The sequence below is a fragment of the Micromonospora sp. NPDC005686 genome, assembly GCF_042871665.1.
GTDB lineage: Bacteria > Actinomycetota > Actinomycetes > Mycobacteriales > Micromonosporaceae > Micromonospora.
Genome location: NZ_JBIAIY010000002.1, coordinates 169,558 through 227,228 on the forward strand (window position 1 = coordinate 169,558; position 57,671 = coordinate 227,228).

At 72.1% G+C, this 57,671-nt stretch carries 45 protein-coding genes and 1 tRNA gene (2 of these 46 only partly in view); 29 read left to right on the forward strand and 17 right to left on the reverse strand.

The window, feature by feature from the left end:
* The 3 genes from ACFYON_RS04810 to ACFYON_RS04820 all read left to right on the forward strand — a co-directional run.
* Window positions 1–592, forward strand: partial view of a hypothetical protein gene (locus tag ACFYON_RS04810; RefSeq protein WP_354867934.1) — the 3' portion only. The gene continues 17 nt to the left of window position 1, outside the view; only the last 592 of its 609 coding nucleotides appear in the window; the start codon falls outside the window, past its left edge; the stop codon is at window positions 590–592.
* A 267-nt stretch (window positions 593–859) separates the two neighbouring features.
* Window positions 860–3,697, forward strand: a complete 2,838-nt coding sequence (gene topA / locus ACFYON_RS04815; RefSeq protein WP_387188839.1) for a type I DNA topoisomerase — start codon at window positions 860–862, stop codon at window positions 3,695–3,697.
* A gap of 100 nt (window positions 3,698–3,797) precedes the next feature.
* Window positions 3,798–4,751: a DUF559 domain-containing protein gene (locus tag ACFYON_RS04820; protein ID WP_354867939.1), complete on the forward strand. Its 954-nt coding sequence runs from the start codon at window positions 3,798–3,800 to the stop codon at window positions 4,749–4,751.
* A 60-nt stretch (window positions 4,752–4,811) separates the two neighbouring features.
* Here the strand turns inward: ACFYON_RS04820 and ACFYON_RS04825 are convergent, their stop codons facing one another.
* Window positions 4,812–6,128 carry a D-arabinono-1,4-lactone oxidase gene (locus ACFYON_RS04825; RefSeq protein WP_387188838.1) on the reverse strand — a complete coding sequence of 439 codons (1,317 nt, stop codon included), beginning with the start codon at window positions 6,126–6,128 and terminating at the stop codon, window positions 4,812–4,814.
* A 219-nt stretch (window positions 6,129–6,347) separates the two neighbouring features.
* On the opposite strand from ACFYON_RS04825, the gene ACFYON_RS04830 reads away from it, so the two are divergent.
* Window positions 6,348–6,923 carry a TetR family transcriptional regulator gene (locus ACFYON_RS04830; RefSeq protein WP_354868433.1) on the forward strand — a complete coding sequence of 192 codons (576 nt, stop codon included), beginning with the start codon at window positions 6,348–6,350 and terminating at the stop codon, window positions 6,921–6,923.
* Window positions 6,924–7,002: 79 nt separating this feature from the next.
* Here ACFYON_RS04830 and ACFYON_RS04835 read toward each other — a convergent pair whose 3' ends face one another.
* Window positions 7,003–8,211, reverse strand: coding sequence for an amino acid deaminase/aldolase (locus ACFYON_RS04835; RefSeq protein ID WP_354867944.1), 1,209 nt, complete (start codon window positions 8,209–8,211; stop codon window positions 7,003–7,005).
* Window positions 8,212–8,426: 215 nt separating this feature from the next.
* On the opposite strand from ACFYON_RS04835, the gene tmk reads away from it, so the two are divergent.
* The 6 genes from tmk (at window position 8,427) to ACFYON_RS04865 (ending at window position 14,391) form a co-directional block, all read left to right on the forward strand.
* Window positions 8,427–10,583 carry a dTMP kinase gene (gene tmk / locus ACFYON_RS04840; protein ID WP_355014780.1) on the forward strand — a complete coding sequence of 719 codons (2,157 nt, stop codon included), beginning with the start codon at window positions 8,427–8,429 and terminating at the stop codon, window positions 10,581–10,583.
* On the forward strand, window positions 10,580–11,854 hold the full coding sequence (locus tag ACFYON_RS04845) for a DNA polymerase III subunit delta' (RefSeq protein WP_354867949.1): 1,275 nt from the start codon (window positions 10,580–10,582) through the stop codon (window positions 11,852–11,854). Before tmk ends, ACFYON_RS04845 begins: the two co-directional genes overlap by 4 nt.
* Before the next feature lie 131 nt (window positions 11,855–11,985).
* A complete protein-coding gene (locus tag ACFYON_RS04850; protein WP_354867952.1) occupies window positions 11,986–12,315 on the forward strand; it encodes a YbaB/EbfC family nucleoid-associated protein in 330 nt (109 codons plus the stop codon).
* A gap of 1 nt (window position 12,316) precedes the next feature.
* Window positions 12,317–12,622, forward strand: coding sequence for a hypothetical protein (locus tag ACFYON_RS04855; RefSeq protein WP_354867954.1), 306 nt, complete (start codon window positions 12,317–12,319; stop codon window positions 12,620–12,622).
* Window positions 12,622–13,290, forward strand: a complete 669-nt coding sequence (locus tag ACFYON_RS04860; protein ID WP_354867957.1) for a hypothetical protein — start codon at window positions 12,622–12,624, stop codon at window positions 13,288–13,290. The genes ACFYON_RS04855 and ACFYON_RS04860 overlap by 1 nt, the downstream gene beginning before the upstream one ends.
* A 258-nt stretch (window positions 13,291–13,548) precedes the next feature.
* Window positions 13,549–14,391: a regulatory iron-sulfur-containing complex subunit RicT gene (locus ACFYON_RS04865; protein WP_354867960.1), complete on the forward strand. Its 843-nt coding sequence runs from the start codon at window positions 13,549–13,551 to the stop codon at window positions 14,389–14,391.
* Between the two features lie 134 nt (window positions 14,392–14,525).
* On the opposite strand, the gene ACFYON_RS04870 is transcribed toward ACFYON_RS04865, so the two are convergent.
* On the reverse strand, window positions 14,526–16,256 hold the full coding sequence (locus ACFYON_RS04870) for a metallophosphoesterase (RefSeq protein WP_354867962.1): 1,731 nt from the start codon (window positions 16,254–16,256) through the stop codon (window positions 14,526–14,528).
* Window positions 16,257–16,389: 133 nt separating this feature from the next.
* Between ACFYON_RS04870 and ACFYON_RS04875 the strand changes: the two genes are divergently transcribed.
* From ACFYON_RS04875 to ACFYON_RS04890, 4 genes are all read left to right on the forward strand, one after another.
* A tRNA-Thr gene (locus tag ACFYON_RS04875) sits at window positions 16,390–16,463 on the forward strand.
* 286 nt (window positions 16,464–16,749) lie between these two features.
* A complete protein-coding gene (locus ACFYON_RS04880) occupies window positions 16,750–17,010 on the forward strand; it encodes a hypothetical protein (RefSeq protein WP_354867964.1) in 261 nt (86 codons plus the stop codon).
* 217 nt (window positions 17,011–17,227) lie between these two features.
* Window positions 17,228–17,656 (forward strand): NUDIX hydrolase, encoded by a 429-nt coding sequence (locus ACFYON_RS04885; RefSeq protein WP_354868436.1) that lies wholly within the window; start codon window positions 17,228–17,230, stop codon window positions 17,654–17,656.
* Between the two features lie 780 nt (window positions 17,657–18,436).
* Window positions 18,437–20,956 (forward strand): S8 family serine peptidase, encoded by a 2,520-nt coding sequence (locus tag ACFYON_RS04890; RefSeq protein ID WP_354867966.1) that lies wholly within the window; start codon window positions 18,437–18,439, stop codon window positions 20,954–20,956.
* Window positions 20,957–21,325: 369 nt separating this feature from the next.
* On the opposite strand, the gene ACFYON_RS04895 is transcribed toward ACFYON_RS04890, so the two are convergent.
* The gene (locus tag ACFYON_RS04895; RefSeq protein ID WP_354867969.1) at window positions 21,326–21,736 is read right to left on the reverse strand and encodes a squamosa promoter-binding protein 15; all 411 of its coding nucleotides are present in this window, start codon (window positions 21,734–21,736) and stop codon (window positions 21,326–21,328) included.
* 441 nt (window positions 21,737–22,177) lie between these two features.
* Here ACFYON_RS04895 and ACFYON_RS04900 point away from each other — a divergent pair, with 441 nt between their 5' ends.
* Both ACFYON_RS04900 and ACFYON_RS04905 read left to right on the forward strand, forming a co-directional pair.
* Window positions 22,178–22,855, forward strand: coding sequence for a Crp/Fnr family transcriptional regulator (locus ACFYON_RS04900; protein ID WP_354867971.1), 678 nt, complete (start codon window positions 22,178–22,180; stop codon window positions 22,853–22,855).
* Window positions 22,852–25,611: a CHAT domain-containing protein gene (locus ACFYON_RS04905; protein WP_354867974.1), complete on the forward strand. Its 2,760-nt coding sequence runs from the start codon at window positions 22,852–22,854 to the stop codon at window positions 25,609–25,611. Before ACFYON_RS04900 ends, ACFYON_RS04905 begins: the two co-directional genes overlap by 4 nt.
* Window positions 25,612–25,614: 3 nt before the next feature.
* Here the strand turns inward: ACFYON_RS04905 and ACFYON_RS04910 are convergent, their stop codons facing one another.
* From ACFYON_RS04910 to ACFYON_RS04920, 3 genes are read right to left on the reverse strand one after another with little or no spacing between them, the layout of a single operon-like run.
* Window positions 25,615–29,391, reverse strand: coding sequence for a CHAT domain-containing protein (locus tag ACFYON_RS04910; RefSeq protein WP_354867976.1), 3,777 nt, complete (start codon window positions 29,389–29,391; stop codon window positions 25,615–25,617).
* Entirely contained in the window at window positions 29,388–31,298 is a 1,911-nt protein-coding gene (locus ACFYON_RS04915) for a caspase family protein (RefSeq protein WP_354867978.1), read from the reverse strand. Before ACFYON_RS04915 ends, ACFYON_RS04910 begins: the two co-directional genes overlap by 4 nt.
* Entirely contained in the window at window positions 31,295–31,477 is a 183-nt protein-coding gene (locus tag ACFYON_RS04920) for a hypothetical protein (RefSeq protein WP_354867981.1), read from the reverse strand. Before ACFYON_RS04920 ends, ACFYON_RS04915 begins: the two co-directional genes overlap by 4 nt.
* Before the next feature lie 400 nt (window positions 31,478–31,877).
* On the opposite strand from ACFYON_RS04920, the gene ACFYON_RS04925 reads away from it, so the two are divergent.
* The 4 genes from ACFYON_RS04925 (at window position 31,878) to ACFYON_RS04940 (ending at window position 36,439) form a co-directional block, all read left to right on the forward strand.
* On the forward strand, window positions 31,878–32,342 hold the full coding sequence (locus ACFYON_RS04925; RefSeq protein ID WP_354867983.1) for a hypothetical protein: 465 nt from the start codon (window positions 31,878–31,880) through the stop codon (window positions 32,340–32,342).
* Window positions 32,339–34,117, forward strand: a complete 1,779-nt coding sequence (locus tag ACFYON_RS04930) for a hypothetical protein (RefSeq protein WP_354867985.1) — start codon at window positions 32,339–32,341, stop codon at window positions 34,115–34,117. The genes ACFYON_RS04925 and ACFYON_RS04930 overlap by 4 nt, the downstream gene beginning before the upstream one ends.
* 144 nt (window positions 34,118–34,261) lie before the next feature.
* The gene (locus ACFYON_RS04935) at window positions 34,262–34,852 is read left to right on the forward strand and encodes a hypothetical protein (RefSeq protein ID WP_354867987.1); all 591 of its coding nucleotides are present in this window, start codon (window positions 34,262–34,264) and stop codon (window positions 34,850–34,852) included.
* A gap of 15 nt (window positions 34,853–34,867) precedes the next feature.
* Window positions 34,868–36,439 carry an AAA family ATPase gene (locus tag ACFYON_RS04940; RefSeq protein WP_354867990.1) on the forward strand — a complete coding sequence of 524 codons (1,572 nt, stop codon included), beginning with the start codon at window positions 34,868–34,870 and terminating at the stop codon, window positions 36,437–36,439.
* Between the two features lie 30 nt (window positions 36,440–36,469).
* Here the strand turns inward: ACFYON_RS04940 and ACFYON_RS04945 are convergent, their stop codons facing one another.
* The 3 genes from ACFYON_RS04945 to ACFYON_RS04955 all read right to left on the reverse strand — a co-directional run bounded on the left by ACFYON_RS04945 (window position 36,470) and on the right by ACFYON_RS04955 (window position 39,369).
* Window positions 36,470–37,021, reverse strand: coding sequence for a hypothetical protein (locus ACFYON_RS04945; protein WP_354867993.1), 552 nt, complete (start codon window positions 37,019–37,021; stop codon window positions 36,470–36,472).
* Window positions 37,022–37,293: 272 nt separating this feature from the next.
* Window positions 37,294–38,346, reverse strand: a complete 1,053-nt coding sequence (locus ACFYON_RS04950) for a hypothetical protein (protein ID WP_354867995.1) — start codon at window positions 38,344–38,346, stop codon at window positions 37,294–37,296.
* A gap of 195 nt (window positions 38,347–38,541) precedes the next feature.
* A complete protein-coding gene (locus ACFYON_RS04955; protein WP_354867997.1) occupies window positions 38,542–39,369 on the reverse strand; it encodes a TrmH family RNA methyltransferase in 828 nt (275 codons plus the stop codon).
* Window positions 39,370–39,500: 131 nt separating this feature from the next.
* On the opposite strand from ACFYON_RS04955, the gene ACFYON_RS04960 reads away from it, so the two are divergent.
* Window positions 39,501–41,675 carry an acyltransferase family protein gene (locus tag ACFYON_RS04960; RefSeq protein WP_354867999.1) on the forward strand — a complete coding sequence of 725 codons (2,175 nt, stop codon included), beginning with the start codon at window positions 39,501–39,503 and terminating at the stop codon, window positions 41,673–41,675.
* A 1-nt stretch (window position 41,676) separates the two neighbouring features.
* Here ACFYON_RS04960 and ACFYON_RS04965 read toward each other — a convergent pair whose 3' ends face one another.
* The gene (locus ACFYON_RS04965) at window positions 41,677–42,297 is read right to left on the reverse strand and encodes a pyridoxamine 5'-phosphate oxidase family protein (protein WP_354868001.1); all 621 of its coding nucleotides are present in this window, start codon (window positions 42,295–42,297) and stop codon (window positions 41,677–41,679) included.
* A 167-nt stretch (window positions 42,298–42,464) separates the two neighbouring features.
* Here ACFYON_RS04965 and ACFYON_RS04970 point away from each other — a divergent pair, with 167 nt between their 5' ends.
* From ACFYON_RS04970 to ACFYON_RS04980, 3 genes are read left to right on the forward strand one after another with little or no spacing between them, the layout of a single operon-like run.
* Entirely contained in the window at window positions 42,465–42,971 is a 507-nt protein-coding gene (locus ACFYON_RS04970; RefSeq protein WP_387188836.1) for a DUF2231 domain-containing protein, read from the forward strand.
* Window positions 42,968–43,504, forward strand: coding sequence for an Hsp20/alpha crystallin family protein (locus ACFYON_RS04975; RefSeq protein ID WP_354868006.1), 537 nt, complete (start codon window positions 42,968–42,970; stop codon window positions 43,502–43,504). The genes ACFYON_RS04970 and ACFYON_RS04975 overlap by 4 nt, the downstream gene beginning before the upstream one ends.
* A 7-nt stretch (window positions 43,505–43,511) precedes the next feature.
* Window positions 43,512–44,675, forward strand: coding sequence for a glycosyltransferase family 9 protein (locus tag ACFYON_RS04980; protein ID WP_355047150.1), 1,164 nt, complete (start codon window positions 43,512–43,514; stop codon window positions 44,673–44,675).
* Here ACFYON_RS04980 and ACFYON_RS04985 read toward each other — a convergent pair.
* Entirely contained in the window at window positions 44,650–45,522 is an 873-nt protein-coding gene (locus ACFYON_RS04985) for a glycosyltransferase (RefSeq protein WP_354868011.1), read from the reverse strand. The two genes, ACFYON_RS04980 and ACFYON_RS04985, sit on opposite strands and share 26 nt — an antisense overlap.
* Window positions 45,519–47,408 carry a D-glycero-beta-D-manno-heptose 1-phosphate adenylyltransferase gene (rfaE2, locus tag ACFYON_RS04990; protein ID WP_355047151.1) on the reverse strand — a complete coding sequence of 630 codons (1,890 nt, stop codon included), beginning with the start codon at window positions 47,406–47,408 and terminating at the stop codon, window positions 45,519–45,521. The genes ACFYON_RS04985 and rfaE2 overlap by 4 nt, the downstream gene beginning before the upstream one ends.
* Window positions 47,409–47,526: 118 nt before the next feature.
* Between rfaE2 and ACFYON_RS04995 the strand changes: the two genes are divergently transcribed.
* On the forward strand, window positions 47,527–48,084 hold the full coding sequence (locus ACFYON_RS04995; RefSeq protein WP_354868016.1) for a type 1 glutamine amidotransferase domain-containing protein: 558 nt from the start codon (window positions 47,527–47,529) through the stop codon (window positions 48,082–48,084).
* Window positions 48,085–48,138: 54 nt separating this feature from the next.
* Window positions 48,139–49,806, forward strand: coding sequence for an MDR family MFS transporter (locus ACFYON_RS05000; protein WP_387187695.1), 1,668 nt, complete (start codon window positions 48,139–48,141; stop codon window positions 49,804–49,806).
* Between the two features lie 8 nt (window positions 49,807–49,814).
* Here ACFYON_RS05000 and ACFYON_RS05005 read toward each other — a convergent pair whose 3' ends face one another.
* The gene (locus ACFYON_RS05005; protein WP_354868021.1) at window positions 49,815–50,306 is read right to left on the reverse strand and encodes an NUDIX domain-containing protein; all 492 of its coding nucleotides are present in this window, start codon (window positions 50,304–50,306) and stop codon (window positions 49,815–49,817) included.
* Between the two features lie 99 nt (window positions 50,307–50,405).
* Between ACFYON_RS05005 and ACFYON_RS05010 the strand changes: the two genes are divergently transcribed.
* On the forward strand, window positions 50,406–52,040 hold the full coding sequence (locus ACFYON_RS05010; RefSeq protein ID WP_355047156.1) for a fatty acid--CoA ligase: 1,635 nt from the start codon (window positions 50,406–50,408) through the stop codon (window positions 52,038–52,040).
* 180 nt (window positions 52,041–52,220) lie between these two features.
* On the opposite strand, the gene ACFYON_RS05015 is transcribed toward ACFYON_RS05010, so the two are convergent.
* Window positions 52,221–53,234 (reverse strand): NADPH:quinone reductase, encoded by a 1,014-nt coding sequence (locus ACFYON_RS05015; RefSeq protein ID WP_355047154.1) that lies wholly within the window; start codon window positions 53,232–53,234, stop codon window positions 52,221–52,223.
* A 267-nt stretch (window positions 53,235–53,501) separates the two neighbouring features.
* Between ACFYON_RS05015 and ACFYON_RS05020 the strand changes: the two genes are divergently transcribed.
* Window positions 53,502–55,697: a hypothetical protein gene (locus tag ACFYON_RS05020; RefSeq protein ID WP_354868024.1), complete on the forward strand. Its 2,196-nt coding sequence runs from the start codon at window positions 53,502–53,504 to the stop codon at window positions 55,695–55,697.
* A 57-nt stretch (window positions 55,698–55,754) separates the two neighbouring features.
* Window positions 55,755–56,180 carry a hypothetical protein gene (locus ACFYON_RS05025; protein WP_355014783.1) on the forward strand — a complete coding sequence of 142 codons (426 nt, stop codon included), beginning with the start codon at window positions 55,755–55,757 and terminating at the stop codon, window positions 56,178–56,180.
* Between the two features lie 48 nt (window positions 56,181–56,228).
* Here the strand turns inward: ACFYON_RS05025 and ACFYON_RS05030 are convergent, their stop codons facing one another.
* Window positions 56,229–57,077 (reverse strand): hypothetical protein, encoded by an 849-nt coding sequence (locus ACFYON_RS05030; protein WP_354868438.1) that lies wholly within the window; start codon window positions 57,075–57,077, stop codon window positions 56,229–56,231.
* A gap of 139 nt (window positions 57,078–57,216) precedes the next feature.
* Window positions 57,217–57,671 carry the 3' portion of an FKBP-type peptidyl-prolyl cis-trans isomerase gene (locus ACFYON_RS05035; RefSeq protein WP_354868030.1) on the reverse strand. The gene runs 301 nt beyond the window's last position, so 455 of the gene's 756 nt are visible here — the last part of the coding sequence; its start codon lies beyond the right edge, outside the window — the gene reads right to left on this strand; the stop codon is at window positions 57,217–57,219.

Sequence of the window (57,671 nt, forward strand, 5' to 3'; positions counted from 1 at the left end):
CACCCCGAACCCCGCCCGCCAACCCTCGCTGTTCTCCACCGAGGCGGCCGATCCCGCGCTGGCGGATCTCGCCGGCCTGCTCGCCGGGCCGGGTGAGGTGGGGCGGATGGGCGGCACCGCCCGGATCTCGGTGGTGGTGGACGCCGCCTGGCGGGTGCACGTGCTGGTGGCCGAGCTGGGCGCCCGGGGTGTGCCGGCGAGCTGGGAGCCCACCGAGGACGGCCGGCATCGGGTGCGCACCGCGTACACGAGCATGCTGGCGCCGCTCGCGCGGGCCTGGCTGCGCGGCGCGGTGAAGCGGCCACCGGCCCGCTTCCACCTGGACGGGCGGCGGCTGCGGCTCTGGGTGGCCGCCGCCGGCACGGCCGAGCCGGCCGGTTTCCGGCTGCGGCTCGGACCGGCCGACGAGCTGTCCTGGCCGGTGGTCCGCGCCGCGCTGGCGGCGGTGGGACTGCCGGCCGCGTTCGTGGAGCCGGACGAGGGCGGGCCCGCGTTCCGGATCGGCGTGCGGCGGATGTCGCGGCTCGCGGAACTGGTGGGGGAACGGCCGGCGACGGCGCCGGTGGCGGAGTGGCCGGGCGCCCGCGGATGACAGCCGGTGTCCGAATCCTGACACCCGGCTACGGTTCCGCTGGGGTGCGCGATCGTCACAGTGACACGCCTGCCGCCCTACCCACGGTGTACCGTGACGCCGTCCGGCAGGGTACGGCCGGCGGTCGCCGGGAGGGCGGCCCGTCAGCCGCCCACGAAACCCGGAACGCGGACGGCGCGTTACGTTGGACATCCGGACCTCCTGTGGTCCGGGTGGCGCAACACGGCCCGAAGCGGGCATGGCGTAGGAGTGAGGTCGGGGAGAGACGTGCCGAGCAACGCTGGAACCACCCGTCTGGTCATCGTCGAGTCACCGGCGAAGGCCAAGACGATCTCGGGCTACCTCGGCCCGGGGTACGTCGTGGAGGCCAGCTTCGGCCACGTCCGGGACCTGCCTCGCAACGCCGCCGACGTCCCGGCCAAGTACAAGGGTGAGCCGTGGGCGCGGCTCGGCGTCGACGTCGACAACGGCTTCCAGGCGCTCTACGTGGTCTCCGCCGACCGCAAGCAGCAGATCAGCAAGCTGATAAAGCTGGCGAAGGAGGTCGACGAGATCTTCCTGGCGACGGACGAGGACCGCGAGGGCGAGGCGATCGCCTGGCACCTGGTGGAGACGCTCAAGCCCAAGGTGCCGGTCAAGCGGATGGTCTTCCACGAGATCACCAAGCCGGCCATCCAGGCCGCCGTGGCGAACCCCCGGGAGATCGACCGCGACCTGGTCGACGCCCAGGAGGCGCGGCGCATCCTCGACCGCCTCTACGGCTACGAGGTCTCGCCGGTGCTGTGGAAGAAGGTCATGCCGAAGCTGTCGGCGGGCCGGGTGCAGTCCGTGGCGACGCGGATCGTGGTCGAGCGGGAGCGCCAGCGGATGGCGTTCCGCACCGCCGAGTACTGGGACATCCTGGCCACGCTCGCGGTGGCGAAGCCGGGCGAGGGCCCGCGTACGTTCAACGCCACGCTCGTCGCGCTGAACGGCGACCGGATCGCCACCGGTAAGGACTTCGAGCCGACCACCGGCCGGGTGCGGCCCGGCGCGGGCGTGGTGCACCTGGACGAGGGCGGCGCCCGGGGGCTCGCGGCCCGCCTGGCCGACCAGCCGTTCACGGTCACCCGGGTCGAGGAGAAGCCCTACCGCCGCCGTCCGTACGCGCCGTTCATCACCTCCACCCTCCAGCAGGAGGCGGCCCGCAAGATGCGGTTCTCGTCGCAGCAGACGATGCGCACCGCGCAGCGCCTCTACGAGAACGGCTACATCACCTACATGCGTACCGACTCGGTGAACCTGTCCGAGACGGCCATCGCGGCGGCCCGCCGGCAGATCGTCGAGCTGTACGGTGAGCGCAGCGTGCCACCGGAGCCGCGCCGCTACACCGGCAAGGTGAAGAACGCGCAGGAGGCGCACGAGGCGATCCGCCCGGCGGGCGACAACTTCCGCACCCCCGGCGAGGTGGCCAAGGAGCTGTCCGCCGAGGAGTTCAAGCTCTACGAGCTGATCTGGCGGCGCACCATCTCCTCGCAGATGACCGATGCGGTCGGCTCCAGCGTGTCGGTGCGCATCCGCGCCGTCTCCTCCGCCAAGGAGGAGGCCGACTTCGGCGCGACCGGCAAGACCATCACCGACCCGGGCTTCCTGCGCGCGTACGTCGAGTCCAGCGACGACGAGAACGCCGAGGCGGAGGACGCCGAGCGGCGGCTGCCCACGCTGGTCAAGGACCAGCCGCTCACCGCCGACGAGTTGGCCGCCCAGGGCCACCACACCCAGCCGCCCGCCCGTTACACCGAGGCGTCGCTGGTCAAGGCGCTTGAGGAGCTGGGCATCGGCCGGCCCTCCACGTACGCGTCGATCATGCAGACGATCCAGGACCGCGGGTACGTGGTGAAGCGCGGCCAGGCCATGATCCCGTCGTTCCTGGCGTTCGCGGTGATCGGGCTGATGGAGCGGCACTACCCGCGCCTGATCGACTACGACTTCACGGCCAGCATGGAGAACGAGCTGGACGAGATCGCCGGTGGCGACCACGCCGCCGTCGACTTCCTCACCTCCTTCTACTTCGGCAGCACGAACGGTGCCGGCGACCAGGCCATCGCGCACGCCGGCGGCCTGAAGAAGCTGGTCACCGAGAACCTCAGCGAGATCGACGCGCGCAGCGTCAACTCCATCCCGCTGTTCACCGACGACGAGGGCCGCGAGGTGGTCGTCCGGGTCGGCCGGTACGGGCCGTACCTGCAGCGGGCGCTGCCCGACGAGCAGCAGGCGCAGGCGCAGGCGGCCTCGGGTGAGGGCGAGGAGGGCGGCTCGCAGGGCGACCGGGCGCCGATCCCGGAGGGCCTGGCACCGGACGAGCTGACCCCGGAGAAGGTGCACGAGCTGTTCCTCGGCGGCGGGGGCGAGCGCAAGCTCGGCGACGACCCGTCGACCGGCGAGCCGATCCTGCTCAAGTCCGGCCGGTACGGCCCGTACGTGGCAAGCGGCGAGCGCAAGTCCTCGCTGCTGCGCTCGCAGTCGCCGGACAGCCTGACCCTGGACCAGGCGCTGCAGTTGCTGCGCCTGCCCCGGCTGGTCGGCGTGGCCCCGGACGGCGCCGAGGTCGTCGCCAACAACGGCCGCTACGGCCCGTACGTCAAGCGCGGTGACGAGTTCCGTTCGCTGGACTCGGAAGACAAGATGTTCACCGTCACGCTGGACGAGGCGCTGGCGTTGCTGGCCGCCCCGAAGACGCGCCAGCGCCGTGCCGCCGCGCCGCCGCTGCGGGAGATGGGCAACGACCCGCTCACCGAGAAGCCTCTGGTGATCAAGGACGGGCGCTTCGGGCCGTACGTGACCGACGGCGAGTTCAACGCGTCGCTTCGGCGCGGGCAGACGCCGGAGGAGCTGACGCTGGAGCAGGCGTCGGAGATGCTGGCCGAGAAGCGCGCGAAGGGCCCGGCCCCGAAGAAGAAGGCCGCTCCGGCAAAGAAGACGGCCGCGAAGAAGACCACTACCGCCGCGAAGAAGACCACTACCGCGGCGAAGAAGACAACGGCCGCCAAGAAGACGACGGCGGCGAAGAAGGCCCCAGCGAAGAAGGCCGCCCCCAGAAAGGCGACCTCAACCCCGAAGGAGTGATCTTGGAAGGAAAGGGCCCCCATGAGGGCCGTTTCCTTCCAAGATCTTGTGGTTGTCCACAGGGGCGGCAAGGAACCGCGTCGGGGGTCACCGTGGAGCGGTGGGGAACTCCTGGGCGGGGATGCGGCGGGCGCTGCCGTCGGATGACGCGGACGAGTTGACCTGGCTGCTCTTCCGGCAGGACGACGTGCTCAGCCTTCAGCAGGCACGGGCACACCTCACCCGTAAGGCGATCCGTCACCGGGTGACGACCGGCCGGTGGCGGCAGGCGCACCGCGCGGTTCTCGTCGCGCACAACGGCCCGGTCGGCCCCGCTCAACTCCGGTGGATCGCGGTGCTGGCGGCCGGGCCCACCGCGCTTCTGGGCGGCTTGACGGCGACCCAGGCGGGCGGGCTGCGCGGGTTCCCGGACCGGGTGATCCACCTGCTCCTGCCCGCCGCGACCCGTCGATGCCCACTGCCGGCCGGTGTGCTGGCGCACCGGACGATCCATCTGCCCGACCTCGACGTGATGCCGGTCGCGGCGCCGCCCCGGACGGCGACGGCTCGGTCGATAGTGGACGCCGCGCAGTGGGCACCGACCGACACGCAGGCCCGCGCGATCATCGCGGCCGCCTTTCAGCAGCGGCTGGTGGGTGGTGACGACCTGCACGAGGTGGTGGAGCGGATGCCCCGGGTTCCTCGGCGCCGCCTGATCCTGTCCACCGCCACCGATGCGGCAGGCGGTGCCCATTCCCTGGGCGAACTGGACCTGCTCGATCTCGTACGCGGCGCTGGGCTGCCCGAGCCGACCCGACAGGTGGTCCGCCGGGACTCCGCCGGCCGGCGACGTTACCTCGACGCGTACTTCGAGCAGTGGCGCGTGCACGTGGAGGTGGACGGCGGGCAGCATCTGGATCCGGCGCACGCCTGGGCGGACATGCGGCGGCAGAACGCCCTGTGGGTCGAGGGCGACCGCGTTCTCCGGTTCCCCGCCTGGGCCCTGCGCGCACATCCCGAAGACGTGATCGCCCAGCTTCGCGCCGCCCTGCGGGCCGCCGGTTGGCGGGGGTGACGGCCAGCCGAGATCTTGGAAGAAAACGGCCCCCATGAGGGCCCTTTCCTTCCAAGATCTTCAGGAGCCCAGCACCTGACTCAAGTACGGGTTCTGGAAGATGTGGGTCGGGTCCAGGCGGGCGCGGACGGACTGGAAAGCGGCGAACTTCGGGTAGGCGGTGGCCAGGGACTCCGCGTCGCGCCAGTGCAGCTTGCCCCAGTGCGGGCGGCCGCCCAGCTCGGTCGCGACCTGCTCGAAAGCCCGGAAGTACGGCTCGTACGGCATGCCCACGTACTGGTGCACGGCGATGTAGGCCGAGTCCCGCCCGTACGAGTGGGACAACCAGATGTCGTCGGCGGCGGTGAACCGCACCTCGACCGGGAACAGGACCTTGAACGGCAGCCGGTCCACGATCCGGCGCAGTTCGGTCAGCGCGGTGGGCAACGCCTCGCGCGGCAGGCCGTACTCCATCTCCACGAAGCGGACCCGGCGCGGGGTGCAGAACACCCGGTCGGAGCGGCCGGTGTAGGTGCGTTCGGTGAGCGCGCGGGCGGAGACGGCGCTGATCGTGGGTGCGACGGCGGGTACGGCCCGGCCGAGGCGGCAGGCGCCGGCGAAGACGGTGTTGGAGAGGAACTCGTCGTCCAGCCAGCCCCGCCAGCGGGGCAGCGGCCGGTCGTCGGCGGGTACCCGGTCGTTGGTCTTGACCTGCACCCGGTCGGTGTACGGGAACCAGTAGAACTCGGCGTGGTCGTGCGCCTCGTACAGGCCGGGGAGGTCGTCGAGCACCTCGGCGAGCAGGGCCGGGCGTTCATGCGCGCGCAGCACGAACGCGTCCACGCAGCGCAGCGTGACCTCGACCAGCACGCCCACCGCGCCGAGCCCGACCCGGGCGGCGTCGAACACGTCGCGGTTCTCCTCGGCCGAGCAGCGCAGCACCTCGCCGGTGCCGGTGACCAGCGTCAGCCCGGCCACGAATGTGGACAGGCAGCCCAGCTTCGCGCCGGTGCCGTGGGTGCCGGTGGAGAGCGCGCCGGCGATGGTCTGGGCGTCGATGTCGCCGAGGTTCGGCATCGCCAGCCCGTGCCCGGCGAGCAGATCGTTGAGCGTGTGCAACGTCATCCCGGCCGGTACGGTGACGAGACGGCGCGTCACATCGACTGTGACGTCCGTCTCCAGCTCGGCGAGGTCGATCCGGTGCCCGTCGGTGACGGCGGTGGCGGTGAACGAGTGGCCGCTGCCGCTGGCGCGGATGGTCCGGCCCGTCGCGGCGGCCTGGCGGACCGCCTCGACGACGTCGGAGACGCTACGCGGACGCACGGTGAGGAGCGCGGTGCTGTGCTGGTTGCCGGCCCAGTTGGACCAGGTGGTGGTGGTACCGGTCATGACGGCCACTCCTCGACATGAATATGAAGTGAATTCATATCAGGAACGTTGTGCCTGGTAAATACCGCAATCGAGCCCGGCTCGTTGTACCGGTAGTCACAGACTCGTGACGTGCAGATATGTTCATCCGTCGAAGGGGGGTGGCGCCGAGTGTCCACACCAGCCGCCACGACCGGGCCGCTGCGTCGAGTGCCGGTGCAGGGTCGAAGTGTCGCGCGGGTCCAGCGGATGCTGGACGCCTGCGCCGAGCTCGTCGACGAGGTGGGGTACGAAGGGCTGACCACGACCCTGCTCGCCGAGCGCGCCGAGGTGGCGATCGGGTCGGTGTACCAGTTCTTCCCGGACAAGCGGGCGATAGTGCAGGCGCTGACGCTGCGCACCATGGAGTCCTACCTCCAGCGGCTCGACGAGCGGTTCGCCTCGGACGACCTGACCTACTGGTGGGACGGGGTCGACGCGGCGATCGACGAGTACATCTCGATGCACCGCACCGTCCCCGGCTTCCGTACCCTGCACTTCGGCGACGTGGTCGACCTGCACCTGCTGGACGACCAGCGGGACAACAACGGGGTCATCGCGGAGCAGCTCGCCCGCGTGCTCACCGAGCGTTTCGGCCTGGCCGGGGTGCCCGACCTGCGGTTCCATCTGGAGGTCGCGGTGGAGGCCGCGGACGCCCTGATCAAGCTGGCCTTCCGCCGCCGCACCGACGGCGACGAGCGGGTGCTGGCCGAGGCCAAGGCGCTCATCCGGGAGTACCTGCACCGGCAGGTGAACGCCCTCACGGAGGCCGTTCGCCAGGGCTGAGCGGAACGTTGAACGGCGGGTTCTGAGAGTGCGTCGGGGCCCGCCGTCGTCACGCCGTCGGACAGAGCCGCGGGGCGCGTCAGAGGAAGGCGTGCCCCTCGCCCCGGTAGGTCGGCACCGTGGCGACCACCGCGTCCCCCTCGACCAGATGTACCTCGTTGACGTGCTCGCACAGCTCGCCCGCCTTGGCGTGGCGGAACCACACCCGGTCGCCCACGCGCAGGTCGTCGGCGGCCTTCCCGGCCAGCGGGGTCTGCACCTCACCGGCACCCTCCGCGCCGAGCAGCTTCAGCCCGGCCGGCAGCCAGGGCCGCGGCAGCCGGCTGTCCGCCGCCGGGCCGGAGGCGATCCAGCCGCCGCCGAGCACCGTGGCCAGCCCGGGCGCCGGGCGGCGGACCACCGCGCAGGCGAAGAACGCCGCCGGGGCCGGCTGCCAGGCACGGTACGCGTCGAACAGCGTCGGCCCGTACAGGCCGGAACCCGCGGTGACCTCGGTGACCGCGGGGTCGGCGCTGGTCGCGGCCACGCTGCCGGTGCCGCCGCCGTTGACGAACTCCAGGTCGGCGTGCTCGCGTACCGCGCTGACCGCGGCCGAGCGGCGGGCCAGCAGTTCCCGGTACGACCCGCGCTGCGCGACCCGGATCGCCGAGCCGAGCACCGCCTGTCCGGGCGGCGCGTCGCCCAGGCCGGCGATCTGTGCCTCGTACGACATCAGGCCGACCAGCCGGAAGCCGGGCCGGCCGGCGACGGCGGCGGCGAGCGCGCCGGCCGCCGTGGCGCTGTGCACCGGGGAGCGCCGCACGCCCACGTGCACCCGGCCCCCCAGCGGGCGCCAGGAGGCGTCCAGATCGAGGCAGATCCGCAGCGCGGGCCGGCGCGCGGGCGGGCACACCCGGTCGATCAGGTCGAGCTGCCCGGTGTCGTCGACCATCAACGTCACGGCGTCGGCGAGCGCCGGGTCGGCGGCCAGTTCGGCGAGGCCACCCCGGTGGGCTGTCGGGTACGCCACCAGCACGTCGTCGCTGACCCCGGAGCGGACCAGCCACACCGCCTCGGGCAGCGTGAAGGCCATCACACCGTGCCAGCCCGGACGCTTGAGCGCCCGGGTCAGCAGCTCGCGGACCCGTACCGACTTGCTCGCCACGCGCAGCGGCTTGCCGCCCGAACGGCCGGCGAGCGCCTCGGCGTTGGCGTCGAACGAGGTGAGGTCGACCACCGCGTACGGCGGGTCGAGATGAGCGGTCGCCCGGTCGAGACGATCGCGAGTTTTGTCACGGTCGATGGCCACGTCTGCACGCTAACTGTCTGGACGGCAATGCGAAATACCCTCGCGTCTGCCCGGGCTGCGGGTGGTGGTCCCGGCGGCCTAGGCTCGGCGAGCAGGTGAATGTCGCGGGGGCGACCCTCCTGCGCGACTAGAGTGTTCCACCGGGGATGCCCAGCTCTGGGCCGGCACGTGGAGGTACGGCCATCGAAAGCCAGAACAACGGCGAGTCGCCCGGCGTGTCGTCGCCCGGGACAGCCGCCGACCGCTCCGGTCTCGCCGCCATCCGCTCGGTGCTGCGCATCCGGCCGTTCCGCAGGCTCTGGATCGTGCTCAGCGCCGCCTCCTTCGGCGACTGGCTGGGCCTGCTCGCCACCGCGCTGTTCGCCGCCTCCCAGGTCTCCGGCAGCACCGCCCAGGGCGCCGCGTTCGGCGGTGTGACGGCGATCCGGCTGCTCCCGGCGCTGGTGCTCGGCCCGGTCGCGGGCGTGTTCGCCGACCGGTTCGACCGCCGGTGGACGATGGTCATCTGCGACCTGCTGCGTTTCGTGCTGTTCGCCTCGATCCCGCTGTACGCGCTCACCGGCGCCGCGGGCGGGCTGGTGGTCGGCTGGGCGCTGATCGCCACGTTCCTGATCGAGTCGATCACCCTGCTGTGGATCCCGGCCAAGGAGGCGGCGGTCCCCAACCTCATCCCGCGCACCCGGCTGGAGGCGGCGAACCAGCTCACGCTGATCACCACGTACGGCCTCACGCCGGTGGCCGCGGCCGTCGCGCTGGCCGTGCTGACCCGCGGCCTGCCCAGCGCGGTCGGCGGCACCCTGCCGAACTGGGCCGAGCCGGCTCAGCTCGCGCTCTGGTTCAACGCCTTCTCCCGGCTGGCCACCGCGCTCGTGGTGGCGTTCGGGATCAAGGAGATCAGCCACGCCCAGCGCGCCGAGGCGGAGCGCACCGAGCAGAGCATGTTCCGGCAGTTCTCCGAGGGCTGGAAATACATCGGCCAGACCCCGCTCGTCCGCGGCCTGGTGCTGGGCATCTTCGGCGCGTTCGCCGGCGGCGGCATCGTGGTCGGCACGGGCAAGTTCTTCGCCAACTCGCTCGGCGCCGGTGACGCCGCGTTCTCGCTGCTCTTCGGCGCGATCTTCGTCGGCTTGGCGCTCGGCATCGGGCTCGGGCCGATGATCGTGCGGGACATGTCCCGCCGCCGCTGGTTCGGCATGAGCATCGTGCTCGCCAGCGCCTCCGTGCTGGTGCTCGCCTTCGCCATCCACCTGTCCATGGCCATCCTCGGCGCGATCCTGGTCGGCGCCGGCGCCGGCATGGCGTTCCTGGCCGGCACCACGCTGCTCGGCGGCGAGGTCGCCGACGAGGTACGCGGCCGGGTCTTCGCCGTGGTGCAGATCGGCACCCGGCTGGTGCTGATCCTGGCCATCGCGCTCAGCAGCCTGCTGGTCGGCGTCGGTGGCTCCCGCGAGTTCGCCATCGCCGACCTGGGCATCTCCGTCTCCTCCACCCGCCTGCTGCTGCTCGCCGCGGGCGCGGCCGGCATCTTCGCCGGCATCAGCGCGTTCGGCCAGATGGACGACAAGAAGGGCGTACCGGTCCTTGCCGACCTCTGGGGCTCGATCCGCGGCCGCCCGCTGATGCCGGCCGAGCCGTTCGTCTCCAGCGGCCTGTTCGTGGTCTTCGAGGGCGGCGAGGGCGCGGGCAAGTCCACCCAGCTCGCCGTGCTCGCCGAGCGCCTGCGCGAGCAGGGCCGCGACGTGGTGGTCACCCGGGAGCCGGGCGCCACGCCGGTCGGCGAGCGGATCCGCTCCCTGGTGCTCGGCACCGCGCCCGACGAGGCGCCGTCGCCGCGCGCCGAGGCGCTGCTCTACGCCGCCGACCGGGCGCACCACGTGGCCACTGTCGTCCGCCCGGCGCTGGTGCGCGGCGCGGTGGTGATCAGCGACCGGTACGTCGATTCGTCGCTCGCCTATCAGGGCGCCGGCCGGACGCTTCCGGTGGACGAGGTCTCCTGGCTCTCCTCCTGGGCCACCGGCGGCCTCAAGCCCGACCTGGTGGTGCTGCTCGACGTCGAGCCGCGTACCGGCCTGAGCCGGGTCGAGGGCCGCAACGAGGGCGCCGACCGGCTGGAGGCCGAGTCGCTGACGTTCCACGAGCGGGTCCGGTACGCCTTCCTCGACCTGGCCGCCGGTGACCCGAAGCGTTACCTGGTGCTCGACGCGTCCCGTCCGGTCAACGAGATCGCCGAGGCGGTGGCTGGCCGGGTCGGTGAGTTCCTCGCCGATCCCGGCGGGATCGTGCACCCCCGTCCGGCGCAGGGCCCGGACACCTCGGTCCAGCCCGAGTTATCCGACGCGGAGCTGGTGACGATGGAGCAACCCCGAAGATGACCGACGTCTTCGGCGATCTGGTCGGGCAGGACGAGGCGGTGGCCACGCTGCGGCGGGCCGCCGCCTCGGCCGCCGCGCTGCTGTGCGCCGCCGCGTCGGTGACGGCCCCCGCCGGCGGGCACGACGACCTCGGCGCGCTCGCCGAGGAGTACGACGGCGATCCGGCTCCGGCGCCCGCCGAACCCGGCGCCGGGATGACGCACGCCTGGATCTTCACCGGCCCGCCCGGATCGGGCCGCTCGGTGGCCGCCCGCGCGTTCGCCGCCGCTCTGGAGTGCGTGCACGGCACCGGGTGCGGTAGCTGCCCCGGCTGCCACACCACGCTCGCCGGCACCCATGCCGACGTGCGGGTCGTGGTGCCCGAGGGCCTGTCCATCGGCGTCAACGAGATGCGCGCGCTGGTGCTCCGCGCGGCCAGTACGCCCTCCGGCGGCCGGTGGCAGGTCGTGATCATCGAGGACGCCGACCGGCTCACCGAGGCCGCCGGCAACGCGCTGCTCAAGGCGATCGAGGAGCCGCCACCGCGTACCGTCTTCCTGCTCTGCACCCCGTCCACCCACCCGGACGACATCTCCGTGACCATCCGGTCGCGGTGCCGGGTCGTACCGCTGCGGCAGCCGCCGCCGGCCGCGGTGGCCGAGGTGCTGGTGCGCCGCGACGGGATCGCGCCGGACGTGGCCGAGTGGGCCGCCGCGGCGGCGCAGGGGCACGTGGGCCGGGCCCGGCGGCTGGCCCGCGACCCGGAGGCCCGGCAGCGGCGTGACGCGGTGCTCGCCGTACCGCGCCGGCTGACCGGGGTGGGCGCGGCGTTCGACGCGGCCGCGGCGCTGATCGAGGCCGCCGAGGCGGAGGCCGCCGCCTCCGTCGCGGAGATCGACGAGGCGGAGCGTACGGCGTTGCAGACCGCGCTCGGCGCGGGCGGCACCGGCCGGGGCGCGGCCGGCGCCATGCGCGGCGCGGCCGGTCAGCTCAAGGACCTGGAGAGGCGGCAGAAGTCCCGGGCCACCCGTGCCCAGCGGGACGCGCTCGACCGCGCCCTGGTCGACCTGGCCGGGTTCTACCGGGACGCGCTCGTCATGGCGCTGCGGGCGCCGGTCGCCCCGGTGCACACCGACACCGCGGCGCTCGCCGGCGCGGGCGCGCAGAAATGGGACGCCGAGGGCTCGCTGCGCCGCCTGGAGGCGGTCCTGGAGTGCCGCGCGGCGATCGAGGCGAACGTCAAGCCGCGGATCGCCGTGGAGGCGATGATGCTGGCCCTCTGGCGCGGCTGAGCGGGCCCTTCCGCGCTGTCCACAGGGCATCGACACGCGCGATTGAGGTGCGGTACGGTCCGGTGATGCCGCGGTGATCGTGGCGGCACGCTCAGTGAGGGGTTGGCCGACCGGCCGGGAGGAGTCCGCCGATGCCGCGGGGCGAAATCGACGAGGCCTGGATCGAGGAGGCGGTGCGGCGCTACCGCCGGATCGAGAACCTGCAGGCCGAGTTCGACCAGGCGGTCGCGACGGTCGAGGTCACCGTCCGCTCGCCCGACGGGCTCGTCGAGGTGGTGGTGACCGCTGGCGGGCGGATCACCGATGTGCGTTTCCTCGGCCCGCTGCACCACCGCAGCCCGCGCGACGTGGCCGGTTCAGTGCAGGCCGCGGTCACGGCCGCCGCCGGCGCGGCCCAGTGGGCGCGCGAGAAGCTGCACAACGAGACGTTCGCGGCCTACCGGCCGCTGGCGGGAGCCTGACATGGAGACGCTGCGTGCCCTGGCCGCCCGTCTCGACGAGGCCGGCGCGACCCTCGCCACGCTGGCCCGCACGGTGACCGCCACCGACCCGCCGCACCCCGCGTTCGGCGCGGACGCCGCCGGCCGCCCCGGCGAGGTCGGCCGCGCGCTGCACCGCCAGTGGACGCTCGCCACCGCCGACCGGGCGCGCGAGGCGCAGGCCGCCGCCGTCCGGCTGGCCGCCGCCGCGGCGGCGCTGCGCAGCGCCGCCGACCGCTACGCCGCCGCCGACGACGCGGTCGCCCGGCGGCTGGCCCGGGAGGCCTGATGGACGCCCTCGACCGCCTCGCCGAGCCGGGCCTCGACCTCCTCGCCCGCGTGGACACGCTGCTGGCCGCCGGTGCGCCCGAGGGGCACCGGCTCTGGCCGCTGCTGCGCCGGATGCAGGTCCTTCCCGGCGTCGCCGTGCGCGAGTTCCTCGACCTGCATCCCGCGCCGCTGACCGGCGCCGGGCACGCCGTGCGCCGGCTCGTCCGGGGATACGACGACACCTGCGCCCTGCTGGCCGACCAGGTCGCCTGGTCCGGTGCCGCCGCCTCGGCCTACGACGAGGCGCGTTCCGCGCTGTTGCGACACCTGGACGAGGGGCCGGAGAGCCTGGTCGGGCGGCTGGAGTCGACGGCGGGCTACGCCGACGCGCTGGCCGGCTGGGTGGAGGGCAGCCGGGCCGCGCTGGCCCGCGCGCTGGCCGAGGTGCTGGGTTCGGCGGAGGCGGTCGCGGTGCACGCGGCGACCCGGCCCGGCGTCGAGCCCGGACGGTTCGGGGCGTCGGCCGCGGCCGAGATCGCCACGAGGATCCTGGGCGTGCTCGGGGTGGCCTACGACGGCGCCGAGACGCTGCTGCGCCAGTGGGGGCCGAGCCTGGCCGAGACGCCCTGGCGGGACCGCGCCACCACCGCCCCGCGTTACGGCGGCACCACCCGGATCGGCTACTGACGGGCCACGGCGCCGCGCGCCGGACCGGCCGTGGCCGGTGACGGCGGCGACGCCGTGGCCTTCCCCTGCACCCCCCGCAGGTATGTCTTCACTCAACGCGCTCGCGCGGTGTTTGTCAGGGGGCCGGCGCAGATTCAGCCGTCCGGGCGAGGCGAAGGGGCCGGTTCGGCCGGGTGGACGACGATGATCGCTGCGGCGGGTGACCGGGCGGCGACAGGTGTGCCGTGCGGCGGGCATCGATCCGCGTAGGGTGGGCGCATGGGCATGCTCTGCGCGGTCAGCTTCAACCGGTACGGGCGCCTCTACTACCTCGATCCGGGCGAGTTGCGTCCGCAGGTGGGCGACCGGGTGCTGGTGCCCACCGACGACGGGCCCGAGGTGGCCGAGTGCGTGTGGGCGGCGCAGTGGGTCAGTGAGGACACCGACGGCTTCCCGAAACTGGCCGGGATCGCCGGTGACGACGACCTGCACCGCGACGAGATGCTGCGCCGGCGCAAGGCCGAGGCGAAGGTGGCCGCCAAGCGGCTGATCCGCGAACACGGCCTGCCGATGAAGGTGGTCGCCGTCGATCACGTCCTGGCCACACCGGAGAACGGCAGTGACCGCACCACCATCTACTTCACCGCGCCGCACCGGGTCGACTTCCGCTCGCTGGTCCGCGACCTGGGCGCCACGCTGCACTGCCGGGTCGAGCTGCGGCAGCTCTCCGCCCGCGACTCCGCCCGCGTGCAGGGCGGCATCGGCTCCTGCGGGCGTGACCTGTGCTGTGCCACGTTCCTCAACGACTTCGAGCCGGTGACCATCCGGATGGCGAAGGACCAGGATCTGCCGCTCAACCCGCTGCGCATCTCCGGGGCGTGCGGGCGGCTGATGTGCTGCCTGAAGTACGAGCACCCGCTGTACCAGAAGTTCCAGGAGTCGGCCCCCGCGGTCGGCAGCCGGGTGTCCACGCCGCAGGGCGAGGGCAAGGTGGTCGGCCACAGCGTCCCGCGCGACGCGGTCACCGTCCGCCTGGACGCCGACGGCTCCCGCTCGATGTGCTCCCGTGCGTCGGTCTGCGGCCCCAGACAGGCCCACGACCAGCACCACCCCCAGCCCTGACCCGCTGCCCTCCCGCCCTCCCTCTCCCGCCCACTCCCGCCTCGTTGATCATGAAGTTAGCGGTCGAAATGGTGATCGATTTCGCCGCCAACCTCATGATCGATGGAACGAGGTCCGGGTGTGCCGGGCCGGGGTCAGCGGATGACGATGGGGGGTTCGGCCAGGCGGGGGGCCAGCGGAGTATTCGGGGTCAGCCAGGAGGCGGTGGGGGACTGGTCGGGGTTGAGCCGCCAGTCGTGGGACACCCTGTCGACCGCGATCGGGTAGATCGTCAGCGTGCCGTCCGGGTCGATCCGGAACCGCAGGAACGCCTTCGAGTCCTCGATGCCCTGCGCCGCGAACAGCTCGTTCAGGTTCACCCCGAACGCGCCCGCCACCAGCAGGTAGAGCGCCACGAGCTGGCTGGCGACCAGACCGATCACCGGGCCGTAGAGCACCAGCGCGGCGACCGCCGGCAACGGCCACGGCCAGTCGTAGAACGGCAGGTGCAACCACACCCACGTGCCCCCGGCGGCGAGCGCCACCTGGGCCAGCCCGTGCGCCACCCCGAGGATCCAGTGCCGGGCGTGCCGTTTCCCGCCCGCCGTGGGCGGCTTGGCGAAGAACACCGCGCCCATCATCGCCACCACCAGCATGATCGCCAGCGGCACGCTGAACAGCCGCTGTTCCGTGGTGCCCACCCGCTGGGCCGCCACCCCGGCCATGGCCAGCATCAGCAGCGTGTGCAGGGTGCCGAGCAGCGTCGCGAAGCCCGGATTGCGGAACGGCAGACGGGCGAAGATCCCCCAGCCGTACCGGCGGGACCGGGCCTTGTCCGGATAGCGCGCGGCCAGGTCGTACTCCCGGGTGTTGCTGGCCCGCCGGGTCAGCGTGTCGCGCGGCGGCACCTCCAGCGTCTCCGGCAGCCGGTGCGTGGGGTAGAGGTAGGCGCCGCCGCCACCGCAGGTGATGAGCTGCCGGTCCGGCCCGGCGTAGCGGGCGTAGTGGTGCAGGTCGCCGGAGACCAGCACCCGCACCTGCGCCCCGGTCGGCGCGACGAGGGTACGGATGAAGTAGTCGATCGAGTCGTACGCGTTGGGGTGGTCGACGGCCTTGACCCACGTCGGCGCCGGCACCGCCAGGATCACCTTCGATTCCGGGGTGAGCTTGCGCGCCACCTCGTCGAAGTAGGTGAGCTGCGGATCGTCCAGGTACGACCCGGACTGGTCGTCGAGGCCGAGCAGCCACCACTCGGCCGGCAACTCGACGGCGAAGTACGAGCGGGCCTGGCCGGTGCCCCAGCCGCCGAAGTGCCGGTCCCGGGTACGCACGAACAGGCGCAGGAACGCTGTCAGCCCGTCGTACCAGTCGTGGTTGCCCGGCACCGCGAACAGCGTCGGCTGCTCCGGCGGGGCGACCGGCAGCGCCGCCTGGTACGGGCCCTTGCACCGGTCCTCGTACGCCTCGTAGCCCGCCGCCGGATAGACCTGGTCGCCGCCCATCACCAGCGTCTGCGCGCGGGGGAGCCGATGCCCGTCCACGGTCAGCTCCGGCTGGGCGAGCAGGTACGCCACCGAGTACGTCGCGTCGAAGCCGTCACCCAGGTCGGCCACGTAGTCGAGCCAGAGCCCGCCGTCCGGCCCGACCTGCCGGAACGTGCCGTCGCCGAACGCGTTCTGCAACTCGCGCTTGTCCAGGTACGCCCCAAACAGCATGGCCAGCAACGTACGCAGGCCGGTGCTGATCAGCAGCAGCGGCGCGAGCCAGGGCACCGGCCGGCGAGGAGTGAAACCCAGCTCCCGGGGGTCGATACGGCGGGGTCGACGGGTGGCGCGCTCGCCGGGATGCGCCTCGGGAGCCGGTGGTCGCGGCGGTTCGTCGGTCACCCGCCGCAGGGTAGTCCGGACGCGGCGCGAAGTCTCTCCCGTAGCGGGGTGGATGTGCTCCGCAGTCCGGTTTCCGGGGTGGGGGGATCCAGTTCGGCTTCCGGCGGAGCGTGCCGTACACTTGACGATCGTTGCCGCCTTAGCTCAGTCGGCTAGAGCGACGCACTCGTAATGCGTAGGTCGACGGTTCGATTCCGTCAGGCGGCTCGGTACAGAAGCCCAGGTCAGAGACCTGGGCTTCGCCGTTTCCCAAGGTCGACACCTCGCCGCCGACGGTGCTGGTCCGCAAATAGTCCGCATCCCGCGCCGCGACCGCCTCATCCAGCCGGTTGGCGACCGCGTCCAGGTCGCAGCGGCACGGCGGCTGGCTACTCTTGGCTGTTGCCGGATCGACAAGGGCCTGTCCGACGCAGAGTTCGACCGTATCGAGCGCGAATACGGGTTCGAGTTCCTTCCCGCAGGACGCGGAACCTTCGCTCATCCGGTCCTGTCGATGCGCGGGTGGGACATCATCTACTACGGCACCGATCTGCTCGACTACATCGACCAGGAGTTCAAGAAACCACGACCCGAGCGGCCCGACGACTGGAACCCGCAAAGCGGGACGAGCCTCGGCGGTGGCGTGGTCATCGGCATTCGCCTGCGCATCCTTGCCACGTCTCTCGATGAGGCGAGGTCTCGCGTTATCGGGCAGTACGGAGAAGGGCACGTCATTTCCATCTGGAACGAGGAAGATGCATCGTGCGCGCGGTAGTACGGCAACAACTGGCCGACGGCCTCGGCCATGGGTCGGCGAAAGCCACGTCTGGGAGCCGGCGGGACGAAGGGAGCCGGGCGCACGAGCGGGCAGCAGCCGTGGCCCACTCCCCTTCCGCCAGCAGGGGTTTAGGGCATCTCGGGGCCGTGATCTTCTCCTTCCAAACTGACGGTGCCCTTCGAGCGTCTGGGATTGTTACGGTCTGCCGGTGCCGATGAATGTTCGCGTCATCGGGATCGTGATCGAGGAAGACGAGATTCTGCTGCTGGACCAGGACACCGAAGGTGACCGGTCCTGGTCGCTGCCCGGCGGCAAGGTGGAGCCCGGGGAGACGGTCGAGGAGGCTCTGGAGCGCGAAGTGCGGGAGGAGACCGGTCTGGAGATCCGGGTCGGGGACCTGCTGTACGTGTGCGATGTCGTGAAGGCGCAGGTCGTTCACCTCACCTTCCGGTGCCGCCGGGTGGGCGGCAAGCTGGGGGCGGTTAAGGCCGGGGCAGACACCCGGCCGATCCGTGCGGTCGAGTTCGTCAAGCTGACGGACCTGCCGTCGCTGGGGTTCGGCGAGCGGTTCGTAAAGTTGGCCCGGGCCGGGTGGCCAAACGCCGGGTCATACATGGGCCCGAAGAGCAACATCGGGCTATAGCGCCCGCACGGCCCCCATATCCAGGTCGGCCAGCGTGCGACTGCGCAGGGCCCGATCTGTCATGCGAGCGGTCCGCAACCAGTCCGCAAGAGGCCGTCTGAGGACGGGGCAGCGGTGCGAGATGTCGAGAGGCCGTCAGGTGGCTCCATGGAAAGGTCCAGGTCACCGGCTTGATCGCCGATCATGACCGAGGATCTCCATGACCACGCGGTGCGCGGCGGCTGCCTCCCATCTGCGCAAAAACATCATCACGGACAAGTCGCACACCACCTCGATGGACCCGGCCCATGGCCCGATGCACGACAGTTGGACAGATCGATATAGACGGAAGCGCAAACTGTCCTCAATGGATAAATGTCGCCCCTTGACGAGGGGCTTCTCTCGCAGTCTAATCTGGTGATCAATTAGGGGAGGCCCACTTGGGGGAGAGTTCCAGTTCGCTGTTCCGACGTGGCAGGGGTTCCTCCTGATAGCGGCTGCCGACTCAAGGGCGCGCGCACCGCGTCGCTATGGCCGTTTCTGATTATGGGCTTGCGCCGTCTCCCGACGTCGAAGTCGTCCTCGGCGCTGGCCTCGTCAGCGGTCGGCACCCGAGGTTCACGCGTCGGCTCGCGCCGCAGTCGGGATTCCGAACAAAGCCATCGGCATTTGCCGCCCGGTAAAGGCGGCAGGCCGGCACATCGATTTTGCCTCGGCCAGCGTGTGCAGGCCGTGCAGGACCCTGGGCGCAACCGGCCGCCCCGGTCCGTTGGAGATATCGACTCCCGGAAGGAATCGTAGATGAGCATGAGGTTCGTGAGTCGGCGGCAGTTCCTGCGCCGCCTGGGAGGCGCCTTTGCTGCCGGAGCCGGCATCGCGTTGTTTCCGGCCGGCTTTGCCTCGGCGTCGCCCAATGGCAATCCAGCGTCGGCCCCTGGACAAACGGGCGGCGGACCGGCGTATCCGGGAGACCCCGGTTTTGTCGCCAGGACGCCAGGGGAATTGGATGCCGCTAGAGCCAGTTGGGAAACGCCGGAGTATGGCTACTACACCGGTCACAATCCTTCCAATCCTGGCACAGCGATCGATTCCCCATGGCAGCTCGTCGCGGTGAACGCGTCCACCGCCTACGCCCTTGGCTACCGCGGGCAGGGCGTCGCGCTGGGCATGATGGATTCGGGCTACCGGCCCACCCACGAAGGATTTCAGACCGGGTTGATCGTTCCGGTGAGGGCGGAGGGTTTCTACGGGACGTCCGGCTTCGGGTACCGGAACTCAGCAACCCCGGCGAACCCGTTCACTGCGGGCCAGAGGTTCACCGTGGCCGGTGACCAGGCGAGAACAAGTGACTACAGCCACGGGACCGGCATGCTTGGCGTCACCTCCGGCGTTCGCGACGGCAAAGAGCAGCACGGCATCGCCTTCGGCTCGACGATGTACGTCGCCATGACCGGCGGTTCCGATACCCAGTCCCACGGCCCTTTCCACGATTACGTGTACTGGCATACGGCCAACAAGGCCCTGGTCGACGCGGGCGCCCGGGTCATCAACAGCAGTTGGGGCTCTTATGTCCAGACTCTTGACAGAAGCCGCTTCGACGGCCTAGGAAACGACCTCGGGATCGGTGGCAACCTCGCCAACGCCTACCAACTGCGCGGCAAAGACAGTGCCAGCGCCACGGCGATGGCGACCATCGTCCCCAGCGAGTACCTCAAGGATCTGGAGTACCAGTTCTTCCTCTTCAAGAAGAGCTATTCACAAGACGGCATCCAGTACAACCCGGACTACCCCGGACGCTCCTTCATGGATGCCATCTGGGACGCTATCAGGGATAGCGGCGCCGTCAACGTGAGGTCGGCCGGCAACAACGACTGGAGCAACCCGTACTTCCGCCCGGCGTACCCCCTCTTCAACCCCTCGGCGGAAAAGCAGTGGGTATGCGTCGGCGGGGTGCAGCCTCCCACTGCTGCCAACCCCGAATACACGAAGCAGTTCGGGTACAACGAGGCGGGGCTCGCAAAATGGTGGACCGTGTCCACCCCGTCGAACAGTGTGCGGACCACGAACAGCGGTGGCGACACCAACTATTCGAACTCGAGCGGAACGTCTCCGGCGACGCCCGTTGCGACAGCGGTGATGGGGGTTCTGCTCTCTCGCTATCCGAACATGGACGCCAAGCAGGTCCGTGAGTTGATGTTCACCACGGCGAACAACAAGATGTCCGACGGTGTGAGATTCCTCGGCACCGGGCAGACCTCCCCCACCGGGGCATCCATCGCCTGGACCGCTGCCGACGGGGTTCCGGACGAGCGCTGGGGTTGGGGTATCCCCGACCTGGCCAAGGGCATGTATGGCCCCGGCCAGTTCCTGAGCCCCATGATCTACAAAATGGACAAGGTGCCCTTGGACGTCTGGTCGAACGACATCAGCCAGATCGCGATCAAGGAAAGGGAGAGGGAGGATCGGGAGTGGCTGGCGGCCTACAAGAAGCAGGGCATTGCCTTCGCCGGTGAATTCAGCCCCAACGTACTGAGCCCGGACGGTAGGCTCAGCGAAAACGCCTTCCTGCTTCAGGGTATTTTGGCCGATCCTCACGTCCAAGCCATCACCAACGGCCACCCGGAACTGTACGACAAGATCAGCTACGAGGATGCCGCCCAGTGGCGCAAGGAATGGATGGACGCGCGCGCGGCCTACATTCAGAACAATATCGACAACAACCTCTACACTGCGTCTCTGACCAAGCAGGGCTCCGGAACGCTGATCATGTCGGGCCACGCCACCTACGACGGCGGCACGACGGTTGAAGGCGGCAAGCTTTCGATCGCCGGATCGCACGCGAGCTCGATCGCCGTCAAGGGCGGCACGCTCGGCGGCAGCGGTGTCGTGGGAGGCAGCATCCAGGTCGACAGCGGTGTGTTGCAGCCCGGCCTCTCGGCCGCGGAAGTGGCGTCCGCAGTGTCCATCACTCTCACCGAGGTCGCGCAGGGCAACGTCCTGAAGGTCGGCGGCGATGTGACCATCAGCCGAGCGGGTCGCCTCGCCATCACCATTTCCGGCGACCACGACTACACGAGCGTGCGGGCGGCGGGTGCCCTGGTGCTGGACGGCGAACTCACCCTGGACATTCGCGCGCCCATCACTCCGGGCACGGTACTGACGATCATGAGTGGAGCCTCGATCAAGGGCCACTTCCATTCCATGCCGGAACGGCGTGTCCTGAACGTGGGCCACCACATGTTCCGGGTGTCCTACCGGGACGCCGAGATGACGCTGACCGCCCTGCGGACGCTGCCCGGGGCACGGTCCGGCAACGCCTAGCAATAAGTGGCCCGGTCAGCCAGGCTCAGGTTCGCCTGAGCCTGGCTGACCAGGCCCTTGCCCGACCTGGCGCGTTGACGAAGCTGCCACCACTGCGCAAGCACAGAGGCACCTCGTGGACGAGGGGTGCAGCCAACCGAGTAGCCAAACCACCGGCCGTCAGCGGACGATGACGACCGGGACGCCAGGTTGGTCAGCTGTGGCAGACGACTCGCAATGCGTAGGTCGACGGTTCGATTCCATCAGGCGGCTCGGTGCAGAAGCCCAGGTCATCGGCCTGGGCTTCGCCGTTCCAAGGTTGATCACGCCGCCGTCCGTTGGTGCCGGGCCGCGTCCCGCCCGAAGACCCGGAAACGATGCCTCCGGCGGCTACGCCCCGACGGGAGGCCAGAACTCGTCGTCCTCCTCGTCCGGCGACGAAGGGGCGTACTGGCGTAGAGCGCCGTTGCGAATCATCCAGACGCGGAAGAAGAACTCCTCCTGGTCCATCACGAAGAGCTGCGCGGCGTTGGGATTGTGCCAGGCCACGGACCCGAAACGCGCCACGACAGCAGTGAGGTCGGCGTGGTTGAGCGCACCGGCGAACACCTGACATTCGGGGTTCTTGTGCCCGCCCCACTGGTTGTCCACACCGGTGATGAGGCGCAGGCTACCGCAACCGCCCGAACTCGCGCCCGGTTCACGACAGCGGCACTGGGTGTCGAGCCAGCCGATGAACGCCTGCGCGTTCGGGCGGTCCGTCGGGCCCACCGACAGCATCACGTTGGCGACCCAGCTCATGAACCGGCATCCCAACAGGCCGGCGAGTGGCCACGTCGATCCGGTCCCGACCGGTGGTCTTGTTGCGCTTCTGAACCCGCCGTGGCGGCCGTCAGTGGGGTGCTCCACGACAGTCCGATGAGGAGGCCGATCCGTCTCCTGTTTCGAGATGCCACGGCGGAGAATGTACGCCAGGGATCGGCACCGGTTGTTCGGCGCTCGGCGAGGGGGGATCGGGGTCGACATGCGCTGGCTGCTTTCGGGCCGGCAGGTCGGCACGGCGACGGATCGACGAGCCGCGCTGACCGAGTCGGCGTGCCGCCGAATCGGCCGTCCGGTGCGCCGCACCTGCGACTGAGGCACCGGTGGATGTCGTTCGGTCGGCCGTTCAGCCCACAGCCCTCTTGTTTCCGGCCCTACCGTGCCATTGCGCCGTAGTGATGGACCGGTTCGAATGTCTGCATGTCTTCGTGGGCGCCCGGCTCCTTTCTGGATCGGCTCGAGCCGGAGGTGCAGGGGAAACTGCTGGCCCTCGGCATCACGCGCGTCATCTCACCGGGCCGGCGGATCTTCATCGAGGGCGGACGGGACACCCACGTCGAGATCATCCAGCAGGGTGTCGCCAAGGTGACCATGTCGGTCGGGGGCACCGAGCAGCTGTTGGCCGTACGCCTCCCGGGTGACCTCGTGGGCGAGTTCGCCGCGCTCACCGATGGCCAGCGAATCGCGACCGTCACCGCCTGCGGGGAGGTCCGGGCCACTGTCATCCAGCAGGCTGCCTTCCGTGCGTTTCTGAGTCGGCATCTCGAGGTGGCGAACGAGGTGACCGCCACCGTCGGACGGCGCCTGCACTGGGCCAACCTGCGTCGCGCCGACTTCAGTGCGTTTCCGGTGCCGGTCCGGCTCGCCCGGGTGCTGCTGGAGCTGGTCGAGGTGATCGGCGAGCCGGATGACGGCGGGTTGCGCATCGCTGTCGAACTGACACACGCCGAACTCGCGACGCTCGTCGGCGCCGTCGACGACACCGTGCAGCGGACGCTGCGCGGGATGCGCGACGACGGCGTCATCCGGACCGGCTACCGCCGGATCACCGTCACCGACCCCGATCGGCTCCGCCGACGTGCCGAGGAGGCCCTGTGACCTCTACCTTGAGCGTCCGGTGGCACGATCCGGTCGCTGCGGTCGCGCATCTGCGGGCCGCCGCACCGGAGGACGTGACAGCCGCGCTGGAGACGCTGTCCCGGGCGGAGCCTCCGCTGGACCGCGCCGAACTGCTGGCCCGCGCGTACGCACGGCTGCGTCGCTACGAGGTGGACGGCGATCCGGAGACGCTGGTCCGCGCCCAAGCCGACTTCGCCGCCGCCGCGTTCACCGGCCCGGAGCGTGCCGTGGTCGGTCAGGCCCTGGTCCTGTGTGCCTTGCATGCCGCCATGCGGGGTCAGGAGTTCCGGGCCGCCCGCGAACACGCCACGATCGACTCGATCGGGCTGGAGGAGACGGCTGCGGCTCTGCTGCACGGCCTGGTCGACACCGGCGCCGTGCTGACTGACGACGCCGACTTCGACGCGGACGACGCGTTCGACCGGGCCGACGAGTTGGTGGCCCGTACCGCCGGGGGCCCGTTCGCGTCGGCCGCCGTGGCGCTGCGGATGGCCCTGCTGGTCAAGCGCGGGCAGGATCGGAGTTTCTACGACGACGTCCGGCAGGTCCGCACGCGGGTGCAGGCAATGCTCGACGCCGGGGTGACAGGTGAACAACGGCAGTTCGCCGAGATCATGCAGGAGGCTGCCGAGATTCTCGCGTCCACTCAGCGCGGCGAGACCGGGGAGGCGTTCGACTCGCTGCAGCGACTGATCGACCTGGTGGACCGGCTACCGCCGGACGCACCCAGCACCCTGGCGCTGCGTCGGTACCTCAACGCGGGTGCGATGGTCATGGAGGCGCCCGGCGGACACACGCCCGGTGTCGAGCCGGCGCAGCGCCACGCCGTGGACGAGCCCGGCCTGTCGGCCGGCGAGCGGGCGTTCCGCCTCTTCGTGTCCGGCACCGGCATCTGCCGCAAGGCAGTCGACCGGCGCGACGCCGACCAGTTGGCCCGCGGTGTGGCTCAGCTGCGCCGGGCCTCCGACATCGCGCCCGCCGACTACCCGCACCGACCGATGATCGACGCCACGCTGGGCCGGTTCCTCTGCGCGCGTTACGAGCTCGGCGCCGGCCGGGAGATGCTGGACGAGGCACTGCGCCGGCTCACGACGGCCCGCCGGGCGGCCGGCGACGTGGCGCACCCGATGTGGGCGTTCGCCGAGATGGCCTCGGCGCACGCGTACCGGCTGGCCGGCCGCCGCGCCGAGGGCCGGGAGACCGGGAAACGCGCGCTGCGCGGCCACGCCTGGAGCGTGCTCCTGCAGGCCGGTACCGCCGACGCCACAGCCGCCGCCCGGCATGCGGTGGACGACGCGACCGAGGTCGCCCGCTGGTGCCTCGCCGACGGCGACGCCGGCGGCGCGGTGGCCGCGCTCGACGCCGGGCGCTGCCTGATGCTGTACGCCGCGACGGTCACCACGGGGATCCCCGCCCGGCTGCACGCGCTGGGCCACGACGAGCTGGCCCGCCGCTGGCAGACCGGCAGTGCCGACCCCGACGTACGGCGTGACGTGCTGGCCGTGCTCACCGGTGCGCACCTCGGCGACGTGCCGGTGCCGGACGTGCTGGACCCGCCGTCGCTCGACCAGATCCGGACGGCGCTGCGGGCGATGCGCCACGACGCGCTCGTCTACCTGGTGCCCGGGCGCCTCGGGGTGCCCGGTGCGGCGGTGATCCTGCCGAACGGCAGCGAGCCGTTCGCGCTGTCCCTGCCGTCCCTGGTGGAGTCCGACGACGACCCGGTGCAGCGATACAGCCGCCTGCTGGCGGCCCGCGACGCGGGCGAGGTGGGCGGCGAGGACACCGGCGACGAGACCGCCGATCCGGTCACCAGGTGGCGGGACGCCCTGGACCGGCTGGCGGGGTGGGCGTGGCGCGTGGCGATCGGCCCGCTGCTCGCGGAGACCGGGCGTTGGGGCCTGTCCCGGGCGCCGCGGCTGCTGCTCGTACCGATGGGCCGGCTCGCCGCCGTGCCCTGGCACGCCGCGCGCGACCACGACGGCTGGTACGCGGTGCAGCAGGCCGAGTTCTCCTACGCGCCCTCGGCGCGGCTGCTCTGCGAGAACGCCGACCGGCCGCCGATCCCGCAGGACGGAAGTGGACTGGTGGTCGGGGATCCCACCCACGACCTGCCGGATGCCCGGACCGAGGCGCTCGCCGTGCGGGCTGCGTTCTACCCGGACGCCGAGCTGCTCGTCGACGACGCGGGCAGCTCCGGGGCCTCGCCGACGGCCACCCCCGAGGCGGTGCTCGCCTGGCTGCGCCGCGCCGGCCAGGCACGGCCGATGCTGCATCTGGCCTGCCACGGCGCGGTGGGACAGGGCATCGACGGGTCGTACCTGCTGCTGGCCGGCGGGGCCCGGCTCACCGCGGGGGACCTCCTGGAAGGCCGCAAGGACGGGGCGATCGGTGTGGTGGCGCTCGCCGCCTGCACGACAAGCGTCCCCAGCGGGACGTTCGACGAGGCGTTCAGCCTGTCCACGGCCTTCCTGGCGGCCGGCGCGCGTACCGTCTTCGGGTCGCTGTGGCCGGTGCCGAGCGACGCCACCTCGCTGCTGATGTTCATGGCACACCACTACCTGCGGGCGGAGGGTCGCCGGCCGGCGGACGCGCTGAACCGGGCTCAGCGGTGGATGGCCGACAGAGAGCGCACGGTTCCGGCGGGCATGCCGGCGGTGCTGGCACGCCGGGTGGCCGACCTCGACGGTGACGACCTGTCGACCTGGGCGGGATTCCTGCACCTGGGCTGGTGACGCTCACCGTCCCGAGTGGGTGAAGGCGGCCCAGGACTCCGGCCTCGCCACGGAGCCGCCGGTGGCCTGCCGGCTCAGGTCCGCCGGCATGCCCGAGGGCGCCCGGCGATCTGGGTCGAGCATCCACCGCTGAGCCTGGTGCAACGCGTCGACCGGGTCGCAGCCCTCGGCGTTGAGGAAGTGGTGGACCATGAACATCAGCAGCGAGGTCTCGGCGTCCGGCACCGCCCACAGCGACCCGAAGACGGTACGCGCGCCGGCCGCCAGGAAGGCCGTGGACAGGCTGAACGCCTCGTCGTGCTGGGTGCGCGTGACGCCGGTGGTGCAGGCGGCCAGGAACACCCGCTCGATCGACAGCTCGGCGACGCGGGACTCGTCGAGCAGCCGGCGGGCCGGCAGGACGCCACCGGCCAGCACCAGATGCCCGTCCGCGGGCCGCTGCGGATCCACCCGGCCGTGGCAGGCGAGATGCAGCAGCGACGGGCCGGGCGCGGCCGACGACACCCAGGAGAGCACCCGGGCCGGTGTGGCGGTGCCCTCGGGGTCACCGGGGACGTCGCCGCCGAGGTGGGTGCCGTCCGGGTAGAAGGCAGCGTGGACGGCTCGTGCCTCGGCGGCGGCGAAGCCGAGTTCGCCTGTCGGGTCGCCGACGACCAGCGCGGAGCGTACCGGCCGGATGGGGAAGTGGGCGCTGGTGCAGAACATGCGGGCCGAGACCGCGTACGAGACGACCAGGTCCTCGATCGCGTAGCGCCGGGCGGCCCCGTCGCTGCGGTAGGCGGCGTGCCAGGGAACGGTGGCCAGCAGGCCGAGCGGAATCAGGACGAGGCGTGCCGGTCGGTCCCCGCTGCGCCACCGTTCCGCGTGGGCGACCAGCCGGTCCATCGCCGACGACCAGGCCCAGGCGCAGATCTCGTCGATCGACGCCGTTTCCGCCTGCGGCTCGGCCGGCTGGGCGTCGCGGAACCGGCCGGTGTGCCATCCGAAGCCGGCGGCCGCGTCGAGCCGCAGGTCGGGCAGGGCGAGGACGTCGACATCGCCGTCGCGGGGTACGAGCACCGCCGCACCCGAGGCGTCCGGCGTGGTCGGCACCAGGTAGACGAGTGCGTCGGCCCCGACCGCGGCCAGGGCCGCCCGGATCTCGGCGGGCCGGGCCGGGTGGAGGATCCCGCTCCGGTCCTCGTCGAGGAGTGTCCTGAGTGCCTGCGCCCGCAGGTCGTCCGGCACCTCGACGAGCGAGGGGACGGCGCTCAACGGCGTACCGGTGAGCCGGTCGTGTCCGTAGCCGGCCGAACGCTGCCACCGCACGGCCAGATCCTCGCGGCCGGCGGCGGCGAGCTGGTCGGCGACGAGCCGTGACGACATGGCGGCATGCAGGACCAGCCCTCGGCCGGCGTCCAGGGCGGCGATCAGGTCGTCGTCGGCGGTGTCCTGACGGCACCAGGTCGCGACGGTGACCGCGTGACCCGCGGCGTCGCGGGCGGCCGTGAAGGCGTCGTCGGTTCCGGACTGCACGAGCACCTGCCCCAGGTCGCCACGGAGGGCGCTCAGGCCGGCTTCGCGGGAGTCGGCGTGGCGGGGGCCGCCGGGCAGGTTCGCGGTCCGCAGCGCGGCGGCGTAAGTCATCAGGGTGTCCGACCAGAGGCGGTCGTCCGGGCCGCCGAGCAGGTCGACCGCCCGGGCCAGATGCCGCACGCCGCGCTCGGCCGCGGCAGTGTCGCCCGCGTCGAGGCCGGCGACACCGAGCTCGGCGCGACCGGCGAACACCGCCGCTCCCAGTTGACCGATGTGCTCCGGTGGGAGTAGCTCGATCAGCTTCCCGAGCTGGTCGGCGGCCGTGCGCAGGGCGGCTACGTCGCGTCGGGTGAGAGCCGACACGACGGCCGGCAGGAGCCGCAGCATCTGAGCCGACCGTCTCCAGGTGTCCCCGTCCGCGACGGTCTCGATCGGCTCGATCGGCTCACCGTTCGCCGCCGCGAACGTGCCGGCCAGGGCCTCGGCCACAGGCATCGCCTGCCGGGCCCAGTAGGGGAGTTCCGGATCCCGCAGCAGGGCGCGGAACTCCGCGGCGTCCGCCGCCATCTCCTCCGGGTCCCGGCCCGGGGCGCCCAGCTCCAGCAACCGGGCGAGGAGGACGGATTCCGGGTCCGGTTCACCGGCGGGCGTCCGGTGGGACCGGACCTGCTCCCCGGCCGTCCGCAGCGCACGCAGGTCACCGGAACGGGTGAACACGCCGTTCAGCATCAGGTGAAGCATCCCCAGCGCCCGGGACCGGATCTCGGGGTCTGCGTCCGGGCGCGCGAGGCTCCGGGCGGCCTGGAACCCCTCCCCGTTCTCGTCCCACCGGCCCGAATGCTGGGCTTCCCGTGCGTAGGACAGGATGCTCCGGCCGAGGTTGCGCAGGTCCACCAGCTCGGGCGACAGGCCGTCTGTTCCCTCGGTGGCGTCCAGGAGGGCGACGACCCGGTCGAGGGGCAGCGCGCCGGGGTTCCAGGCGCAGATGTGAATCTCGGCGAGGGCCAGGCCGATGGCGAACGCGGCACGCGGGTGCGGCCGGGCCTGCCGGTCGACGATCGGCCATGCCTGCCGGGCCGCCTCCACCTCACGGCATGCCCGCGAACCGCTTGCCGGCGCCCGGCCCGGTTCGCGGCGCCACTCGTCGGCCAGTTGACCGTCGCTGATGACCAGCCGCAACGTGTGGGTCTGCGCCAGCACGTCCGGGGCCGCCGGTCCGGCCGCCAGAACCCGGTCGATGCAGGAACTGGCCCTTTCCAGGTCGGACGACGCCTGGCTGATCTGCCAGCGGGCGAAGAGGACACCGGCCAGTTCCTGTCCCCACTGGCCCGGGGCCAGCTCGTCGGCCTCCTCGAGCAGTCGTACCGCCGCGTCCGCGTCCGCCGCGGAGCCGTCTCGGACGGCGCGTAGGCGCAGCAACTCGGCACAGACCGCGCGGGTCGCCGCCGCCAACTCGGCCGGCTGATCGTCGGGGGCACGGCGCAGACACGCGATCGCCTCGTCGAGATCGGCCGCGTCGTCGCGGGCCTCCCACCGGTGCCGGTAGGCCTCCGCCAGATCGACCAGCAGGTCGTAGTCCGCCGGGAGGAGGTCCGCCGCGCGGCGGCCCTCGGCAATCGGCCGGTCCAGGATCGCCGGGTCGCCCTCCAGCAGGAACTGCTCGGTGCCGGCGCAGCAGAACATCCACGCGGCCAGCGGGTAACCCGGTGTCTCAGGTGTGGCGTCGGGCAGCGCGGCAGCGAGCATCGAGTTGCCCAGGCACAACTGGTCCGTGTCGCCGAGTTGCTCCGCCAGGAGCAGGTGGAGCATGCCCGAGTGGAGCGTGACGAAGGCGGCCGAATCCGTGCCGGCCACGTCCGGGAGCAGCTCGTCGACCGCCTCGGCGGCGTGGCTGAACTCCGTCGGGCCGCTGTCCGGGCGCAGACGGCAGCGGTCCCAGTGGGCCTGGGCGAGATGCGCGGCGACCAACGCGCGTTCCGGGCTGCCCGGCGCGGTCTCCGCCCGCAGCGGCTCCCACACCGCGAGGGCCTGCTCGCTGTCGGCGGCGTCGTCGGTCAGCAGGCTGCGCCTGCCGTACGCCAGCCCGAGCTCGAATCTCCACTCGTCGGTGTCCGGGTCGTCCGGATGGTCTGCCAGCAGGCGGGTGAGCAGGTCGATGACGGCTGTCAGGTCGGCCGGGTCTTCGGTGCCCTCGGCCCGTTCGAACGCCTCGGTGAGCCAGGCGATCTGATTGTCGATCGAGGGCTCGGGCAAGTCGGCGGTCACGGCCGGCCCTCCGGAACGACGGTCCGGATCGGAACCGTGACGGTGGCCCAGTCGTACACGTCGTCGGCGGCAACCGCGCTCGCGTCGCGGTGCACCGCAGCCCGCCCCAGCCGGTCGAGCACGCCGCGAAGCCCGATCGCGTCGCGCCGCGCCGAGAGCCCCGGATCACCGAGCCGCGGCAGCTCGAACGGACGGGAGCTGAAGTGCTCCTCGGCGACGAACAGCTTCAACCAGTCCCGCACTTCCCGGCCCGGCGCCGGGGTCATGTCCGGCGGGAGACCCACCTGGACCGGGCGGCCCTCCAGCGCCGCCGCCGCACGGCCGTGCTCGACGCGTCCACCGGGGAAGAGACCCGCCCACACCCGATAGCGGTCGGTGAGGTCCAGCAGGACGAAGTGCAGCGGACGGTCGGCGTGGTTGTGCAGCCGGATGAAGACCGTGGGCGGGGTCCAGCCGTGACCCGACCAGCGGTAGTTCAGCCGTACCGATCCGTCCGGGCCGGGCCGGATCGGCCTGCGGTCCAGTGGCGCCCGGCGCTCGCCCGGCCACGCCTCCACGATCTCCACCCGCACCCGGGACGCAAGCGCGGAGAGCGGGTTGTCGAGTGCCTTGACCTGCCGCCAGCGGGCGATGTGTTCCAGGGTCTCGACGACGCGGCCGAGGGCGGCCGGGCCGCCGGCGATCTCCGGCGCGACAGGTGTGGTGTCCGTGCCGAGGATCCGGATCCGGCCGTCGGGCTCGGCCCGTACCCGGAGCTCGGGCACCTCGGCGACGGCCAGCCGTACGTGTGGGGACGGTCCCATCGCCTCGGTCAACGCGCGGACCACCGGCTCGGCGCCGTCGACCGCGACGGTGGTGGCCGGCAAGGGCATGCTCGCCAGCACCACCGGGTACTGCTTCTCCTCGTCGGGTTCCCAGCCGGCCGGCTCGACCAGGCTGCGCTCGGTGCGTACCGAGACGACCCGGGCCTCCCGGCGTACCGGCTCGCCCGCGACGGCGACACGCACCCCGTCGCCGGTGCCGGGGGGCAGGCCGTGACAGGTGCCGGCGTCGATCTCCCAGGCGCCGCGCAGGTGGCGCATCACCACGCCGGCGCCGCCCGCGGCGAGGGGACCCCCCAGGAACGGCCGGTCGCCGGGCCCGGGAACCTGTGGAAAGAGCTCCGGGACCTGGCGCGGGACCACGTCCTCGACCAGACAACGGGCCCGGGTCAGCAGGTCCCGGCTGGTGGCGTGCAGTCCGAGCCGCGCCAGGGCGCGCAGCAGCGCCCAGGTGAAGACACCGTGGGTGAGGCCGTCCAGCGGAAACTCCTGGGCGAGCTCGAACGAGCGGCAGGCGGCCAGGGCGACGTACTCCGCGTCGGCCGCGAGCGGCGCGGCAGCCACCAGGGCCGCCATGTCGGGTACGTCGTGGCGGGCGGGAACGTACCGGGCGCGGGCCTCCTGCTCCGGTACCTCGTTGCGGGCCGCGCCGCCGGCGTAGCAGCAGTCGAGCACCGCCACCGTGTGCGCGCCCCTGGCCGCCACCTCGCCGAGCAGCACGGCGAGTTCCTTGTCGTACAGGTCGGGTACGCCGTGCTCCCGGCTGTCCGCGCAGATCAGGGTCTGCACCATGCCGGTCGGTTCGAGGTACCACAGGCCGGGTGGGGCGGGTGCCTGTGAACCGTGCCCGGCGAACCAGAAGAGCGCTGTGTCGCCCGGCCCGGCGAGGCCGAGGTGCGTCCGGATGCCGTCGATGACCGTCGCCCGGGTGGCGTCGCCGTCGAGCAGCGTGCGAACCACCGGCGGTGTGTCCTTGAGCTGGGCTGTCAGCAGGTCCTGGGCGGCCGTCACATCGGCCCGGCAGCCCCGGAGCGGACTGACCGCCCGGTAGGCGTCCACGCCCACCATCAGCGCGTACACGGTCATCGTGCCGCCCACCACCGGCCGCGCCCGCGGAGGTCGCTGCCCGGCAGGTTCTGTCCGGCATCCGACTCGGCCACCTCACAGGCGTTCGGCGCCGCCGCCGAGACGAGCGGGAATGCGATGAACGATTCGTCGGCAGGCGACGGCGCGCCCGGATGCCTTTGTGTGCCGGTGATGGTCACGGGCCACTCCAGGTCAGGGGTGAAATGGCGCGCGGAACCGCGCCGGAATGGGATCGGGGAATCGGTGAGGCGGCGCAAGTCTGCCACGCCTGGGAAATGCCGACAAGGATCCGGTGGCCGCCCTCCGGTCGGGCGGGGGCGTCCATCATCGACCGTGGTCGTAGGTGGATCCCGGATTAATCCGGGATCCACCAGCAGGGACGTGGCAGGTTCGACGTGGGGTCGAGAACCGGTAGTCCTGTCAATCGGACCGGTCGTCCGGACGTCCCCACCGATCATGCGAGGGCGGTCCATTCATCTGGATCAGCGAAGGTGGCGCGATGGACCTTGCGATCCGTATCGATACGACGAAGTCTGGCGTACACGTTCCGCATTGGAAGAATCCGAGGTCCCAGGAATAATGGAATCCGCACACCGGCGACGCGTCGAGGCGCCGTTGAACGCGAAACTCGACGTCACCGGACTCGGTCGTCAACAACAGGCCACCAGCCGTGACAGGCGCAGGCGGCGGCATGCCGGCCTCTTCGAAGCGGTCCGGCGCCTCGACGGTCACCTCGACGCCGGCGCGCGGGCCGAACTGGCCAAGTGGGTGCGTGACGAGTACGAGCGCGAGTTCGGCGACGTGCCGCTCGGCTTCGTCGCCACCTGCTACCTGGGCCCGCCGTACGTCGACCACCGGCTGGACCTGTTCCATTCCATCGTCGAGCACTACGCCCCGGGCGACGTGATGCCGGAGCCGTTCGCACAGGCGCGGATGCTCGCCCGGACCGGCGCGTACGCGTACATCGAGGTCTACGCCAGCGGCACCCTGCATCCCGTACTGCCCGACGGCTCCGTCGTCGGCGGATCGGAAGGACGATCGTGAGCACGAACGACCTGGGCCTGTCCCGCCAGTTGAACCGCCTCGAGAACCTGACGGTGCAACTCAACACCCGCATCGACCTGGTCAGCGGCCAGGTGGCCAGCGTGGGGCAGCGCGCCGACGAGACACACAACGAGCTGGCCCGGCTCATCGCGGACTTCCAGCGGTTCGTCCTGGAGGCGCGGAAGGCCGACAACCTCCAGAACGCGCTGACCAACAAGGGCACCATCGAGAGCCGGCTCGAATATCAGTTCGGCCACCACAAGGTGGTCCGCCGCTCGGCGGTCGGTGTGCTCCAGGGCTTCGACGTCGGCCTGCTCTCCGAGGAGACCGTGCGCTCGGTCAGCGAGCAGCTCATGATCCAGAATCCGCGGTACTGGCTGGCCCCGGTCCTGGTCGCGATGGGCGCGTGGGCCGGTGACGAGCCGGATCTGTGCGACCGGGCGATCCAGGAGGCGTTCCGGCGCTCGCCCGGGCGCACCTCGCTGTTCATGGCGCTCGTCCTGCGTCGGCAGGGCCGACGGGAGAGTTCGGTGCGCTGGCTGCGCCAGTACCTCGCCGCGCAGGATCCGACCAGGCTGGGCCGGCACTTCGCGGTGGTGCTGGAGTGCGTCGCGCAGGGTGCGTTCGGCCCGGCCGGCCTTGCGATGGTGCAGGAGCGGCTGGAGGCCTGGCAGGCGCAGCTTCTCGACGACGAGGCGATGCGGCGGGCCCAGGTGGACCGGTGGCGTGCCGAGGTCGAGCGGCACGTGGCCGCACCCACGCCGGAGCGGTTCCCCCGCCTCGCCGCGCTCTCGCCGCAGTTCCCGGCGATGGCCGAGGCGCTGGCCCGGGCCGGCGCGCACCAGAACCTGATCACGAAGTACTCGGCGCTCGCGGCCGAGGAGCCCGTGGTGGCCGGTCAGCTGGAGGACGCCGTCGACGACATCCTCGACCAACTGGTGAACGAGTACGACGACGAGGAACTGCCGCTGCGCCGGGACTACGCGCTGAACGAGGCGATCATCCGGCACCAGGGTGACCTGGCCGCCGCGCATCAGGACGTGCCGGCCGACCTCGCCGCGCTGGAGAGCACGCTGGACTACCTGACCATCCAGTCCGAGTCGGCGCTCAACCCGGCCGGCATCGGCGTCTCCCGATCGACGCAGCGGATGGCGGTGGCGTTCTGCCACGACTGGTTCGCCACGGCGCACGCCGAGTTCAGCATGAGCTACCGGCAGGGCCTGCCGACCAACGTCGAGGCGGTCTTCCAGAGCACCCACAACCCAGGCGCACGCGCCTTCCAGCTGCCCCGCTGGGTCGGCTCGTTCACCCGGCCGCTCGCCGAGCTGGAGCAGTCGCTCGCCCAACACTGGGACCGCACCTCCCAGCCGTACCTGGCCAGTCTCGGGTTCGACTGGATGAAGCAGTCGATCATTCCCGGGATCGTCAGCGCCGCCGCGCTCGTCGTGTTCACGCTCTGTCTGCAAACCGTCGGCATCCTGCTCGGTCTGGCCGTCGCGGTGGCCTGGTTCCTGGTGCTCTACGTGCGATCGCAGACGGCCGCGACCCGGCAGCAGGAGGCGGCCCGGTTCATCGCCAAGGCCAAGCACGACTCGATCCTGCAACTGCGTGCCGCGAGCGCGGAGGTGATCGACTGGTCCACCGCGTTCCGTACTGCCGACAGCAGGGAGCCGGCGGTACGCGCGCTCATCGAGGACCTGTCCCGGTCGGGCGCCGCCGCGTCCCCCTTCGAACGCCGGGTAGCCGGCGAAGCCGACACCACCGGAGGAGTCTGAGGTGACCGGAAAGCCCGAACCGACCGCATCGGCAGTACCGGGGCAGCGCACTGGTGACGCCACGGTGCCGTGGGCGCGCCAGTCCGCGCCGCAGCAGCCTCGCTCCACCAGCCGGGTTCGCCGGGTGGTCACGAGCCTGCCGTCGTGGGATCCCCTGCCGCCCGGCGAGATCCTGGTCCAGCGCTCACGGCGGAGCTGATCGTGTACGCCACCGGCGGCCACTACGCCGCGTGGGCCGCCTTCCTGGAGAACTGGGCCGCCGGCGCCACCCCGGATCCGGCGGCCCTGCCCGCGATCGCCGACGACGATCTGCACGGCGACAACTGGGAACGGTTCGTCCTCCGGCTCACCGACGCCCTCTCGCAGCGCCTCCAAGCGGGTGCCGACCTGCTGTCGCGGGAGCTGAGCGGGGCCCGGGACGAGTTCTCCGCGGCCCGTGCCATGCACGACGCGCGGGCCCGGCTGGCGCCGATCCGGGCGGTCGCCGGACACCCCGGACTCCCCGGCGAGCTGCGCCAGCGGCTCGTCGACGTGATCGAGGCCCAGGTGCGGTCCCTGCAGACGTCGCTCGAAGACCAGATCGTGCGGCTGGAACGCACCGGCACGCCGCGGTCCGCCGTCGAGGCCCGGCTGCGCACCGTACGCGAGAACGCCCTCACCACCACACCGGCCGCCCTCGGGGGTGGCTGGGACATCGCCCCCACGCACCGGCCGGCGCGCCGGGTGATCATTTGACGAAGCCGAGGCATCGTGTCGAACTACGCCGAATCCCTGCATGACCTGGACAGCTACATCGCCGCCCGGGTGCCGATCATCGGGGTGCGCACCATCGAACAGACCCGCGCACTGCGCCTGGTCCGGCAGATGGCGACCAACCCGAAACGGTCCGCGCTCCCGTTCTGGATCTACACCCGTGCCACCGGGGTACGCGACCTGCGGCACAACACTCCCGCCCTGGAGGACCGGTCACTGACCGGCGCGCTCGAGTTCGCCGCGCAGCAGTTCACCAGCCGGGCTCAGGCCACCGTGATCTTCGTCGACCCGGAGGACCTCAGCGGCGACAACTCGGTGACCCGGCACGTCGCCGAGCTCGCCCGGCTCGCCGACGCCAACTCCGGCAGCCTTGTCGTCATCTCGGACACCCCGATGTGGAGCGGGCTGAGCCGGCTCGGCATGTCCGTCACGCTGGACCTGCCCGACGCCGACGAGATGTACGAGGTGATCGTCGAGTTCCTGCGGGACCACCACGGGATCGTGCCGATCGCGTGGACCGAGCAGGACGCCCGCCGCGCGGCCGAGTTCCTGGTCGGGGTGCCGGAGGGCACTGCGATCAACGTGATGGCCACGCTGGTGACCCGCGGCAGCGTCGAGACCGCCGACGTCGAGCACCTCGCCGAGTTCAAGGACAAGCACTTCGGGTCGTTGGCCGGCCTGGAACGGGTACGCCTCAGGGAAGCCGACCGCCAGGTCGGCGGGCTCACCAGCCTGCGGGAATGGCTACGCCGCAAGCACAAGCTGATGGTCGCCGACCTGCGCGGCAGCGAGTTGCGCCCGCCGCGCGGCGTACTGCTGGTCGGCGTCCCCGGCTGCGGCAAGTCGCTGTCGGCCAAGGCGATCGCCGGCGAGTGGCGCCTGCCGCTGTACCGGCTGGACTTCGCCGCGATCCTCGGCCAGTACGTCGGCCAGTCCGAGGGCCGGTTGCGGGAGGCGCTGGAGACGGCCGACCGGGTCGCGCCCTGCGTGCTCTGGATCGACGAGATCGAGAAGGGCCTCGCCGGTCAGAACGACAGCACCGGTGTGGGCCGCCGGCTGGTCGGCCAGTTCCTGTTCTGGCTCCAGGAGTCGGCGCACCGCGTGTTCGTGGTCGCCACCTCGAACGACGTCCGCTCGCTGCCACCGGAACTGTTGCGTAAGGGACGGTTCGACGAGCTGTTCTTCGTCGACCTGCCGGAAGACCAGGACCGTCGCGAGATCATCGCCTTGTACTACCGGCGTTACGTCGGGCAGGAGCCGCAACCGGAACTGCTCGACAAGCTGGTCGGCATGTCCGACGGGTTCGCCGGCAGCGACATCGAGTCGGCCCTGCACGAGGTGGGCGCCGAGGTCATGCTCAACGGTGGGGCGGCCGCCCTGCGCAGCGAATTCGTCATCGACACGTTCGCCAACACGTTCCCGCTCAGCCGTACCAACCCGGAACAGATCGAGGAGATCCGTGGCTGGGGCCGGGAACGGGCGGTGCCGGCGGGCCGGATGCCCGGCGCCGCCGCGGGCCCGTCCGGCGGCCCGGCGCAGGGCCGGCGGGTGGTGGTGTTCGGCGACTGAGCGCGGGCCCGGTGCGGCGGGCGCCTGGACTCATGCCAGCAGACCGGCCGCCAGCACGAGGGCGCCGCCGCCGGCCAGCGCCGCGACGACCAGGCAGAGGCGATCGATCCACGCCCGCACGAGATACGCGCTGCCGGGCCGGCCCCGGACGTGCCGGATCACCGGGCCCTCCAGCGTGGCGAGGACGTCGAGTTCGCGTACCACTGCCACGTCCGCCCGCCGGCGCCGCCGGGCTCGGACGATGTCACCGGCGTGCAGGGCCTCGTCGGGCACGCCGCCTTCGAGCGCGTACCAATGGGTTCCGCCGTCGGGAACCCGGATCCGGAACCGGCGGACCGTGACGTCGCCGTCCTGCCGGCCGCGCGCGTACCGGCGGCTGAGCCGTGCCGCGACCTGGCCGGCGGCGGCCAGCGCGAGCGGCACGAGCAGCCCGGCGGCGGCGACGCCGCCGTCCAGGGTGCCCAGGGCGGCACGCACCGCAGTCAGCACGATGGTCGGTACGGCGGCGCAGGAGAGCACGATGGCGCCGCGGAACCGGCGGGTCTCGACGTCCGGCTGGATCGGCCCCAGCAGGACTCCCACGAGCGGACCCGCCGGTGTGGTGGGCGTCGGTGGTTGCGGTGCGGCCACTGGTGGTGCGCTGGTGGAAGGGCGCTCACCGCTCGGCGGGCCGGCTCCGGCCGGGCCGGGTGGCCGCCTGCTGGAGCCGGCTCGATCGGATGGTGGCGGTCCCGTGTGCGCCGGGTCCGCGTCGCCGGCCGGTCCGACGACACGCCGCCTGCTCGTCGGTGGCGGCGGGGATGACGGCTTCGTGCCCGTACGCCTCCGAGCGCGCGCCCACGGCGGAACGTCGCTCACGGGTGCGCCTCGAGCTTCCGCACCGCGCACTGGTTGGTCAACCGTTCCCCGGTCAGGTCGGGAAACCGTTTCGCGCACCAGCGCTGGACCGACTCCCGGGTGGGGAAGTCACCGAGCGCGAACGTGACCCACAGGGGCTTGCCCTGGTAGAGCTGCCGCTTTCCGAAGTCGGTGCTGAGGACGAGCACCACGCTCGTGCCCCGGCTCGGGGCGGACCGCAGCGCCAGGTGCTCGGCCAGGATGTCGGCCGCGGTGAAGGTGTGCGAACCGGCGGCGGTGGTCTGAAGCGGATCCACGATGCCCACACTCTTCGACGCGAGCTGTGCGGCGAACCGGCCGTCGAACACCATCGCGAGGGCGTCCTGCCGGCGTAGCTGCTCCAGTTGCTCCAGCGCTTCGTCCTCCGGACCGGTCGCCGGGTCGGTCGAGGGCTCCGGGTCCGGCTCGGTAGGCGTGGACTCGGGCAAGGGCGTGTCGCCGGTGGTGGTCGCGGCCGGAAACTCGGTGAACCCGGCGTCGGGCGGCAACGGTGCCGCGGCCGGAGGCTGCGTCCGTCGATCGTCCTGGTTCGCCATCGTCACGGCGGTGATCCCGCCGACCGCCGCCAGGAGCACAGCGGCGACGGCGCCGCCGACCAGCACCACACGCCGGTTCGGGACCGCCGGATACACCGGCTGGTCCGGCTGGTCGACGAACCGGCTCGGCTGGGCGCCCGGTGCGGGCGTCGCCGCGGCATCCCGGATCCACGCCGGAGTGCCTTCGGCGTCCGCCGGCGCCGTCGGCGTGCCGGGTTCCGCGGGCGTGAGAGGTTCCGCGGGCGTGAGAGGCTCAGCGGGCGTGAGAAATTCGGCGGGCGTGACGAATTCGGCGGGCGCGAGTGCTTCAGTGATCTCGGCGGCCGGAGTGTCGACGGCCTGATCGGCGCCGGAAGGTGCGGTCGGCCGGGGCGGCGGCTCGGCTGCCGGGGGATCCGCCGAGGAAGCCGGCTGCGTGGACAGCAGCGAGGACAGGTCCCACGCTCCCGCGGCGGCCGGTTCGTGATCGGTCATGGCACCCCTTGCCGGATCGCCGAGTCGTCATCTGGCCGTCTCCGAAGCTAGTTGCACGCAGCGTCGCCGACATCCACCAAGCCGGTGACCATTCACCGATCAGTGTTGATGTCGACGGGACGGTCGGCACCGACAGTCGCCTGGACGGTCGGCGCACATGCCGACCCATGTCGGAATCGGCGCGCTCCGGCTGGGCTACCGCTGCTCGGCGCGCTGCCGGGCCGCCTCGTACAGCGCCACCGTTCCGGCCGCCGCCGCGTTCAGCGAACTCGCCGCCCCCACGATGGGGATGCGCACCATCCGGTCACTGGCCTCCTGCCAGCCCTTGCTCAGCCCGTGCGTCTCGTTGCCGACCAGCAGGAGAGTGGGGCCGGTCAGGTCGTGTTCGGCGACGTCCACGTCCCCGTGCTCGTCCGTACCGATGACCTGGACCTGCGGGAGCCCGTCCGCGCGAACCGCGGCGACCCAGTCCAGAACCTCTCGATGGCTGGCGACGCGCACCACGGGTACGGCGAACAGCGACCCGGTGCTGGCCCGGACCGCCTTCGGGTCGTACGGGTCGGCGGCGTGGCCGGTGATGATCACACCGGAGGCGCCGAAGGCGTCGGCGGAGCGGATCAGCGTGCCGATGTTGCCCGGGGTCTTGGGGCGGTCGAAGACCACCACGAGCATTGCCGGCCCGGCCGGGATGCGGGCCAGGTCGTCAGCGGGTTGCGCCACGACGGCCAGCAGCTCGGGTGACTCCTCCTCCTTGCCGCTCAGTTCCCGCATCAGCTCCGGCGCGAGCGCGACCCGCCTGGCGCCGGCGCCGTCGAGCAGGTCGCGGCACCAGCGGGACAGGGGCTGCCGGTCCGGGTAGAGGAGGGCGCGGATCTCCCAGCCCTGCTCCAGGGCCACGGTGATCGGGCGTACCCCCTGGACCAGGAACTCCCCGGAGCGCTGCCGCTTGGTGCGGTTGGTCAGCAGCGCCTGCCACTGCTGGAAGCTCGCGTTCCGGGTGGTGATCGTCAGGGTCTTCGCCACGTCGCCGATTCAACCCCATCGGAGGCCCGGGCCACCCGCCGGATGCGTTCGAGGCGGAGCGGCGTGATTGTCCCCCGCCTGACGAGCCGTTATCGTTCCCTGGCCCCAGCCCGCAGAGTTTGAGGATCGCGATGACTTCCCCGCCGCTGACGAAGGTTGCCGATCGGGAAGGTTCACCCGCCGAAGGGCCGGCTGGTACGGGGACCGGGCGCGAGCCGGGCCGGGAGGCGACGCCGAGCCGGTTCCGGGCCGACGTCGCCGGGCTGAGAGCCGTCGCCGTGGGGCTGGTGCTGCTCTACCACGCCGGGCTGCCGTTCATCCCCGGTGGCTTCGTCGGCGTCGACGTCTTCTTCGTGATCTCCGGCTTCCTCATCACCGGGCAGCTCATCTCCGAGATCGAGCGCAGCGGTCGGGTCTCGCTCACCGGCTTCTACGCGCGCCGGGCCAAGCGGATCCTGCCCGCCGCCACAGTGGTGCTGGCGGCCACGGCCGTCGCGGTCCGGCTGTTCGTACCCCGGGGTGAGTGGCAGGTCATCGGCGGTGACATCGCCGCCGCGGCGACCTACGTCGTGAACTGGCGGTTCGCCGACCGCGCGGTCGACTACCTGGCCGAGGACGTCGCGCCGTCGCCGGTGCAGCACTTCTGGTCGCTCGCCGTGGAGGAGCAGTTCTACCTGCTCTGGCCGCTGCTGATCGTGCTGGCCCTCCTCGCCGCGCGCAAGCTCCGGCGGGCGAACGTACGGCCGGTCCTGTGGGTCGGTCTCGCGGTGCTCGCGGTGCCGTCGTTCGTCTGGTCGATCGTCGAGACGGCGAACTCGCCGGAGCGGGCGTTCTTCGTCTCCACCACGCGGCTGTGGGAACTCGCGGTCGGCGCGGCGGTCGCGCTGCTGGCGGTCCGCGCCACGCGGATGCCCCGGTCGGTGGCGGTCGTCCTCGGGTGGCTCGGCCTCGCCGCGATCGTGGCGGCGGCGCTGCTGGTCAGCGGCAAGACCGCGTGGCCGGGGTACGCGGCGGCGCTGCCCACGCTGGGCGCGGCGGCGGTGATCGCGGCCGGTGCCGCAGCCGGCGCCCGGGGGCCGGTGATGGTGCTCGGTCTGCGTCCGTTCCAGTGGATCGGTGACCTGTCCTACTCGCTGTACCTGTGGCACTGGCCGATGCTCGTGGTGGCCACCGCGCACTTCGGCGATCTGTCGGTGACCGAGGGCCTGGCGGTGGCGCTCGCCTCGGTGATCCCGGCCTGGCTCACGTTCCGGCTGGTGGAGAACCCGCTGCGGTACTCGCGGAAGATCTCCACGTCGCCGCGTCTGGCGTTGAGCCTGGGCGGCAACTTCACGCTCGCCGGCATCTGCGCCGGCCTGGTCCTGGTGCTGATGGGCGCGTGGGCCGCCGCCGCGACCACCACCAAGAGCCGGTACGCCCCGGGCGCCGCGCTGCTGTCCACAGCGCCCGGCACCGCGCCGATCGGTCCGGTCCCGGAGCGGTTCGACGCGATCACCCCGGATCCGCTGCAGATCCGGCAGGGCTTCATGGACGTGCCCGACACCAACCGGGACAAGTGCTTCCAGCAGGTCGAGGGCGCCGAGGTGCTGTCCTGCACGTACGGCGACCCGAACGGGGCCACCACCGTCGCGCTGGTGGGCGACTCGAAGATGGACCAGTGGCTGCCGGCGTTCCAGGTACTCGCCGCGCAGAACGGCTGGAAGCTGCGGATCATGGCGAAGGCGGGCTGCGCCTTCACCAGCGCCCAGGTGCTCAAGGGCGACGGGTCCGGCAAGCCCTACACCGACTGCATCGAGTGGAACCGTGCGCTGCTGGACCGCCTGGTGCAGGAGCGCCCCGACTTCGTGGTCACCTCGCAGTCGGCGTCGACGGCCCTCGACAGCGGGGGCAAGCGCGCCACCGTCGCCGCGATGGTGTCCGGCGTACGGGCCTCGTGGAAGAAGCTCGACTCGGTCGGCACCAAGGTCGTCGTCCTGGCCAACAACCCGCACCCGGGCGCGGCGGTGGCCTGCGCCGACAAGAACCGCAAGCGCCTGTCCGCGTGCGCGTTCGACAGGGAGCGCCACGACCAGGACCCGGGCTACCGGATGCAGCGGCAGGCGGTCGCGGGCGCGCCGAAGGTCAAGATGATCGATCTGTTCGACGCCGTCTGCCCGACCGACAGGTGTCCCGTGGTGTTCGGCAACGTGCTCATCTACCGGGGCGGCTCGCACATCGGCGCGGCGTACGTGAAGACCACCGCGCCGCACCTCGCCCGTGCCCTGTCCGACGCCGGCGTGCCGGCGCGCTTCACCCCGGAGAAGTGACTCAGACGTACAGCTTCCGGGCGTAGTCCGGGCCGTAGTGGCGTTCCAGGTCGGCCAGGCTCTCCGCCGGAGCCTCCACCTCCTTGACCAGCCGGGGCCGGGTCGGCAGCACGTCCGGCTGCCACGTCTCCGGCTTCCACAGCTCGGAGCGCAGGAACGCCTTCGCGCAGTGGTAGAAGATCTGCTCGATCGCGACCTCGACGGCGAGCACCGGCCGGTGGCCCTTGACCTCCATGTCGGCGAACCACGGCGCGTCGGAGATCAGCCGGGCCCGGCCGTTGATCCGCAGCGTGTCGGTGCGGCCGGGGATCAGGAAGATCAGCCCGACGTGCGGGTTGGCCAGGATGTTGCGGTAGCCGTCGGCCCGCCGGTTGCCGGGCCGCTCCGGAATCGCGATCGTGCTGTCGTCGAGCACCAGCGCGAAGCCGGGCGGGTCACCCTTGGGGGAGACGTCGCAGGCGCCGTCCGCGCCGGCGGTGGCGAGCAGGCAGAACGGCGAGGCGGCCAGCCACTCCCGGTCGCGTTCGTGCAGCGTACGGCGTTCCTTGGCGAGCGCCCGCGCGGTCGGCGTGCCCAGCAGGTCACGCAGTTCCGCCTCGTTGCTGATCTCCCGGATCGTCACGTCTTCCTCCCCCGTCCGTTGAGCACCACGGCGGTTCTGCCCCGCGACGGGCCGCGATCCGCCATGGTCAGCCTAGGTGAGCGCGTCGACCGCCGGGTTTGCCCCCGGGGTCGACGGGTAGGGACCGGTTCGCAGCGTGCGTCTGGACGCGATGGATGGAGGCCGAGATGGAGAGCCGACTCAAGGTGCTCGGCCATCCCGTGCATCCGATGCTCGTGATGTTCCCGGTGGCGCTCTTCGTGACCGCGGTGATCTTCGACGTGGTGGACACCGTGGGCGGGCCCGGGTTCCTGGCCGAGGTCGCGTACTGGAACATCACCGTCGGTCTGATCGGTGGCCTGCTGGCCGCGGCGGCCGGGGCGTTCGACCTGCTCGCCCTGCCGGCGGGCACCCGCGCCAAGCGGGTCGGGCTCACCCACGCCGCCGCCAACGTGGCGGTCATCCTGCTGTTCGCCGCGGTCTGGGTGGTCCGGCTCAACGCCGACTCGCGGGCGGCCGGCGGCGCGCTGATCGCCATCGAGGTGGTCGCCCTGGCGATCCTCGGGGTCAGCGCGTGGCTCGGCGGCGAACTGGTGGACCGGCTCGGTGTGGGCGTCGACCCGGAGCACGATCTCAACGCGCCCAGCTCGCTGCGATCCCCCTCGGCGACACAGCGGATCGGAGACGCGCGATGACGGAACAAAGCGGCGGACGGGGCTGGCGTGGCCGCCAGCAGGGCTGGGATCCGATGGGTGAACTCCAGTCACTGCGCTCGGAGCTGAGCCGGCTGGTCGGCGGACGGTCCGGCGGCCAGGACGTGGACCTGGCCGAGACGGCCGACGGCTGGGAGGTGGTCGTCCGGCTGCCCGGTGTCGCGCCGGAGGAGGTCGCCGTCGAGCTGGACGACCGGGAGCTGTGCGTCCGCGCCCGGTCGGAGGCCGAGGTGAACGCCGACCACGGCATCCCGGGCGGGTTCACCACGCGGGGCTTCGAGTATCGCGTGGACCTGCCGTCCCGCGTGGACCCGGACCGGATCGACGCGGTGATGGACCACGGCCTGCTCCGGGTGCACCTGCCCCGGGCGGCCCGGCCCGCGCCGCGCACCATCACCGTCGGCCGCACCGGCCCGGGACCGGGTGCCGACCGTACGCGGATGCCCGCCGACCCGGCCGCGGACCGGGAGCTGCACCACCCGGACACCGCGCTCGACGAGATCGACAGACCGTAGGAGCCGCGTGACCAGCCCGTCCGACGGCTCCGGCTCGCCGCGCCGCGACCGGGAGCCGTCGTCGGTGCTCGGCCCGGTCGGCGAGCGCGTCCCCGACGTCGAGCGGATCGCCGTGCTGCGCGCCAACGCGCTCGGTGACTTCATCTTCGTGCTGCCGGCGCTGGACGCGCTGCGGTCGGCGTACCCGACGGCGGAGATCGTGCTGCTCGGCGCGCCGTGGCACGCGGCGCTCTGGCGCGACCGGCCCGGCCCGGTGGACCGGGTGCTGGTGGTGCCGGCGGCGCCCGGCATCCGCGACCCGGGGCCCGGCGAGTCGCCGGGTGACGTGCCGGCGTTCCAGGCCGCCGCCCGCGCCGAGCGGTTCGACCTGGCGTTGCAGGTGCACGGCGGCGGCGGCAACTCGAACCCGTTCGTGGCCCGGCTCGGCGCCCGGGTCACCGCCGGCCTGCGGGCCGAGGGGGCGCCGCCGCTGGACCGGTGGCTGCGCTACGTCTACTACCAGCACGAGGTGATCCGCTACCTGGAGGTGGCCGCGCTGGTCGGTGCGCCCGCCACCACCGTCACCCCGGCGCTCGCGGTCACCGCCGCCGACCGGGCGGAGGCCGCCGCCGTGCTCGGCGAACCCACCCGGCCCCGGGTGGCGCTGCACCCGGGCGCCACCGACACGCGACGCCGCTGGCCGCCGGAACGCTTCGCCGAGGTCGCCCGCGAGCTGACCGCAGACGGGTACGAGGTGCTTGTCACCGGCACCCCCGCAGAGCAGGAGACGGTCGACGCGGTGGCGGCGGCGGCCGGGGTGCCGGTTCGTCCCCAGGTCGGCACGCTCAGCCTGGGCGCGCTGGCCGCCGCCTACGCGGACTGCGCGCTCGTGGTCTCCAACGACACCGGCCCGCTGCACCTTGCCGCCGCGGTGGGTGCGCCGACGGTGGGCGTCTTCTGGGTCGGCAACCTGATCAACGGGGCGTCGCCGCTGCGCGGGCGGCACCGCCCGATCGCCGCCTGGACCACCCACTGCCCGGTCTGCGGCGTGGACTGCACGCCCGGGATCTACCCGCACCGGCCGGGCGACGGCGAGTGCCCGCACCGGGTGTCGTTCGTGGCCGACGTGCCAGTCGCCGAGGTGGTCGAGGCGGCCCGGGAGCTGCTCACACCTCCGCGGGCGACTCGCTGAGCACGACCTCCCACGCCTCCACGTCACGTTCGGTGACTGTGGTCGGCGACTCCAGGTGGTAGGCCCCGCTGGGCAGGACACCGGCGCCGCCGTGGCGCTCCAGCACGGCGAGCTGCGCGGCGACGTCCTCACCCTGGTGCCGCTCGGGCAGCCGCTCCCAGAAGTCGAAGCCGCCGGAGTCGACGAGCTTGGCCCGGTCGTAGAGCACGCACCCGCCGATCCAGGACACCTTGTACGCCCGCCACTCGCCCGCCGCCAGGTGCAGCTTCTCGGTGACGTGCAGCAGGTTCGCCGCCGGGTGGATGGACGCCCGGTGCCACTCCGGCGTGCCGGGCTGGATGCGTTCCGGCACCGGCGGCCCGGTCCACTCCTCGTAGTGCTGGTGCGTCTCCGGGCGGACGTCGTCGGCGTAGGAGAGCCCGTGCACCGCGTTGCCGACGAAACCGCAGCCCAACTCGTCGAGCGCGGTGACCAGCCGGGACAGCGTCCCCGGCTCCAGCCACACGTCGTCGTCGAGGCAGAGCACCGCGTCGGCCGCCGACTGGGCCAGCAGGTACGACCGGTGCTCGGCAAGGCCGCGCCGGGGGAGCCGCCGGGTCAGCAGCACCGGGTGTCCTCGATGACGCAACGCCCGGACCATCGTGGCGGCGGCCGGGTGCGCGTACGCGGGCTCGCCGTCGGACTGGTCGCTGACCACCACCCCGAACCCGGGTAGACCCTCCTGGGCGGCCAGCCCGGACAGCGTGACCGCCAGCTCGGCGGGCCGGTTGCGGGTGGGGATCAGCACGTCGAGGCGCCGGTGCTGCCGGAACCGTGCGGGCGTGCCCGGGTCGAGCGGACGGGTCACGCCGGCCTGCCCTCGCCCACGGCGGGGCTGTGCTGCTGGTCGGGCATGGCCGCACGGCCCTCGCTCCGCTCGGTGCGTTCGCTCATGCTGTGCGACTGGGCGCGGATCCGGTCGATGATCGCCGAGGTGGAGCGGTCGGGCACGTACCCGAGCGTGCGCACCTGCCCGCCCAGCCGCCGTACCAGCGGCGCCTCCGGCACCATCTCCGGCGGGTAGTCGCCGCCCTTGACGTAGACGTCGGGCCGGACCGCCTCGATCAGCCGGGCCGGGGAGTCCTCCTCGAAGACCACCACGTGGTCGACGCAGGCCAGCGCCGCCAGCAGGGCGGTCCGGTCCTCGACCGGGTTCACCGGCCGGTCCGGGCCCTTGAGCCGCCGTACGCTGCCGTCCGAGTTGACCGCCACGATCAGCAGGTCGCCGAGCGCGCGGGCCTGCGTCAGGTAGCGGACGTGCCCGGGATGCAGCACGTCGAAGCAGCCGTTCGTGAACACCACCGACCGCCCGGCCTGCCGGTGTTCGTCCACCAGCGCGTCCAGCTCGTCGGCGCCGACCAGGGCCGGGTGGCCGCCCTCGTCCACGCCGGTGCCGAGCGCGGCCAGCAGGTCCTGCCGCCGGCACACGCAGGTGCCGGTGTCGGCCACCGTGACGGTGGCGGCGAGCTGGGCGAGCTGGGCGGCGGTGGGCAGGCCCGCGTCGGCGGCGAGTGCCAGCGTCATGGCCGCCAGGTAGGCGTCCCCGGCGCCCACCGCGTGGCTGGCCGGTACGGGGGTGCTGTGGCTGCGCCGGGGCTCGCCCTCGGCGCCGCCGACCACCGCGCCCTCGGTGTCCAGGGTCACCGCCACCACGTCGGCGCCGGTGTGCGCGCGCAGTTCGGGCAGGCGGGACTCGGCCAGCACCGCCCGGTCCACGCCGGCGCCGGCCGCCGCGCTCACCGTCACGCCCGTGCCGGTGACGCTCAGCCCGTCCCCGGTCAGAGCCACCCGCTCCTCGCCGGGGACCGGCTCACCGGTCGGGCCGGCGGGCGCCTCCGCGGCGGGCGTGCCCGAGGCCGGGTGCGGGCCACCCGGGGCAGGGTCGCCGGACCCACCGGGCGCGGCGCCCACCATCAGCTCGGACGGGCCGTCGGTCTCCGCCGGGTGGTCCAGGTGCAGGTCACTTCCAGGGGGTACGGCGTCCCGCTCGGCGTGCGCGAAACCGGCGGCGGCACGGGCCAGCAGCCGGGTCGCCTCGGCGAAGCTCGGCGTCACCACTGTCGGGTTCAGCCCGCGCCAGTCGGCCAGGTCGTGCGCGTCGAGCGCCACGGTGCCGTACCGGTCGCGGTTGGCGACCAGCCAGGCGCGTATCGCCGAGGGCAGCGCGCCCAGGCCGTAGTCGCAGACCACGAGCGTGACCGGCTGCCCGGCGGCGACCGCGCGTAGCTCCTCGGTGGCGCAGTGCAGCGCGGTGAGCAGGCGGGCGACGGCGTCGGCGTCCAGCCCGTCCTCCGGGCTGCCGGAGTCCTCGCGGAGCAGGATCTGGTTGGCGGCGAGCATCCGCCGCTTGACCGGCGTGTGCCGGCCCGGCTGGCTCACCGTACGGTCCCAGACCGCCGCCCGGTCCAGGCAGTCGTGCAGTTCGTCGCCGGCCACGTCGGCGCCGACCGGGGCGACGAGCGCGGCCCGGCCGCCGAGCGCCGCCACGTTCACCGCCGTGTTGGCGGCGCCGCCGGCCGCGGAGATCCGGCGCCGCAGGGTGAGGACCGGCGCGGGCGCCTCCCGGCAGAGCCGCTCCGACTCGGCGAACCGCCACTCGTCAAGCATGGCGTCCCCGACGACCAGCACGGGACGCTGCTGCCAGCTCGCCACCACGGTGGCCAGCCGGCGCTCTTCCGCTGCCGCTCCTGCCATGCCCCTGCGGATCCCCCCGGGCCGTCGGGCCAAACGCGACGCCGGCCACCCGATGCGTCCGGTTTCGCGGCATCGGGCGGGGGAACCGTGGAGACGTACCCCGGAGAGGAGAAGCAGCATGGCAGCGACACTTCAGGGCAAGCGCATCGCCTTCCTGGCCGCCGACGGCGTCGAGGAGGTCGAGTACACCAAGCCCCGGGAGGCGGTGGAGAACGCCGGCGCCCAGGTCGAGCTGGTCTCCATCGAGTCCGGCACGATCCAGGCCTTCAACCACCTCGACCACGGCAAGCAGTACCAGGTCGACGTCACCACCAAGGAGGCGGACGCCGGGGCGTACGACGCCCTGGTCCTGCCCGGTGGCGTGGCGAACCCCGACTTCCTGCGTACGGACCCGGAGGCGGTCCGGTTCGTCAAGGCGTTCTTCGACGCCGGCAAGCCGGTCGGGGTGATCTGCCACGGCCCGTGGACGCTCGTGGAGGCGAACGTGGTGCGGGGCCGCACCATCACCTCCTGGCCCAGCCTGCGCACCGACCTCACGAATGCCGGAGCGAACTGGGTCGACCAGGAGGTCGTCACCGACAACGGGCTGGTTAGCAGCCGCAAGCCGGACGACCTGCCGGCGTTCTGCGCCAAGATCGTCGAGGAGTTCGCCGAAGGGCGACACGCCGCCCGCTGAAAACTCGTACGCCCACCGGGGGCATGATCCGCCCCCGGTGGGATAGGAAGCGGGATGACCGCCCAAGCCGCCCGTCCCGCGCTGCCCGCCCGTCAGATCCGCCTGCTGATGTTCGGTCTGATGACCGGCATGCTGCTGGCGGCGCTGGACCAGACCATCGTCGGGACCGCGCTGCCGACGATCGTGGGCGAGCTGGGCGGCATCAACCACTACTCGTGGGTGGTCACCGCGTACCTGCTGGCCTCGACCGCCTCGACACCCCTGTACGGCAAGATGGCCGACCTGTACGGGCGCCGGCCGGTCTTCCTGTTCTCGATCGGGATGTTCCTGCTCGGCTCGCTGCTGGCCGGGTTGTCGCAGAACATGACCCAGTTGATCGTCACGCGGGGCGTGCAGGGCGTCGGCGCGGGCGGCCTGATGACGCTGGCGTTCACCATCATCTCGGACGTGGTGTCGCCCCGGGAGCGTGGCCGCTACCAGGGGTTGTTCGGCGCGGTGTTCGGCGTGTCGTCGGTGGCCGGGCCGCTCGTCGGCGGCTACTTCGCGGAGAACAACTGGCGGTGGATCTTCTACATCAACGTGCCGCTGGCGATCCTCGCCATCGTGGTCTGCTGGCACGTGATGCGGCTGGTGCCGTTCGAGCGCCGGGAGCACACAGTCGACTGGATCGGCGCGGCGTTGCTGGTGGCCGGCGTGAGCTGCCTGCTGCTGGCGCTGAGCTGGGGCGGCGCCGAGTACGCCTGGGGCTCCGGCGTGATCGTCGGACTGTTCGCCGCGGGCGCGGTGCTCGGCGTGCTGTTCGTCGTCCAGGAGGCCCGGACCAGGGAGCCGATCCTGCCGCTGCGGCTGTTCCGCAGCGCCACGTTCGCCCTCGCCAACGGGGCGGGTTTCGTGCTCGGTCTGGTGATGTTCGGGTCGATCATCTTCATCCCGCTCTATCTCCAGATCGTCAAGGGTGCCTCGCCGACCCGCAGCGGTCTGCTGATGTTGCCGATGATGGCCGGCGTCATCGTCACCTCGGTGCTCACCGGCCGGGCGATGAGCCGGATCGGCAGGTACAAGTGGTTCCCGGTGGCCGGCGCGGCCGTGCTGGTGGCCGGCATGCTGCTGTTCCAGCAACTCCGGGTGGACACCTCGCTCTGGGCCGCGTTCGGCTACATGGTGGTGATCGGCGTCGGGCTGGGCCTGTGCATGCAGTCGCTGATCCTGGCCGTGCAGAACGCGGTGAGCGTCCGCGACCTGGGCGCGGGCACCTCGTCGGCGACGTTCTTCCGGTCGCTCGGCGGCTCGTTCGGGGTGGCCATCCTCGGCGCGGTGCTGTCGTCCCGGCTCACCGCCGAGATGTCCGCGCGGCTGCCGGGCGCGCTGGCGCAGCTCCCGCCGGAGCAGCGGGCGGCGGTGGCGGCCGGCGGGAACTTCTCGATCAACGACCCGGCGGCGATCCTCGCGCTGCCCGCCCCGGTACGCGCCGCCGTCCAGGCCGCGTTCGTGGAGTCGCTGCACCTGGTCTTCCTGACCACCGGGCTGATCGCGGTGGTCGCCGTGCTGGTCACGCTGGCCATGCCGAACCTTCAGTTGCGCGGTACCGGCCCGCAGGGGGCCACCGGCGGCGCCGACCCGATCGGCGGCAAGGCGCCCGCACCCGGCGGCAAGCCGCTGGCCAAGGAGTCGAAGGAGGAGGCCGCCGCCGACATGGAGGCGAAGTCGCAGACGATGCTCTGAGCCGCGGGCTACTTGAGGATCAGGCGGTTGGTCTGCTCGAACACGTCCAGGTCGGCGAGCGTCTCGGGCACGCTCGACGACAGCGGGTGCGGGAAGTCCGCCGGACGGAAGAACCTGGCGTCGGTGGTCTCGTCGGTGAACCGGGCCAGCTCGCCGTCCCACTCGTCGACCCGGAACGCGGTGGTGAAGACCTGGTACGTGTGCCCGTACATGTTGGTGTGGGTGCGGTCGGGGCCGGTGTAGAGCGCGAACGCGCTCACCCGCAGCGCCCGCAGCCCGGTCTCCTCGCGGACCTCCCGGACCGCGCAGTCGGCGATCGACTCGCCGAGTTCCATGGCGCCGGCCGGCAACGCCCACTGGCCGTTGTCGGAGCGCTGGATCAGCAGCACCCGGGCGGCGTTGTCGCGCACCACGGCGCGGGCGCCGACGAACATCAGGGTGCGGTCACCGGCCAGGGCGCGAAGCTGCCCCACGTACGAGTCGGCCCACGAGATGCTCACCCGGACAATCTACGCACCGTTCGCTGCCGCCTCGGCGGTTCCGGGGGTTACGCAGATGTGACCGCCGCCACTACTTTGTCACCCATGCGTAGCACGATGATGGATGCCCCTCTCCAGGTCGCCCGGATCCTCGAACACGGCTCCACCGTGCACGGCGCGGCGGAGGTGGTCACCTGGACCGGCGCCGAGCCCCGCCGGATGACGTACGCGGAGGTCGGCCGCGCCGCGGCCCGGCTGGCCCACGCGCTGCGCGACGAGTGCGGGGTGACCGGCGACGAGCGGGTCGGCACGTTCATGTGGAACAACAACGAGCACCTGGTGGCGTACTTCGCCGTGCCGAGCATGGGCGCGGTGCTGCACACGCTCAACATCCGGCTCTTCCCCGACCAGGTCGCCTACATCGCCAACCACGCGCAGGACCGGGTGGTGCTCGTCGACACCACGCTCATCCCGCTGCTCGCCCGGGTGATCGGCGACATGACAGGCGTCGCGCACGTGGTGGTGGTCGGCGGCGGCGACCCGGAGCCGCTGCTGGCCGCGGCCGGCCACCGGATCACCGTGCACCACTGGGACGCGTTGCTGGCCGACCGCCCGGACCACTTCGACTGGCCGGAGGTGGACGAGCGCGACGCCGCCGCCCTCTGCTACACCTCGGGGACCACGGGCAACCCCAAGGGCGTCGCCTACTCGCACCGCTCGATCTACCTGCACTCGCTCCAGGTCTGCATGCCGGAGGGCTTCGGGCTCGGCCCGAACGACCGGGAGCTGGCGATCGTGCCGATGTTCCACGCGATGTCCTGGGGCCTGCCGTACGCGGCGTTCCTCTCCGGCACCTCGCTGATCATGCCGGACCGGTTCCTCCAGGCCGAGCCGATCGCCGCGATGATCGCCGCCGAGCGTCCGACGCTGGCCGGCGCGGTGCCGACCATCTGGACCGATCTGCTGGCCTACCTGGACGCGCACGAGGTGGATCTCTCCTCGCTGCGGGAGGTGATCGTCGGCGGATCGGCCTGCCCACCCGCGCTGATGCACGCGTTCCACGACCGCTACGGCATCGACGTCATCCACGCCTGGGGCATGACCGAGATGTCGCCGCTGGGCTCGGTCTCCCGGGCGCCGGCCGGCGCGACCGGCGAGGACGCCTGGCGCTACCGCTACACGCAGGGCCGCGTCCCGGCGGGCGTGACGGCGCGGATCGTCGGCCCGCTGGGCGAGCCGCTGCCCGCCGACGGGACGTCGGTGGGCGAGCTGGAGGTACGCGGGCCGTGGGTGACCGCCCGGTACATCGGCGACGACGCCCCGGAGGAGGAGAAGTTCCGGGACGGCTGGCTGCGTACCGGTGACGTCGGCACGCTCTCGCCGGACGGCTACATCACCCTGACCGACCGCGCCAAGGACGTGATCAAGTCGGGCGGGGAGTGGATCTCCTCGGTCGAGCTGGAGAACGCCCTGATGGCCCACCCGGCGGTGCTGGAGGCGTGCGTGGTGGGCGTGCCGGACGAGCGCTGGGACGAGCGTCCGCTGGCCACCGTCGTCGTCCGCGAGGGCGCCTCGGTGACCGCCGAGGAACTGCGGGACTTCCTGGGCGGCTCGGTGGCCCGCTGGCAGTTGCCGGAGCGTTGGGCGTTCATCGACGCGGTGCCGAAGACCAGCGTCGGCAAGTTCGACAAGAAGGTGGTGCGCTCGCGGTACGCCGACGGCGGGCTCGACGTGCGGGAACTGACCGCGTCGTAACGTTTCGCGGCGTACCGTCGCCTACACGGGTAGGAACGCGTTCCCAACGGACATTCCTCCCAGAGGGTGGCCCCGGCGTTCGCACCGCGCCGGGGCCACCCGTCCGTTACGGAGTGACCCGCACCGTCATTGTTGCGAAACTTGTTCGCGTCTGTCCGGCTGTCGGGGAAATCCGGCCGCCTACTCGTCGGCGGTGCTCACCAGCACCCTGCCCACCACGCTGTCCTGCACCGCCTGCTGCGCGGCGGCGGCCTCCGCCAGCGGATAGCGGTGCAGCGGCAGGCCGGCCTCCGCGCCGACCCGGATCGCGCCCTGCGCCACCGCCGCCGCGATGTCCGTGACCGCCTGGGCCTTCGCCACCTTCGGCGCGGTGTAGATCAGCACGAACTGCCAGCGCGCGTTGGGACCCATCAGCGGCCGGATCGGCAGCGTCACCTCGTCGCCGCCGTCGTCGGCGTACACACAGACCGCCCCGCCGGTGCGCAGCATCCGTACGTCGGCGGCGGCGTTGCGCGCGGCGGAGACCTCGACGATCGTGTGCACCCCGTCGGGCGCGACCTTGCGGACCTCCTCGACCACGTCCTGCTCGCGATAGTTGATCACGAAGTCGGCCCCGGCCGCGGCTGCGAGCTGCGCCTTCTCCGGGCTGCTGACCGTGCTGATCACGCACGCGTCGGCCCAGCTCGCGAGCTGGATCGCCGCGTTGCCCACCGCGCCCGCACCGCCCTGCACCAGCACCACGTGGTCGCTCAGCGCACCGGCGTGCAGCTTGTCCGGCATGAACTCACCGGCGGTCAGGCAGCGGTGCGCGGTCATGAACGGGATGCCGAGCGCCGCGCCCAGGTCGAACGAGGCCGGACCGAGCGGCACCGCGTGCCGGACCGGAACCACCGTGTACTCGGCCGCGGTGCCCCACGGCCGCTGCCACGCCGCCTCCCACACCCAGACCCGCTCACCGATCAGCGTCCGGTCCACGCCCTCGCCGACCGCCTCGACCACCCCGGCGCCGTCCTGGTGCGGGATCTGCCAGCCGGCCGGCAGCGGCCACGCCTCGCGGGCCTTCCAGTCGGTCGGGTTCACCCCCGACACGGCCATCCGCACCAGCACCTCGCCCGGACCGGGTTCCGGCACCGGCCGCTCGACCACCTGGAGCACCGAGGCGTCCCCGGTGCGCTCGTACACGATCGCCTTCATCGTCCTCCGCTCAGGGCCAAACCCACCGCTCGTCCCATCCTGCCGGATCCGCCGGACCGCCGCCGGTGGGTCGTCCGTCGCGCCCGTCCAGATGGCGAAAGTTCGCCCCACGGGATACCTGCCCGCCGGGCCTCAACGGGACAGCGGACGATCATCGACGCTGCCTAATCTGTGTGGATTGCTATCCATCGACAGTTGGGAGTACCCATGGGATTCCGTGGGCAACTGCGTCGAAGAAGCCTGGCCGCGGCGGTGGCGACTGCCGTCGTGGCGCAGCTGGCGATCTTCGGCGGTGAGGCGCTGGCGGGGGAGACGCCTCTGTGGCAGAAGGAGGTCGGGAAGATCCCGACCGCCGATTACACGCGCGACGCGAAGCTCTACATCGCCGAGTCCTGTGAGGCGCTGAGCCCGTACGTGGCGGGTGGGCTCGGCGACAGCCGGCTCGCCCCGGTGCTGGCCGACGTGCAGAGCCGGTACTTCGACGGCGCGCGACTCAAGAGCGCCGCCGACGGCACGGCCGTGTTCGATCACCTGAAGCCGTTGGAGTCGTTCCTCAAGAGCCGGCTGACCGGGGCGAGCCCGCCGAACGGCGAGGCGGAGCAGGCCCACGTCCGGGCGCTGGTGGAGACCCTCACGGGTGCGCGGCTGCTGGCGGACGCGGCGATCCAGGACGCCGAGGCGACAATCGGTCCGTTCCGGGCCAGCCCGCCCCCCGCGCCCGCCCCGGTGGGGCTGACCGAGGCGTTCGCGGACCTGGCGGCAGCCCGGACGAGCCTGGCCAAGGCCGACGAGATGCTGGTCAAGGCCAATCCGGAGCCGGCCACCATCCAGTTGACGCGATCCTGGGCCAGCGCCTTCAACGTGCTGACCCGACTGGGCATCACCTACGGTGGTGACCACGACTCCGACGGCGTGATCGACGTGGTCGAACTGCGCTTCGGTTCCAGTCCGTTGCTTGTCGACTCCGACGGCGACCGGCTCACCGACAAGTTCGAGATCACCAGGTTGGCGGGCTGGACGAGACCGAACACGGCCGACACCGACAGCGACGCGGTCGCCGACGGCGCCGAGGACGTCGACAGCGACGGGCTCACCAACCTTCAGGAACAGGATCTGGGGACCTCGCCCACCGAAGCGGACACCGACGGTGACGGCGTCAACGACGGTGCCGAGGTCGCCAAGGGGAGCAACCCCCTGGTCGCCGACCAGCCCCGCGCTCCACCGGCGCCCGGCACGGTGCCACCGATCGTGCCCGTGCCGAACGAGGCGGACACCGACGGTGACGGGTTGATCGACGTCGCCGAGGAGGAGGTCCTCAGCGACGTCAACAACGTCGACAGCGATGGAGACGGTCTCTCCGACGGCGTCGAGGTCAACGACTGGGGGATCAACCCCCTGGTCCAGGACACCGACGGGGACGGCCTGCGCGACGACTACGAGGTGGCGCACAAGGACGACCAGGGCCTCGACCCGGGCCGGCCGGACGAGCAGATCAGCAAGTGGACGTACGTTTCCGACTTCCTGCTCGGCATGTTCGCCGGCGACTTCGCGCCACGTGACTCCATCGCGTGGCTTTCCGGGAACCTGTGCTCCGGCGCGCTGAGCTTCATCCCGGTCGTGGGTTGGATCGTCGGCGGTCTCGCCGACATTCGCGACACGATCGCCGGGCTGATCCATGGTGACTGGGTCGGCGCGGGTCTGAGCATTCTCGGCGTCGTCCCCTATGTGGGTGACGCCGTGGCCATCCCGGGCAAGGCAGCACGGTTCGTCGTCCGCTTCGCGCACCGGGCCGAACAGGTCGTCCTGCTTGTCGCGACCTACGACAGCATTCCGGACAGCGTCAAGGAAGCCGCGCTCGAACAGATTCTCGGTGAGGACTGGACGGCGCTCCAGGATGCCGGTCTCGCGGCGGCCTCGGCGGGTGACGGCTTCGACGCCCTCGCGGCCCGAGCCGGCATGCTGCGGCTCGCCCGGGGGGCGCGGACCAACTTCGCCAGGCTGCGGGCTGCGTACCAGCATCCCCTGCACGTGAAGGGCCCGCGGGTCCGGTACATGTACAACTGGCAGGACGGAGAGAGCTACGTCCTCAACAATCTGCTCACGGGCGTCCGGCACCAGAACCTCAAGGTTCTCACGCCGCAGTTCCCGACCCCGAGGTCCGTTTCCCGGAAGCCGGACATCGCCGTCGAGGACCCCCCGGGCGAACTGACCCTGCACGAGGTGAAGACCGGCGTCCCCAACTACGGCGGCGAAGTGGCCGAATGTGAAAAGGATGCCTGGACGCTACGGCAGGCCAGTGTCGACGTGGTGGACGCGAACAAGCAGACGACGAAATACAAGGTGCGAGGGATTCAATGGCATTTCCTGCCGCACAACGCGTACCACACGTTGGGCCCGACACAGGAGGTGCTCGACTGCTTGATCCGCAATAACATCCCCTATACCATCCATTTCCCCGAATAGAGCTTCAGGAGGTGAACGGGTTGGGCCGGTCGCACGGCCGGCCCAACCCGGCCTTTCATGGGTGACCAACTCGTCGTCATGCGATTTGATGAAACCGGTTCGCCCGGCACCGAACTGCCGGTCGACGCCGTCACCGACAGGTTGCGCGAGGTGTTCGGGGACGACCCCGAGCTGGACCTGCCGATGGATGATGGGGACATCGTCGAGCTTGAACTCGCCGGAGAGCGAGCCGGCATCGACGGATTCGTCTATGCCGGAGCGCACGGCGTGCAGCGGGTGGTGGTCGAGTTCACCGACAGGTCCTGGGGCGAGCCGGTGCGCGCATTCCGGGAGGAGATCGCGCCCGTACTGGACGTGCTCGTCGCTCTCGCACACCAGACCGGCGCGCGCCTGTTCGACTCCGCCGACCCCGACTCGTCCAACCTCACGACGTCGAAGGCGCTGGACCTGCTCGCGCCCGCCCTCCCACCCGACGTCGGCTGAACCTCGCCGGAGCCGGCGAGGACGGCCTGCCCGGCCGGGCGGGACGGGTCACTGCGGCTGCGTCGCCCCCGCCGAGCGCTGCGCCGGCAACCCGATGGGCGCCTTGGCCGGGATGATCGTGCGGCAGCGCGTCGCGATCGGTTCCAGCAGCTCCCGCAGCCGCCCGGTGCGATCCGCGCCCAGCGCCTGCCACGGGCCCGCCGCCGCCCGGTCGGTGGCCTCCTCGACCACGCGGAACGTCTCCGTCGCGTACGGCGTGGGGCTCAGGTCGTCGGTCAGCCAGTCCTTGTCCACCAGACGCTGCTCGGCGGCGGTCCACTGCTCGTCGGTCCAGCCCCGGGCCGGCTGGTGGAACTCGCGGGACTGGTCGACCCGGCACCGCCAGGCCACCACCTCGACCGGTTCCAGCCCGGTCGTCACCAGCGCTGCCACGTGACCGTCGCCGCGGTGCTCGCGCAGCGTGGTGGCGGCCTGCCAGAGCCGGGCCAACGGGTACTCGCCCCGAGGGAGCGCGGCGTTCACCGCGCCGAGCACCCGGCCGGCGACGTCCACCCGGCCGGCCGCCTCCTCCAGCAGGTCGGCGGCCTCGACCAGGTGTGACTCGGGCAGCTCGTAGGTGAACTCGGCGAGCGCCTGCACGCCTCCGGTGAGCCGGGCACGCAGCGCCTCCTCCGGCGTGGCCAGGCGCCACACCGAGGGCAGCGCGCGGGCCACCATGGCGGGCGCGAAGCTGAAGAACGACGCAGTCACGGCCGGCGCGTCCACCGGCCCGAGCGGCGCGGCCCGGCCGGCGAAGTAGCCGCGCCAGTAGCCGCGCAGCCCGACCGCCTCAAACGCGGCGCGGGCGCGCGGGTGGAAGTAGGTCACCGCGTGGACCGGCTCGTAGAGCGTCCACATCTGCCGGGTCACCCCGGCCTCGTCCAGCGCCGCCACGTGCACCTCCGCGTCGGTGGGCAGATCACCACGGGCGGACGTGCCGCCCGTGGTGACCATGAACCTACTGCCGCTGGGTGACCGGACGGAAGCCCGGAGTGAGCTACTGCGCAGCCAGCACGTCGACGACGAAGCGCAGCGGCCCGGTCGGGCGACCGCCCGAGGCGTCGTTGCCGTACGCCAGCTCGGCCGGCAGGTCGAGCTGCACCCGGCTGCCCACCGGCACGCCGACCAGGCCCTGGTCCCAGCCCTTGATGACCTCGCCCTTGCCGATCCCGAAGGTGACCGGCTGGCCGTTGTCCCAGGACGAGTCGAACTGCTTGCCGTCCTTGTAGAAGACGCCCACGTAGTTCGTGGTGATGTTCTGGCCGGCCTTCACCGCCGGGCCGGTGCCCTTGACGAGCGTGGTGACGGTGAGCTTCTTCAGCTCGCCGGTGCCGGCCTGCACGGCCGGCTTGGTCTTGAGCGCCGGGTCGGTGCCGGCGGGCAGCTCCGGGGCGGGCATCGCGGTGGGCTCGGCCGGGGCGGTGGGGCTCGCCGAGGAACCGGCGGTGGCCG

What these genes read in the sequence shown, in the direction of transcription:
- ACFYON_RS04830 (WP_354868433.1), top strand. Translation starts at nt 6,348, where the DNA reads ATGCTGGACGCCTGCGCCGAGCTCGTCGACGAGGTGGGGTACGAAGGG.
- ACFYON_RS04845 (WP_354867949.1), top strand. Translation starts at nt 10,580, where the DNA reads ATGACCGACGTCTTCGGCGATCTGGTCGGGCAGGACGAGGCGGTGGCC.
- ACFYON_RS04850 (WP_354867952.1), top strand. Translation starts at nt 11,986, where the DNA reads ATGCCGCGGGGCGAAATCGACGAGGCCTGGATCGAGGAGGCGGTGCGG.
- ACFYON_RS04855 (WP_354867954.1), top strand. Translation starts at nt 12,317, where the DNA reads ATGGAGACGCTGCGTGCCCTGGCCGCCCGTCTCGACGAGGCCGGCGCG.
- ACFYON_RS04860 (WP_354867957.1), top strand. Translation starts at nt 12,622, where the DNA reads ATGGACGCCCTCGACCGCCTCGCCGAGCCGGGCCTCGACCTCCTCGCC.
- ACFYON_RS04865 (WP_354867960.1), top strand. Translation starts at nt 13,549, where the DNA reads ATGGGCATGCTCTGCGCGGTCAGCTTCAACCGGTACGGGCGCCTCTAC.
- ACFYON_RS04880 (WP_354867964.1), top strand. Translation starts at nt 16,750, where the DNA reads ATGCGCGGGTGGGACATCATCTACTACGGCACCGATCTGCTCGACTAC.
- ACFYON_RS04885 (WP_354868436.1), top strand. Translation starts at nt 17,228, where the DNA reads ATGAATGTTCGCGTCATCGGGATCGTGATCGAGGAAGACGAGATTCTG.
- ACFYON_RS04890 (WP_354867966.1), top strand. Translation starts at nt 18,437, where the DNA reads ATGAGCATGAGGTTCGTGAGTCGGCGGCAGTTCCTGCGCCGCCTGGGA.
- ACFYON_RS04895 (WP_354867969.1), bottom strand. Translation starts at nt 21,736, where the DNA reads ATGAGCTGGGTCGCCAACGTGATGCTGTCGGTGGGCCCGACGGACCGC.
- ACFYON_RS04900 (WP_354867971.1), top strand. Translation starts at nt 22,178, where the DNA reads ATGTCTTCGTGGGCGCCCGGCTCCTTTCTGGATCGGCTCGAGCCGGAG.
- ACFYON_RS04915 (WP_354867978.1), bottom strand. Translation starts at nt 31,298, where the DNA reads ATGACCGTGTACGCGCTGATGGTGGGCGTGGACGCCTACCGGGCGGTC.
- ACFYON_RS04925 (WP_354867983.1), top strand. Translation starts at nt 31,878, where the DNA reads ATGGAATCCGCACACCGGCGACGCGTCGAGGCGCCGTTGAACGCGAAA.
- ACFYON_RS04950 (WP_354867995.1), bottom strand. Translation starts at nt 38,346, where the DNA reads ATGACCGATCACGAACCGGCCGCCGCGGGAGCGTGGGACCTGTCCTCG.
- ACFYON_RS04960 (WP_354867999.1), top strand. Translation starts at nt 39,501, where the DNA reads ATGACTTCCCCGCCGCTGACGAAGGTTGCCGATCGGGAAGGTTCACCC.
- ACFYON_RS04970 (WP_387188836.1), top strand. Translation starts at nt 42,465, where the DNA reads ATGGAGAGCCGACTCAAGGTGCTCGGCCATCCCGTGCATCCGATGCTC.
- ACFYON_RS04975 (WP_354868006.1), top strand. Translation starts at nt 42,968, where the DNA reads ATGACGGAACAAAGCGGCGGACGGGGCTGGCGTGGCCGCCAGCAGGGC.
- rfaE2 (WP_355047151.1), bottom strand. Translation starts at nt 47,408, where the DNA reads ATGGCAGGAGCGGCAGCGGAAGAGCGCCGGCTGGCCACCGTGGTGGCG.
- ACFYON_RS04995 (WP_354868016.1), top strand. Translation starts at nt 47,527, where the DNA reads ATGGCAGCGACACTTCAGGGCAAGCGCATCGCCTTCCTGGCCGCCGAC.
- ACFYON_RS05000 (WP_387187695.1), top strand. Translation starts at nt 48,139, where the DNA reads ATGACCGCCCAAGCCGCCCGTCCCGCGCTGCCCGCCCGTCAGATCCGC.
- ACFYON_RS05010 (WP_355047156.1), top strand. Translation starts at nt 50,406, where the DNA reads ATGGATGCCCCTCTCCAGGTCGCCCGGATCCTCGAACACGGCTCCACC.
- ACFYON_RS05015 (WP_355047154.1), bottom strand. Translation starts at nt 53,234, where the DNA reads ATGAAGGCGATCGTGTACGAGCGCACCGGGGACGCCTCGGTGCTCCAG.
- ACFYON_RS05025 (WP_355014783.1), top strand. Translation starts at nt 55,755, where the DNA reads ATGGGTGACCAACTCGTCGTCATGCGATTTGATGAAACCGGTTCGCCC.
- ACFYON_RS05030 (WP_354868438.1), bottom strand. Translation starts at nt 57,077, where the DNA reads ATGTGGACGCTCTACGAGCCGGTCCACGCGGTGACCTACTTCCACCCG.